54 protein-coding genes and 1 tRNA gene (1 of these 55 running past the window's edge) are annotated in these 56,207 nt (G+C 65.8%); 19 read left to right on the top strand and 36 right to left on the bottom strand.

Features of this window, described 5'->3' with window-relative positions:
- The 3 genes from VGN68_RS18450 to VGN68_RS18440 form a co-directional block, all read right to left on the bottom strand.
- A protein-coding gene (locus tag VGN68_RS18450; protein WP_287406966.1) for a hypothetical protein crosses the window boundary here: on the bottom strand, positions 1–236 show its start. 568 nt of this gene lie to the left of the window's left edge; the window shows 236 of its 804 coding nt (coding positions 1–236); the start codon lies at positions 234–236; its stop codon lies beyond the left edge, outside the window.
- Between the two features lie 132 nt (positions 237–368).
- Entirely contained in the window at positions 369–626 is a 258-nt protein-coding gene (locus VGN68_RS18445; RefSeq protein ID WP_287406967.1) for a DUF5818 domain-containing protein, read from the bottom strand.
- A gap of 107 nt (positions 627–733) precedes the next feature.
- Positions 734–2,305, bottom strand: coding sequence for a sensor histidine kinase (locus VGN68_RS18440; protein ID WP_287406968.1), 1,572 nt, complete (start codon positions 2,303–2,305; stop codon positions 734–736).
- A 169-nt stretch (positions 2,306–2,474) separates the two neighbouring features.
- On the opposite strand from VGN68_RS18440, the gene VGN68_RS18435 reads away from it, so the two are divergent.
- Entirely contained in the window at positions 2,475–2,867 is a 393-nt protein-coding gene (locus tag VGN68_RS18435) for a response regulator (RefSeq protein WP_287406969.1), read from the top strand.
- 65 nt (positions 2,868–2,932) lie between these two features.
- Here VGN68_RS18435 and VGN68_RS18430 read toward each other — a convergent pair whose 3' ends face one another.
- The 5 genes from VGN68_RS18430 to VGN68_RS18410 form a co-directional block, all read right to left on the bottom strand.
- Positions 2,933–3,190 (bottom strand): hypothetical protein, encoded by a 258-nt coding sequence (locus tag VGN68_RS18430; protein WP_287406970.1) that lies wholly within the window; start codon positions 3,188–3,190, stop codon positions 2,933–2,935.
- A 360-nt stretch (positions 3,191–3,550) separates the two neighbouring features.
- On the bottom strand, positions 3,551–4,513 hold the full coding sequence (locus VGN68_RS18425; protein WP_327478814.1) for an NAD(P)/FAD-dependent oxidoreductase: 963 nt from the start codon (positions 4,511–4,513) through the stop codon (positions 3,551–3,553).
- A 26-nt stretch (positions 4,514–4,539) separates the two neighbouring features.
- Complete coding sequence (locus VGN68_RS18420; protein ID WP_287406973.1) at positions 4,540–5,235, bottom strand: MgtC/SapB family protein; 696 nt, start codon at positions 5,233–5,235, stop codon at positions 4,540–4,542.
- Positions 5,228–6,109 carry an NAD(P)H-hydrate dehydratase gene (locus tag VGN68_RS18415; protein ID WP_287406975.1) on the bottom strand — a complete coding sequence of 294 codons (882 nt, stop codon included), beginning with the start codon at positions 6,107–6,109 and terminating at the stop codon, positions 5,228–5,230. The genes VGN68_RS18420 and VGN68_RS18415 overlap by 8 nt, the downstream gene beginning before the upstream one ends.
- Positions 6,102–6,863, bottom strand: a complete 762-nt coding sequence (locus tag VGN68_RS18410; RefSeq protein WP_287406977.1) for a histidine phosphatase family protein — start codon at positions 6,861–6,863, stop codon at positions 6,102–6,104. The genes VGN68_RS18415 and VGN68_RS18410 overlap by 8 nt, the downstream gene beginning before the upstream one ends.
- Before the next feature lie 303 nt (positions 6,864–7,166).
- On the opposite strand from VGN68_RS18410, the gene VGN68_RS18405 reads away from it, so the two are divergent.
- The 4 genes from VGN68_RS18405 to VGN68_RS18390 all read left to right on the top strand — a co-directional run bounded on the left by VGN68_RS18405 (position 7,167) and on the right by VGN68_RS18390 (position 9,696).
- A complete protein-coding gene (locus VGN68_RS18405) occupies positions 7,167–7,913 on the top strand; it encodes an HAD-IIB family hydrolase (RefSeq protein ID WP_287406979.1) in 747 nt (248 codons plus the stop codon).
- Between the two features lie 231 nt (positions 7,914–8,144).
- A complete protein-coding gene (locus VGN68_RS18400) occupies positions 8,145–8,288 on the top strand; it encodes a hypothetical protein (protein ID WP_327478811.1) in 144 nt (47 codons plus the stop codon).
- A 114-nt stretch (positions 8,289–8,402) separates the two neighbouring features.
- Positions 8,403–8,978 carry a DUF4142 domain-containing protein gene (locus VGN68_RS18395; RefSeq protein WP_287406982.1) on the top strand — a complete coding sequence of 192 codons (576 nt, stop codon included), beginning with the start codon at positions 8,403–8,405 and terminating at the stop codon, positions 8,976–8,978.
- A 139-nt stretch (positions 8,979–9,117) separates the two neighbouring features.
- Positions 9,118–9,696 carry an urea carboxylase-associated family protein gene (locus tag VGN68_RS18390; RefSeq protein ID WP_287406984.1) on the top strand — a complete coding sequence of 193 codons (579 nt, stop codon included), beginning with the start codon at positions 9,118–9,120 and terminating at the stop codon, positions 9,694–9,696.
- Positions 9,697–9,756: 60 nt separating this feature from the next.
- Here VGN68_RS18390 and VGN68_RS18385 read toward each other — a convergent pair whose 3' ends face one another.
- The 8 genes from VGN68_RS18385 to VGN68_RS18350 form a co-directional block, all read right to left on the bottom strand.
- Positions 9,757–10,092, bottom strand: coding sequence for a hypothetical protein (locus VGN68_RS18385; RefSeq protein ID WP_287406985.1), 336 nt, complete (start codon positions 10,090–10,092; stop codon positions 9,757–9,759).
- Positions 10,093–10,131: 39 nt separating this feature from the next.
- Entirely contained in the window at positions 10,132–10,914 is a 783-nt protein-coding gene (locus VGN68_RS18380; protein ID WP_287406986.1) for an SDR family NAD(P)-dependent oxidoreductase, read from the bottom strand.
- The gene (locus VGN68_RS18375) at positions 10,907–12,124 is read right to left on the bottom strand and encodes a zinc-dependent alcohol dehydrogenase (protein ID WP_287406987.1); all 1,218 of its coding nucleotides are present in this window, start codon (positions 12,122–12,124) and stop codon (positions 10,907–10,909) included. The genes VGN68_RS18380 and VGN68_RS18375 overlap by 8 nt, the downstream gene beginning before the upstream one ends.
- A gap of 40 nt (positions 12,125–12,164) precedes the next feature.
- On the bottom strand, positions 12,165–12,839 hold the full coding sequence (locus VGN68_RS18370) for an SRPBCC family protein (protein WP_287406988.1): 675 nt from the start codon (positions 12,837–12,839) through the stop codon (positions 12,165–12,167).
- 227 nt (positions 12,840–13,066) lie between these two features.
- Positions 13,067–13,723, bottom strand: a complete 657-nt coding sequence (locus VGN68_RS18365) for a DUF6766 family protein (protein WP_327478805.1) — start codon at positions 13,721–13,723, stop codon at positions 13,067–13,069.
- Positions 13,704–14,381 (bottom strand): PRC-barrel domain-containing protein, encoded by a 678-nt coding sequence (locus tag VGN68_RS18360; RefSeq protein WP_327478803.1) that lies wholly within the window; start codon positions 14,379–14,381, stop codon positions 13,704–13,706. Before VGN68_RS18360 ends, VGN68_RS18365 begins: the two co-directional genes overlap by 20 nt.
- Before the next feature lie 189 nt (positions 14,382–14,570).
- Positions 14,571–14,780, bottom strand: a complete 210-nt coding sequence (locus VGN68_RS18355) for a hypothetical protein (protein ID WP_287406990.1) — start codon at positions 14,778–14,780, stop codon at positions 14,571–14,573.
- Positions 14,777–15,526 carry a Crp/Fnr family transcriptional regulator gene (locus VGN68_RS18350; RefSeq protein ID WP_287406991.1) on the bottom strand — a complete coding sequence of 250 codons (750 nt, stop codon included), beginning with the start codon at positions 15,524–15,526 and terminating at the stop codon, positions 14,777–14,779. The genes VGN68_RS18355 and VGN68_RS18350 overlap by 4 nt, the downstream gene beginning before the upstream one ends.
- A 243-nt stretch (positions 15,527–15,769) precedes the next feature.
- Here VGN68_RS18350 and VGN68_RS18345 point away from each other — a divergent pair, with 243 nt between their 5' ends.
- The 7 genes from VGN68_RS18345 (at position 15,770) to VGN68_RS18315 (ending at position 21,828) form a co-directional block, all read left to right on the top strand.
- Positions 15,770–18,088 (top strand): catalase, encoded by a 2,319-nt coding sequence (locus tag VGN68_RS18345; RefSeq protein WP_414713055.1) that lies wholly within the window; start codon positions 15,770–15,772, stop codon positions 18,086–18,088.
- Positions 18,089–18,114: 26 nt separating this feature from the next.
- Positions 18,115–19,233: a glycosidase gene (locus VGN68_RS18340; RefSeq protein ID WP_287406992.1), complete on the top strand. Its 1,119-nt coding sequence runs from the start codon at positions 18,115–18,117 to the stop codon at positions 19,231–19,233.
- 233 nt (positions 19,234–19,466) lie between these two features.
- A complete protein-coding gene (locus VGN68_RS18335; RefSeq protein ID WP_287406994.1) occupies positions 19,467–19,757 on the top strand; it encodes a hypothetical protein in 291 nt (96 codons plus the stop codon).
- Positions 19,758–19,767: 10 nt separating this feature from the next.
- On the top strand, positions 19,768–20,094 hold the full coding sequence (locus tag VGN68_RS18330; protein ID WP_287406995.1) for a hypothetical protein: 327 nt from the start codon (positions 19,768–19,770) through the stop codon (positions 20,092–20,094).
- The gene (locus VGN68_RS18325; RefSeq protein ID WP_287406996.1) at positions 20,091–20,846 is read left to right on the top strand and encodes an SDR family oxidoreductase; all 756 of its coding nucleotides are present in this window, start codon (positions 20,091–20,093) and stop codon (positions 20,844–20,846) included. Before VGN68_RS18330 ends, VGN68_RS18325 begins: the two co-directional genes overlap by 4 nt.
- A 21-nt stretch (positions 20,847–20,867) precedes the next feature.
- A complete protein-coding gene (locus VGN68_RS18320) occupies positions 20,868–21,446 on the top strand; it encodes a hemerythrin domain-containing protein (RefSeq protein ID WP_287406997.1) in 579 nt (192 codons plus the stop codon).
- A 121-nt stretch (positions 21,447–21,567) separates the two neighbouring features.
- Complete coding sequence (locus VGN68_RS18315) at positions 21,568–21,828, top strand: DUF6894 family protein (RefSeq protein ID WP_287406998.1); 261 nt, start codon at positions 21,568–21,570, stop codon at positions 21,826–21,828.
- A 13-nt stretch (positions 21,829–21,841) separates the two neighbouring features.
- On the opposite strand, the gene VGN68_RS18310 is transcribed toward VGN68_RS18315, so the two are convergent.
- Both VGN68_RS18310 and VGN68_RS18305 read right to left on the bottom strand, forming a co-directional pair.
- Entirely contained in the window at positions 21,842–23,149 is a 1,308-nt protein-coding gene (locus tag VGN68_RS18310; protein WP_287407000.1) for a glycoside hydrolase family 130 protein, read from the bottom strand.
- Positions 23,103–25,451: a glycosyltransferase family 4 protein gene (locus tag VGN68_RS18305; protein WP_327478796.1), complete on the bottom strand. Its 2,349-nt coding sequence runs from the start codon at positions 25,449–25,451 to the stop codon at positions 23,103–23,105. The genes VGN68_RS18310 and VGN68_RS18305 overlap by 47 nt, the downstream gene beginning before the upstream one ends.
- A gap of 400 nt (positions 25,452–25,851) precedes the next feature.
- Between VGN68_RS18305 and cphA the strand changes: the two genes are divergently transcribed.
- From cphA to VGN68_RS18290, 3 genes are read left to right on the top strand one after another with little or no spacing between them, the layout of a single operon-like run.
- Positions 25,852–28,581, top strand: a complete 2,730-nt coding sequence (gene cphA, locus VGN68_RS18300; protein ID WP_327478794.1) for a cyanophycin synthetase — start codon at positions 25,852–25,854, stop codon at positions 28,579–28,581.
- Complete coding sequence (locus VGN68_RS18295) at positions 28,574–29,437, top strand: isoaspartyl peptidase/L-asparaginase family protein (protein ID WP_287407493.1); 864 nt, start codon at positions 28,574–28,576, stop codon at positions 29,435–29,437. The genes cphA and VGN68_RS18295 overlap by 8 nt, the downstream gene beginning before the upstream one ends.
- Entirely contained in the window at positions 29,427–30,257 is an 831-nt protein-coding gene (locus VGN68_RS18290) for a cyanophycinase (protein ID WP_287407494.1), read from the top strand. The genes VGN68_RS18295 and VGN68_RS18290 overlap by 11 nt, the downstream gene beginning before the upstream one ends.
- Here VGN68_RS18290 and gntA read toward each other — a convergent pair.
- Complete coding sequence (gene gntA, locus VGN68_RS18285; protein ID WP_287407495.1) at positions 30,234–30,920, bottom strand: guanitoxin biosynthesis heme-dependent pre-guanitoxin N-hydroxylase GntA; 687 nt, start codon at positions 30,918–30,920, stop codon at positions 30,234–30,236. The genes VGN68_RS18290 and gntA overlap by 24 nt on opposite strands.
- A gap of 369 nt (positions 30,921–31,289) precedes the next feature.
- Here gntA and VGN68_RS18280 point away from each other — a divergent pair, with 369 nt between their 5' ends.
- The 4 genes from VGN68_RS18280 (at position 31,290) to VGN68_RS18265 (ending at position 37,797) form a co-directional block, all read left to right on the top strand.
- Entirely contained in the window at positions 31,290–31,871 is a 582-nt protein-coding gene (locus VGN68_RS18280) for an RNA polymerase sigma factor (protein WP_287407496.1), read from the top strand.
- A complete protein-coding gene (locus VGN68_RS18275) occupies positions 31,868–32,788 on the top strand; it encodes a FecR family protein (protein ID WP_287407497.1) in 921 nt (306 codons plus the stop codon). Before VGN68_RS18280 ends, VGN68_RS18275 begins: the two co-directional genes overlap by 4 nt.
- Before the next feature lie 81 nt (positions 32,789–32,869).
- Positions 32,870–35,812: a TonB-dependent receptor gene (locus VGN68_RS18270; protein WP_287407498.1), complete on the top strand. Its 2,943-nt coding sequence runs from the start codon at positions 32,870–32,872 to the stop codon at positions 35,810–35,812.
- Positions 35,806–37,797: an Atxe2 family lasso peptide isopeptidase gene (locus VGN68_RS18265; RefSeq protein WP_287407499.1), complete on the top strand. Its 1,992-nt coding sequence runs from the start codon at positions 35,806–35,808 to the stop codon at positions 37,795–37,797. The genes VGN68_RS18270 and VGN68_RS18265 overlap by 7 nt, the downstream gene beginning before the upstream one ends.
- Here the strand turns inward: VGN68_RS18265 and VGN68_RS18260 are convergent.
- The 17 genes from VGN68_RS18260 to VGN68_RS18180 form a co-directional block, all read right to left on the bottom strand.
- Positions 37,704–39,401 carry an asparagine synthase C-terminal domain-containing protein gene (locus tag VGN68_RS18260; protein WP_287407500.1) on the bottom strand — a complete coding sequence of 566 codons (1,698 nt, stop codon included), beginning with the start codon at positions 39,399–39,401 and terminating at the stop codon, positions 37,704–37,706. The genes VGN68_RS18265 and VGN68_RS18260 overlap by 94 nt on opposite strands.
- Positions 39,398–40,054, bottom strand: coding sequence for a lasso peptide biosynthesis B2 protein (locus VGN68_RS18255; protein ID WP_287407501.1), 657 nt, complete (start codon positions 40,052–40,054; stop codon positions 39,398–39,400). The genes VGN68_RS18260 and VGN68_RS18255 overlap by 4 nt, the downstream gene beginning before the upstream one ends.
- Positions 40,055–40,104: 50 nt before the next feature.
- The gene (locus VGN68_RS18250; RefSeq protein ID WP_267463756.1) at positions 40,105–40,227 is read right to left on the bottom strand and encodes a hypothetical protein; all 123 of its coding nucleotides are present in this window, start codon (positions 40,225–40,227) and stop codon (positions 40,105–40,107) included.
- A 69-nt stretch (positions 40,228–40,296) separates the two neighbouring features.
- A complete protein-coding gene (locus VGN68_RS18245) occupies positions 40,297–40,419 on the bottom strand; it encodes a hypothetical protein (protein WP_267463757.1) in 123 nt (40 codons plus the stop codon).
- A gap of 97 nt (positions 40,420–40,516) precedes the next feature.
- On the bottom strand, positions 40,517–41,140 hold the full coding sequence (locus VGN68_RS18240) for a GntR family transcriptional regulator (RefSeq protein ID WP_287407502.1): 624 nt from the start codon (positions 41,138–41,140) through the stop codon (positions 40,517–40,519).
- Positions 41,137–42,054: a phytanoyl-CoA dioxygenase family protein gene (locus VGN68_RS18235; protein WP_287407503.1), complete on the bottom strand. Its 918-nt coding sequence runs from the start codon at positions 42,052–42,054 to the stop codon at positions 41,137–41,139. Before VGN68_RS18235 ends, VGN68_RS18240 begins: the two co-directional genes overlap by 4 nt.
- A 10-nt stretch (positions 42,055–42,064) precedes the next feature.
- Complete coding sequence (locus VGN68_RS18230) at positions 42,065–42,739, bottom strand: acyl-homoserine-lactone synthase (protein WP_327478776.1); 675 nt, start codon at positions 42,737–42,739, stop codon at positions 42,065–42,067.
- 30 nt (positions 42,740–42,769) lie between these two features.
- A complete protein-coding gene (locus VGN68_RS18225) occupies positions 42,770–43,504 on the bottom strand; it encodes a helix-turn-helix transcriptional regulator (protein WP_287407504.1) in 735 nt (244 codons plus the stop codon).
- A gap of 234 nt (positions 43,505–43,738) precedes the next feature.
- The gene (locus tag VGN68_RS18220) at positions 43,739–44,671 is read right to left on the bottom strand and encodes a DUF2493 domain-containing protein (protein ID WP_287407505.1); all 933 of its coding nucleotides are present in this window, start codon (positions 44,669–44,671) and stop codon (positions 43,739–43,741) included.
- 305 nt (positions 44,672–44,976) lie between these two features.
- Positions 44,977–46,008, bottom strand: coding sequence for a DUF7146 domain-containing protein (locus VGN68_RS18215; RefSeq protein ID WP_287407506.1), 1,032 nt, complete (start codon positions 46,006–46,008; stop codon positions 44,977–44,979).
- An 11-nt stretch (positions 46,009–46,019) separates the two neighbouring features.
- Positions 46,020–50,372 carry a strawberry notch-like NTP hydrolase domain-containing protein gene (locus VGN68_RS18210; RefSeq protein WP_327478772.1) on the bottom strand — a complete coding sequence of 1,451 codons (4,353 nt, stop codon included), beginning with the start codon at positions 50,370–50,372 and terminating at the stop codon, positions 46,020–46,022.
- Positions 50,373–50,465: 93 nt separating this feature from the next.
- Complete coding sequence (locus VGN68_RS18205; protein ID WP_287407508.1) at positions 50,466–51,110, bottom strand: antitoxin of toxin-antitoxin stability system; 645 nt, start codon at positions 51,108–51,110, stop codon at positions 50,466–50,468.
- Positions 51,111–51,174: 64 nt separating this feature from the next.
- Complete coding sequence (locus tag VGN68_RS18200; protein ID WP_327478769.1) at positions 51,175–51,684, bottom strand: hypothetical protein; 510 nt, start codon at positions 51,682–51,684, stop codon at positions 51,175–51,177.
- Positions 51,677–52,168, bottom strand: a complete 492-nt coding sequence (locus VGN68_RS18195; protein WP_287407510.1) for a hypothetical protein — start codon at positions 52,166–52,168, stop codon at positions 51,677–51,679. Before VGN68_RS18195 ends, VGN68_RS18200 begins: the two co-directional genes overlap by 8 nt.
- A 149-nt stretch (positions 52,169–52,317) precedes the next feature.
- A complete protein-coding gene (locus VGN68_RS18190) occupies positions 52,318–54,444 on the bottom strand; it encodes a ParB/RepB/Spo0J family partition protein (protein WP_327478765.1) in 2,127 nt (708 codons plus the stop codon).
- A gap of 199 nt (positions 54,445–54,643) precedes the next feature.
- Positions 54,644–55,870 (bottom strand): tyrosine-type recombinase/integrase, encoded by a 1,227-nt coding sequence (locus tag VGN68_RS18185; protein WP_327478763.1) that lies wholly within the window; start codon positions 55,868–55,870, stop codon positions 54,644–54,646.
- A 198-nt stretch (positions 55,871–56,068) separates the two neighbouring features.
- Positions 56,069–56,154 (bottom strand) — tRNA-Tyr (locus VGN68_RS18180).
- Positions 56,155–56,207: the final 53 nt, after the last annotated feature.

Below are 56,207 nucleotides of genomic sequence, written 5' to 3'. Positions count from 1 at the left end.
GCGGTGAACTGGAGAAGCGCGAACGCCAGCGATCCCAGATAAAGCGCGCCCCAGATCGAAAAGGCCCAGCCCGCGGGCGTTATCAGCGTCTGCACCGCGTCCGAGCGTTCGCCGACCGGGGAGCCGATCCCCATCGCGGGCAAGAGGGCGGCCCCGATCTGCGCCAGTGCACATAGAAGGACGACGATAGGCGCCGGGTCGGCGGTGGGCGCGCTGGTTGAGATGCTGTGGGTCATGAAGCGTCAACCTGCGCCGCGGCCCTTCGTTCCGCGACTTGAACCCGTCAAAAGTGAGAGGGACCCGAACAGCTCGCGAACGACCGCCTGTGTCGTCCTCGAGCTAGGAGAAGCCGACCCTTGGCGGCGCGACTATGCTTCGATCGGCGAACCGCTGTCCGGAGAGCCACCACCCGGCGCAACGGCAATTTCCGGCGCGACGCCATCGACTTCGACAAGATCGTCGCCAACAAGGATGCCGGTGATGCGAACGCGCTTCTCGACGTGATCGACGGGCGTGCGGCGAAGATCAAGCCGCCAGCGCCCGCCAAGGTCGCGGCGAAGCGCAAAACCGCCTTCCACGCGCAGTAGCGTCCCCGACTCGTCGATGCGTGATCCGATCCCGGCCATTGCCGAGCCTTAGCCTAGCTTTGCGCTGCTCGCCAGCGGCGAGGAGGCCCGGGCCTCGACCTGCGAGGGTCGAGAGACCTGCGCGGTACGCGCGCGCAAAACCCGCTTCAGGCGGGAAGCTCGAGGGTGCAGCAGACGCCCTCGGGCCGGAACTCGATCGCGGCGCTTCCGCCCTGACCGCGAAGCGCCCGTTCGAGCATCCGTGTGCCGAAACCCGTGCGCGCGGGAGGAACAACCGGTGGGCCGCCGAATTCGCTCCATCGCAGGCGGAGCCGATCCCGGCCGCCCTCGTGCACTATGTCCCAGTCGACCGCGACCGTGCCCGTATCGCCCGACAGCGCCCCATATTTGACCGCATTGGTGCCGAGCTCGTGCAGCGCCATCGCCGCAAGCAGCGCGCGTGACGCCGGCACCTCGGCGTGGGGTCCGGCGAGGCTGATGCGCCCCGGCTTCATCTTGTCGAAGGCGTGGAGGGCGCGCTCGATCATTTCGCCGGCCGACACAGTGCCCCAGTGACGCTCGGTCAGGAGGTCGTGCGCGTCGGAGAGTGCGCGAACGCGCGCTTCGAACGACTGGCGCTCGGCGGAAGGCGTCTCGCGGAACGTCTGGGCCGCGATCGCCTGCACCATCGCGAGCGTGTTCTTCACCCGGTGGCGCATTTCGGCGAGGGTGAGCTGCAGTTCCTCTTCGGCCCGCACGCGCGCAGCAATCTCGACGCGCGCTGCCTCGTGGAGATGGGCATTGTCCATCGCGACCGCTGCCTGCGCCGCAACGGCCTCGACAAGCTCCTCGACCTCGGCGTTGAACATGGCGGGCTCGTCATGACCGAAGAAAAGACCCCCGAGCACCGCGCCCGAGCGCGACACGACGGGGACCGCGAGATAGCTCACGACGGGCAGATGCCCCTCAGGCATGCCGTGGTGCGGCTCGCTCAAGCCGTAACGCGGATCCTTGCGGATATCGTCGGACCGGATCGTCCCCGCCCCGCGGAACGTCGGGTCGAAGACGGCGGTGTTGCGCGGCATGCCGAAGCGTTCGAACGCCTCGCGGGGAGCGCCCGAGAGCGAGAACAGCAAATAGCTTTCGCCCTCGTCGCCAAGGACGTTGTAAAAGAAGGCGCCGAAGCGCGCGCCGCTGAGCTCGGTCGCAATATCGGTCACGGCCTGCACAATCCGGTCGAGGTCGAGATCCTGTGAGACGAGGAGGGCGGCGCGATTGAGCTGGGTCAGCCGCTCCGCCTGGCGGGCGAGCTGCGCCTCGACCGCCTTACGTTCGGTGATGTCGCGTGCGATCTTCGAGGCGCCGATGATCGTGCCGTCGGCGCGGCGCACCGGCGAAACGGTGATCGAGAGGTCGACGAGGCTGCCGTCCTTGCGCCGCCTGACCGTCTCGAAAGGCGGAACGCGCTGGCCCGCGCGGATGCGCTCGATGATCGCGGCTTCTTCGCTGTGACGTTCCTCGGGGATGAGGGTGAGGATCGAGCGGCCGACGATCTCGTCGGCATGATAGCCGAACAAGCGCTCGGCAGCGGGATTCCAGCTCGTGATCACGCCATCGAGCGTCTTGCTCACGATCGCATCGTCCGATCCTTCGACGAGCGCGGCGAGGTGGGCAGCGCTTTCGCGAACGGCAAAGCTGCCGTGCGCGGTTTCCTCTCCGATCAGCGTCTCATCCGGCATAGGTTGTGGCCCTCCCCCTCCGACCGTCCCCGGGTTCCCGAACCGGGAAATCGTCATGACAAAGAAACCCTTGAGCAGTTGATGCGTTCCGCCGAAACTGCCATGCGCCCAGCTGTAACGCCGAGCGACCGCTCAACCCGATCTCCGTTACAGGGCGAAAGAATTCAGCTTGCCGAACCCGTCCCCTGCCCCGCCCTGCACCGCGATCGTTGCCGAAGACGAATGGCTCGTCCGCATCGACATCGTCGAGGCCCTCGAAGAAGCCGGGTTTCAGGTCCGCGAGGTTGAAAGCGCAGAGGATGCGCTGCTCCTCATTGGCGAGGAGCGACCGCATATCCTCGTCACCGATATCAGGCTGGCCGGCGCTCTCGACGGATGGAGCCTCGCAGAAGCCTATCGCAGCCTTCATCCTCGCGGCGGCGTCGTCTACGCCTCGGCTAATGTGCCGCTCGCCGATCGCCAGGTCGACGGCAGCTTCTTTTTCTCGAAGCCCGTGCAAATGAGCGCGCTCGTCGATGCCTGCCTAGGTCTCTGCGCCGGCGAGGACAATCGAAAGGATTGACGCGCGCGCAGCGTCGGCCTTCCTTGACACTTCTGCGCGCAACCGCGTGACGGCCGCAGCGCGGGTCAGGCGGCGGCCGACCCCGGCGCAGCCGAGGCCGCAGCGGCGCCTTGCGAAGGCGGGATGCCGTGCAGCTTCCAGAGATTGGCTTCAGTCTTGCTCATGCGGACGACGAGCTCTTCGCCTTCCCATAGTTCGACCTCGGTGCTGCTGCGCTCGTTGAGCGCGAACTGGAAAGCCTGATAAGCGTCGGGGGCGCGAAATTCGACGCGGCGCGGCTCACGCGCACCCTCGTCATGAAAAAGGAGATGAAAAAGGCGCATGACATGCTCCATTCCTGTTCCGGAGCAAGCGCGACCCTGCTCTCAGCACCCATCGATCGGCAGGTCTCATGCAAAGGACGGACTGCAAAATTAGGCAGCAGCAACAGACGCCGACGAGGGTGGGACTCAGCCTGCTCTGCATAGCAAATTTCCGAGTGCCAAGGCGCGAAATCGTGATGATCGAGATCAAGCCTTCATCAGCGGGGCGGTGCCGGCACGGCCGCTCTATCGCGCCGCCAGGTCCAGCGTTCCGGACCCGGCTCGTCGGAGCCCGTAAAGGGGCGAGGACAACAGCAGCATGCGCGGGGTGCCTGGCAGCGTCCGTGCATCTCCCGAAGCGATCGCATGCTCCGGTGCACCTCAGTGCTGATCCGCCATCACATGACCCTCGACACCGCGCAGCCAGTTGTGAAGCCGGGTCGCAGCCGCGGCGCCATGGCCGGTTGCGGTACTAATCTGGTCGAGCCCCGCGAGAACGTCGCCGGCACCATAGACCCCGGGCATCAACGGTTCGGCAAAGGCATCGGCGGGCAGGCAGCGATCGGCGTCGCCCTCGAGACCGAGCCCCGCCAGCAATTCGCTGCGCGGCTGGGACCCGAGTGCCGGATAGAGGGTGTCGAAGCAAAGCGCATTCTCGGCACCGCCAAGCTTCACCTCGATACGGCCGCCCCGGTGCGCGAGGCGCAGCAACTGGCGCTCCTCGATCTTGACGTCGCTGGCCAGGAGTTCGGCACGCTGACCGGACGTGAGTTCGACCTGCCACTTGGGGATAAGGGTGACATCGTCGGTATATTGCCTGAGGAACATCGCTTCGGCAGCGCCATGAAGGTCCGACCCGAGAACGGCGATCTTGCGGCCGCGATGCTCATATCCGTCGCAGATGGGGCAGTAGCGCAGCGCGCCATTTCGCACGGCGGCGTCATGGTTGCCACTATCGAGCACCGCCTTGTTGGTGATGACGCCCGAGGCGAGAACGAGGCCGCGCGCCGACAGGCGGCGGCCGTCGTCCAGATCGGCCGCGAACGATGCGCTCTCGGCGCTAGCGGAAAGGCAGACGACGCGGGCCAGTTCGATTTCGGCGCCGTATCGCCCGGCCTGCTCGGTCAGCCGCGCGACAAGATCGGCCCCCGAAATCCCGTCCGGAAATCCGGGCACGTTCCAGGCCATCGGCGCCCCGAGCGCGCGCGAGCGGCCATCGTGGAGCACGAGCGTGCGGCGGCGATAGCGCGCCAGGTATAGCGCGGCGGTGAGCCCTGCGGGCCCGGCACCGATCACGAGCGCATCATAAAGGGACTCGCCCGAAGCGTTGCGGCGAGCGGGCATGTCCGCTCCCCTGCCGGCCGCCCCCTTCATCCCTGCTGCGGCCTGATGTCGAAGGCGGTGATGCGGTCGTCCTCGGTGAGCGTCGCCGCCAAGGCGTCGGCGCACGCCTCGCCATAGCCTGCGGCGATCGCGGTGAAACCGGGGGCGCCGTCGGCGCGGCGCTGCTCGACGGTGATCGTCTTCAATCCATGCTCGCCAAGCAGACCCACGACCTCGGCCGAGGCAATCTTCGTTCCAGCCCGATAGTCGAGCGTGACATGGGCAATGCGCCGCTGCGGCGCGTGACGCTCGGTCCAGGTGACCGCCGCGAGCACGAGGAAGGTCGCGACGCCGCCGAAGATGGCGAGTTCATAGAAGCCGACCCCGAACAAGATGCCGAGCGTCGCGGTCATCCAGAGCGATGCGGCGGTCGTGAGCCCGCGGACATTCAGCCCCTCGCGAAAGATCACGCCGCCGCACAGGAAACCGATACCGGTCAGCACGCCATGCGCCATGCGGACGGGATCGATGCGCACGACTTCGGTCGGCGTGTCGGTGAGCCATTCCATCTGGTGGACGGCCGACAACATGAGGAGGCAGCAGGACAGTGCGACGAGGATATGGGTGCGCAGGCCGGCCGGGCTCGCACGATATTCGCGCTCGCCGCCGATGATCGCGCCGGCGATTACCGCGCCGGCGATCGGCAACAAGAGGTCGGGGTCGAGAAGATCGAGCTCAGACACCGCGCATCAGCCCCGGTACAAGCGGCAGCAGCTCGCGCGCGAGATAGCCGAGCGGCCCCATGGTTTCGCCGAGCCGCCGCCCCGCCTCGCCGTGCAGCCAGATGCCCCAGGCGGAAGCCTGCAACGGCGAAAGACCCTGCGCGCCAAGCCCGGCGATGAGACCGGCCAGCACGTCGCCCGATCCGCTGACGGCAAGCCCGAGCCCGCCGCCCGCATAGGCCAGGCAGCTTCCTTCGGCGATCAGATGGCTTGTCGCGCCCTTGACCATCACCGCCGCGCCGAACCGGTCGGCCGCCTCGCCGAGCGATGCGAGCGGATCGTCAGCGACCTTTTCCTTGTCGACATCGAGCATTGCGGCGAGTTCGCCTTCGTGCGGGGTCAGGACGGTGTGCGCGGCGCGCGCGCGGATCGCATCGGCATGCGCGGCCGCCGCGCGGAGCGCGAAGGCGTCGAGAAGCAGGAACATGTCCTCGGGCAGCGCCGGCAGCAGAGTCTCGAGCAGCGTCCGGACGATGTCGGCGTCGATCATCGCAGGCCCGAAGACGATGGCGTCGTGCAGCGCCATCTCGGCGAGCAGCAGCTCGGCCGCCTCGGGCGCTATTTCGCCCGCCTCCGTTTCGGGCAGCGCGACGACGGCACAGGCCGGAAAGGCAATGCCGATCGGAATCGCCGCCGAGGCGATCGTCGCGATCGTCACCTTGCCCGCCCCGGCGCGGAACGCCGCCTCGGCAGTGAGCAGCATGCCGCCGGGCACACGGCGACAGCCGCCGATCACGAGCACGCGCCCGCGCCCATTCTTGTCGACATTGTCATGGTGATCGGGAAGTGGGTGCGCCTTGAGCCAGGCGGTGTCGAGCGGGGTCGCTTCAGCCACGCGCCGCCACCATCGCATCGGGTTCGCGGGTGACCGGAACCTCGCCTTCCATCGGGGCGGTGACATTGTAGCGCGACAGGACGAGATTGCCGTCACGCCCCGCGTCGGGGTCGTAGCGATATTCGGTGATCGCACAATTGGCGACGTCGCCCTCCTTGTCGATCGCCAATATCTCGGCCTCCCCCAGATTTTCGATGATCGTCCGCAGGCAAAGGACGACAACCTGATGCGCCACGATCATCACGCGCCGCCCGCCATAATGAAGCGAAACGGTGTCGAGGAGCGAACGGAGGCGCAGGATCACGTCGCACCAGCTCTCGCCGCCGGGCGGGCGGTGATAGAATTTGCCAAGCGCCAGACGGAATTGGGCCTGATCGGGATGGGCCGCCTCGATGCCAAGGCGCGTGAGACCGTCGAGGATGCCGAATTCCTTTTCGCGCAGCCGCTCGTCGATGCAGATTTTCTCGTCGGCCGCGCAGCCTCCGGCGCTCCGGAAGATCTCGGCGGTCTGCACCGCCCGCACATAGGGCGAGGCGAGCATGATCTCGGGACGGCCATTTTCTTCGCCCGCCGCGAACCAGGCGCCCAGCGCATGCGCCTGTTCCTGGCCCAGGGCCGAGAGCGGCACATCGACGTCGCGGTGGTCGAGCGCGATACGCAACTCGCCCGCGGCGTCGGCGGCATCGCGCGCGACATTGCCCGCGCTCTGGCCGTGGCGAACCACCCAGAGCACCGAAGGCCAGCGCGGGGTCATAATATTGTGTTCCTCGTCATCGAGACGCTAACGCCTCCGGCGCCGAACTCGTTGCCTTGAGGTTCGCCGGTCGTCCGGGGAGTTTCCTCCGCCGTCCTCTCCGCCCCGCAAGGCCGACAATATGACCCGCCATATTTGTTCACCGCCATGCCCGCCCCCAGCCAAGCGCACCACCCGCCAGACCCGCCGCGATGGGCCTGCGGGCGAAAGGCGCGACATGGCCGCAGGAACTTCGGCGCGCTTCGGGCGATTGTGAGGCTTTGCCGACAATGCACGCCGGCGACAGCGCCAGAGGAAATCTATATGAAGAAACTCGTCGCCTTCGATCTCGACGGAACCCTGGCGGAGAGCAAGCAGCCGCTTGCGCCCGAGATGGGAGAAGCGATCGCAAAGCTCCTGGCGGTCGCCGAGGTGGCGGTGATTTCGGGCGGTGACTGGCCGCAGTTCGACAAGCAGGTCGCGAGCCGGCTGCCGGATAATGCCGACCGGGGCCGGCTCTGGTTGATGCCGACGACCGGCACGAAGCTTTTCGTCCACCGCGCCGGGCGCTGGACGCCGCTTTATGCCGAACTGTTCGGCGAGGAAGAGAAGGCGCGCATCCTTACGGCCTTCGACGCTGCGCTCGAGGCAACCGGCTTCGTACCCGAGGAGGTCTGGGGTGAGCGCATCGAGGACCGCGGCAGCCAGATCACCTTCTCCGCGCTCGGTCAGCAGGCACCGATCGACGCCAAGGAAATCTGGGATCCCGACTTCGCGAAGCGCCGGATCATCCAGGCGGATCTCCAGACGCGGCTTCCCGGCCTCACGATCAATATGGGCGGCGCAACATCTATCGATATCACCCGCGAGGGCGTCGACAAGGGCTATGGTCTCAAAAAGCTGAGCGCCGAGAGCGGGATCGCGCTTGCCGACATGATCTTCATCGGCGATGCCATCTTCCCCGGCGGCAACGATTATCCGGCGAAGCTGCTGGGGCTCGACACGGTGCGCGTGCGCGACCCGCAGGAAACGATCGCGGTGATCGAAGGCATCGCCGCCTGCCTCGCCTGAGCGCCCCCCGCGGCGTCGGCGACTGTCCGGCCGCCCGCCGAGCTCGCTCCGGCCCGCGACGAGAGCGCCGACCGCGCGCGCCGCGCCGCCTTCAGCGGCGCGCGGACGCCGGGCGAGGCGCACCGCCAAAAGCGTATAACTTCGATCAACCCGCGACTTCCCGGCGCAACAAGCGGGGGAGCACAGGGTTTCCCTGATGGCCCGCATCGGGCCGCATGGAAAGGATGCGTCATGGCACAGAATGACAAGAAAGACGGCAAGCAGCAGGGCGGCTCGTCCGGCAAAGGCAGCCAGCTGCAGCAGGACGGCGGCAAGAGCCAGCCTGGAGCCGGGAAGCAGTCCGGCAGCAAGGATCAAGACAAACAGCGCGGCTGAGCCCTGTCCTGCTTTCCGGATGAAAGACCGGACCGCGCGCGCCGCGGCCCGGTCTTTCATGCGGAGACGCGCCGCCAGCGCGAGGGACGGACGAGCCTATTCAGGAGAGATGAGATGAAGACATGGATTGGAGCCGCGGCGATCGCCGCCATCGTCGCGGGATGCGGCGGGCCCGACACGCGCGACGAGCAGCAACCCGCCGCGTCCGCCGACGCCGTCGTCGCGGCACCGGAGCCCGCTCCGGCCGCCGCAACGCCTGCGGCAGCCGTCAGCACGGCCGAATATGTCGCCAAGGCGGGCGCCGGCGATCTCTGGGAGATTGAATCCTCCAAGGTCCTGCTCGTCAAATCGAAGGATGCGAAGGTCAGGGCCTTTGCCGAGATGATGATCGACCATCATGGCAAATCGACCGCCAAAGTGAAGGCGGCCGCCGCAAGCGCTGGAGTCGAAGCGCCGGCGCCGAAGCTCGCGCCCGACCAGCAGAAAATGTTGGCGGACATCCAGGCCGCCGACACTGCGGGTATCGACAAAATCTACCTCGATCACCAGAAGACCGCGCATGCCGCGGCGCTGGCGCTTCACCAGGGCTATGCGGCCTCGGGCGACGCGGTCGCGCTCAAGCAGGCAGCGGCCGAGATCGTGCCCGTTGTCGAGGCGCACCGCGCCGAACTCGGCAAGCTGGCGCCCTGACACAGGCGGGAGCCAGCGTATCGAGCCGCCGCGCGCACCGCGCCCGGCGGCTTCCGCCCCTTCCCCGCTCCCCGTCCCGGCACCAATGCGCGGCATCCTTGCCGCCTGTTCGCCGTTTCCTTTTTCACATGGAGCTTCAATGACAGACCGGATCGCGCCCCGCAGCGGCGTCGCCTTCACGCTTCCCAAGGACAAGATTCTATGCGTGACCGACCCCGAGGGCGGCCAGGTCAGCGACCTTCTGGCGTTTCGCGCGGCCGATCCCCGCGAAGCGATCTCGAACGGGCGGACCTTCGACTATGAAGAGACGATCCGGCTGACGACGGGCAATCGCCTGTGGTCGAACCGGTCGAACGCATTGCTCGAGATCGTCGAGGATAGCTGCGGCATCCATGATTACCTGCTGACGCCGTGCAGCGAAGCGACCTTTCGCCATTTCTACGCCGACAAGCCCGTCCATCGCGGCTGCTTCGGCAATCTTGCCGAAGCGCTCTTGCCCTATGGCATCGCCGCCGACGCCATTCCCGTCGCATTCAACCTGTTCATGAACGTGCCAGTTGGCAGCGAAGGCAAGATCCGCGTTCTTCCACCGACGACGAAGCCTGGCGACTTCATCCGTCTTCGGGCGCTCGACGACTTGGTCATCGGACTTACCGCCTGCTCGGCCTATGACAGCTGCGGCGGCAGCTTCAAGCCGATCGACTACCGGATCGAATGAACGAAAGGCGGCGGGGTTGTAGAACGCAACCGAGGCGCGGCGCCAGACCGTCGCGATGATCTACCGGCTTCCGCCAACCGGCGCGTCCGCCCCCTTCCCCGGCGGCGGCGTATCGGGCTCGGCGGCACGCCCGCCGCCGCCCTGCGGGTCGCTGTCATAATCCTCTGCATTCCCCTTTCCACCGGCGCCCGCACCGCTTCCGCTGACCGCACCGCTCCCTTTGCTGCGGCGATGGCCGCGATTGTCGGCTCCCGAGACATCGCCTGCCGCACGCTCGCCGGCGGGATAGCGATCGGGCGTCGTCGTCCCGACATTCTCGCGGCGTTCCACGGGCTCCTGCGGCAACGACCCGTCGCCTGCGGTTGCTCCGCCCTTTCCGTCATCGGCATCGGTCATGATCGTCTCCTCTTCAGATACGCTTCCAGATCGGCCAGATCAGTCTTGCTTTCCCGATCCGGGTTCGGCGAGCTTTCGGTGCATTTCGGCGGTGGTCGCTTCGCTGAGGACGCCCGAGGCGAGCACCTGCGCCTTGTTCTTGAGCCCGTGGACGACGGCATGATCTCCTGCGAGCAGCGCGTCCCATCCGGTCTTCGCAACATCGGCGGGGTCGTCTTTCTCCGACTGTCCGACCTTGGTATCGAGCATGCCGGCGCGTTCGAAGAATCGCGTCTCGGTCGCACCGGGTTTGAGGCAGGTGATAGTGACCCCGCTGTCCTTCAATTCGTTGCCGATGGCGGCGGCGAAGCTGTCGACGAAGGCCTTGGTGCCGTTATATACCGCCTGGAAGGAGCCGGCGAGATGACCGGCTATAGAGCCGGTGATGAGCACCTTGCCTTCGCCGCGAGCGACCATCGCCTTCAGCACCGGCTGCAGCAGCAGTAGCGTTCCAGTGACATTGGTGTCGATGACGTGACGCCACTGGTCCACCGGCTGATCGAGAAAACCTCGCCCGAGCCCGTGACCCGCGTTTGCGACGAGAATGTCGATCGGCCTGCCGCCCGCGGCGGCGAGAAGACGCTCGACCCCGGAAGGCGTCGCAAGATCGGCTTCGACCGCTTCCACCTCGACCCCTTTCGCAAGGAGGCCAGCCGCAGCATCGACGAGGGGCTCGTCCGCCGCGACGATCAGGTCGTAGCCGTCCTTCGCGGCGAGCATGGCAATCTCGCGGCCGATGCCGCTCGAGGCGCCGGTGATAACGGCAAGTTTGCGATCAGGCATGTTGCAGCTCCTGCCGCGCCGAGACGGCCCCTTTTTCGAGGCCCGGCTTGAGGACGATCTTGGTGTAGAGATTCTGCTCATCGTGCCAGTGCCGGTACATGTCGGCGGCGTCTTCGAGCGGCGCGTGATGCGAGATGAGCGAGACGGTGTCGAACTTGCCTTCGCGGATCATGTCGAGAAGCTCGCCCGCATAACGCTGGACATGCGTCTGTCCGCTCTTGACGGTAAGGCCCTTCTCCATGAGCTGGCCGAGCGGGAATTTGTCGGCAAAGCCGCCGTAAACCCCGGGGATCGAGAGGCGGCCGCCCTTGCGGCAGGCAAGGATCGCCTGGCGCAGGGCATGAATGCGTTCGGTGGACGAGAGCATCTTGACCTTCACCTGGTCGAGGATGTTGTCGGCCGTGAACCCGTGGCTCTCCATGCCCACGCAGTCGATGCAAGCGTCGGGTCCGATGCCGCCGGTCATCTCGGCAAGGGCCTCGCGGATGTCGACCTGCGTATAGTCGAGGATTTCAGCTCCATGTTTCCGCGCCAGCGCTAACCGCGTCGGAAAATGATCGATCGCGATCACGCGCCCGGCACCCAACAGCAGCGCCGACTGGATCGCGAACAGGCCGACCGGACCGCATCCCCAGACCGCGACGGTGTCGCCGGGCTCGATGTCGGCATTGACGGCCGCCTGCCAGCCGGTGGGCAGAATATCCGATAGAAACAGCACGTCGTCGTCGGCAAGGTCGTCGGGAATGATGACCGGCCCGACGTCCGAGTAAGGAATGCGGACATATTCCGCCTGCCCGCCGGCGTAGCCGCCTGTGAGATGCGCGTAGCCGAACGCCCCGCCCATCGCGTGCCCCATCATCAGCTCGGACGCATTGCGCGTTTCGGACGGGTTACTGTTGTCGCAGGCGCTAAATTGCTGCTTCTCGCAAAAGAAGCATTGGCCGCAACTGATCGTGAAGGGTATGACGACGCGTTGCCCGCGTTTCAGCGTCGAAGAGGCCCCCGTTTCGACCACTTCGCCCATGAATTCGTGCCCGACGATATCGCCCGCGCGCATGCCCGGAATATAGCCGTCGTAGAGATGAAGGTCCGAGCCGCAGATCGCGGTCGAGGTTACGCGTATGATTGCATCGCGCGGATTGACGATTTCGGGGTCCGGTACGGTCTCGACGCTGATCTTGTGGCGTCCCTGCCAGGTAACGGCGCGCATGGCCTTCTCCTCGAGATATAGTGAGCTGAAAGGGGATGTTTCAGATGTGGGGCTTGGCGGGGCTCTCGGAGCTTCGCGCAGAGGGCGACGCATTGCTCGTCACTTCGCCGGTTTCCATGAGCTGCTTGAAGCGGTGCAGGTCGCGGCGCGCCTGCACCTCAGGCTCGCGCGGGAAGAGCTTCGCGGCGATGCGCCCCACCTTCCCGGCGGGCGGATCATAGGCGAGGATCAGGCTCACATAGGTGCCACGGCCGGCAGGCGCGTCGGTGAAGCGAACCTCGCCGCTGTTTGCGATGTCGGAAGCCGGCGTGCTTTGCCAGTAGATCGACTCGTCCTCGATGCGCTCGGTGATGCGGTTGACCAGCGTCACCTCCCGCCCCGCCGGCGCCTTGATCGTCCACTGCGAGACATCGTCGCCAAGATCGTCGACAGAAACGACATTCTCCATGAATTCTGGGAAACGCTCGGGTGTCCAGGCGGCGTAAAGGTCTGCGCGCGGGCGATTGATCAGCACCGACTTGCCGAACAGCGCGCGGGGCGATGCCTTACCGAGTGTCCAATGCGGCGCGTCGGTCGCGATTACCTCATCCTCCTCTCTCCGTCCGCGGCTAGCGCGGCGCTGCCAAAGCGCGGCACCGGTTGCGAGAACGGCGATGCCCGCGCCTGCAGCGGCGAGAAGCAGCGGGTCGGGAAGGTCAGTCTTGTGTCGGGGCATGGATCATCTCCCGCCCGGACAGGGGCCGGGCGTCATGTAGCGAGCGTCGGCGAAGCCGGCGCGGTGAGAGGGAAAGGCCCCGGCGACGGGGCGACGAACCTTTGACGCCCGCCTGGCGCATTTGTTCCGGCGTTCGGGCATTAAGTTGGCGCAGCGAGCGAACTTCAGGCCAGGCGTTCGGGCGACAAGGCACGTGAGCCCTCCTCTCGCCTCCTTGCCATGCGCCGTCACGAGCCCGTCTCCGCGTGCGGCGCCGCGACGGGCTTCGATTCGGGCGACTCTTTCTGGCGAAGGTAGATCGACAACAACACCAGCACGGCGGTGGATAAAAATTCGCTCTGCCAGTTCTGGAAGGATTCGAACCACAGACCGGGGTCGCCGAGATAGGCGAAGGTGGAAAGAGCGGCCTCGCCATGCTCGCGCGCTTCCTCGGCGGCGGCGCGCGCGCTTTGCGTCCAGTGAAGGATGAAGGAGGCAAGAAACAGCATGGCGAGCATTAGTCCGAGCGAGCGGGCATAGAGTGCACGCGCGAGCCGTCCCTTGCGCAAGACCGCCGGCGCGCCGGGCTTGAGCGCCTGTGCTGCCAGATCTGCGTCCCGTGGTGGTGCGTCCGGATCGCGCGATTCAGAGGAGCCGCGCTGAACGAGCATGGCCGTCAGCACAACATAGGCCGACATCTGGAGAAATTCGCTCTCCCAATTTTCGAACACGGAGGAAAGGAATTGCGGGCTGCCGCTATAGGCCCAGATCGACAGGCCCGGCTGGTGATGCCGCGCAGCGTCTTCGAGCGCGACGTGCCACCCGGCCACCCACTGGCCCACGATCGACGCCGCGAACAGCAGGAGCAGAACGATAGTAAGACCGTTATCCCTGAGCCGCGCCATAAGCCGCCTCCGTACCTAGACCCCGTAACCCCTCGACCGTGGCCGACGACGGCTGGCCCGCCGAAGGACCACTGGGTTCCCGTCCGCGCGGCAAACGCGCGGGCCAGGCTGCGCCGTCGAGTGGCTCGCGCTTCTCATATTCCGCCGCGCTCATCAGCAGCACGAGCCCGTCGGCATGACAGTCGAGCATCGTAGCGGGCACCGCGCGCAACGTCTCGTCGATGCCGCCTATTCCCCCGCTCGCGATCACGACATAAGAGAGGCATCCGCTCTCGCACTCGATCATCGCATCGACCGCCTGACCGATTTCTTCCCCGCGAATGTCGCTCACCGGAAGACCGCCGAACGCGCTCGCCGCGAAGAGCGATGGCGACGCGGCGAGCCGGCTGCGCTTCGCTGCACGCCGTGCGCCGTCCTCATATTCGCGCTGGCGGCCGAGCCAACGCCAGATGCCGACGAGGTTGACGAGCGTCAGAAACAGGTTGGTTGCAAGAAGGTTGGTCTGGCCCGATGTAAATCCGACCACCGACCAGGCGAGCGAGCCCAGCGTGAACACGACGAACCCCGTGCCGGTAACACGCGCGCCGAGATTGGCCGCCGTCATCATCGCTGCGATCATCGTCGCGGCAGGCGCGATCAGTCCGGCGGCCTCTTCCACGTTCGACGTCTCCCGGGTCCGCGGCGCCAAGTAGCGCAGCTCCGAGCAGAAACCCGCCACCGTACCGCCGCGTTCCCCGAGACGTCGGCAATGCAACTTCGATCAATGCGTTTGTCCCGAGCGCACAGCGCGCCGGGCCCTGCCGTCCCTGCAATACCCTCGCATCGCCCGCCGCACGCGGCGGGTTGATCAGCCAGTGCCTGAAGGGCGCTTGCCGGCGAGCTGCTCCTCTGCGCGCCGCGCCGCCTCGACGAGACTTTCGCCCGTGCTGCGTGCCGCCGCCGCGGTCATCGTAACCGCGACACCGTCGGGCCCATCGAGCAGGACCACGCCATCCTCGGCCGTGGCGACCCCGGCTTCGGTTTCGGGCGGCGGGGGCGAAGACAGTTCATGGGTCATCGGCGGGGCCTCTGGTCTGGGGGCGTCGGCGATGCGGGATCGTCGATATAGAGATAGGCGGGGTCGAACTGGCCGCGCCGCGCGAGTTTAGCGGCGTCGAGAATCTCGACCTTGCCGTTGCGGAAGATGCAAAGCCCTTCCTCGCGCAGATGGCGCACGACACGGTTTACATGCACGGTCGTCAGGCCGCAGATTTCGGCGACGTCGGCTTGTGTCAGCCCGAGATTGAACCGGCGCCCGTCACTCAGTCCCGCCGACTGAAGGCGCACATTGGTTTCGCAGAAGAAATGCGCGACGCGCCCGATGGCGTCGAGGCGGCCGAGCCGGAACAGCCAGGCGCGGTGGATCGCGGCGTCGAGCAAGGTCGCGAACCAGAGCTTGCGCGTGAGCTCGGGCATTTCTTCGGTGATGGCATCGAGTTCGGCGTGGGGGACGATCGCGATCGTCGCCGGGGTCATCGTACCCACATCATGGTCGAGGCGCTTGAGCGGATAGGCGTGTAGGTCAACGAAGTCGCCCGGAAGATGGATCGCGACGAGCTGGCGAAGACCGTTCCGGTCGTCGAGGTAGCGCGACATGATTCCTTCGACGAGGAGCGTGCTCTGATCGAGCCACTCGCCGGCGCGGGCAATGATTCTACGGGCCTCGACGGTCGATGTGGTGCTGACGGCGGCTTCGAGGCGCGCGCGTTCGCCGGCTTCGAGGCTTACCCCGCGACGGTCTCTCAAGAAGCGATCGGTTAACATTACTGACGTTCCCTGTTTCGTCCGAAATGCGTGAGCGGGCCTGCCCAACTGCGAACATTCCGAAAGCCCGGCAACCACACACAAGGGAAGCGGAATCGTCATGATCGAGGTTAATCGCAAACCCGGTCCAGCAACTTTCAAACCGCGAACTCGTTCCATGACCGGGTCCGGAGGGCGCGCTTGCACGCCTGCCGGCCGCATTCCGCCCTCCCGCCGCGCCCTTTAGAAAAAGCGAGACCCGATATGGCCAAATCCCCCGCCGCCCCCGCTTCCAGACGCCCGGGCGCCGCGAAGCCCAAGCCTGCCCGCGGCCCCAGCGCCGCTGCGATCGCGGGCAACGACCTAGGCGGAGAATCCGCAAGTAAAGCGCCGGTCTTTCCGTCCGATGCTCCGATCGTGCAGAGTTACGGCGAGGATCGGGGCAGCGGCGGCGAGACGCATCAGGCTCGCGGCGGTCACGCACCGCTCACCACCCAACAGGGTGTGCCCGTCGCCGACGACCAGAACAGCCTCAAGCAGGGCGCGCGCGGCCCGACCCTCCTTGAGGATTTTCATTTTCGCGAGAAAATCTTCCACTTCGACCATGAGCGCATCCCCGAGCGCGTCGTTCATGCGCGCGGCTATGGTGCGCACGGCTATTTCGAGCTCACCGACAGCCTCGCCGACGTCAGCCGTGCCGATATCTTCCAGCGCGTCGGCGAGCGCACGCCCGCTTTCGTGCGTTTCTCGACCGTCGCGGGGTCGAAAGGCTCGTTCGATCTCGCGCGCGACGTGCGCGGCTTCGCGGTCAAGCTCTACACCAAAGAGGGCAATTGGGATCTCGTCGGCAACAATATCCCCGTCTTCTTCATCCAGGATGCGATGAAATTCCCCGACCTCGTCCATTCGGTGAAGCCAGAGCCCGACCGCGCCTTCCCGCAGGCGGCGTCGGCGCACGACAATTTCTGGGATTTCGTGAGCCTGATGCCCGAGAGCTTCCACATGATCATGTGGGTGATGTCGGACCGCGCGATCCCGCGCTCGTTCCGCACGATGGAAGGCTTCGGCGTCCACACCTTCCGCCTGATCGACGCCAAGGGCAAGTCGAGCTTCGTCAAATTCCACTGGAAGCCCAAGCAGGGCCTGCAATCGGTGGTGTGGAACGAGGCCGTCAAAATCAACGGTGCCGACCCCGATTTCCATCGCCGCGACCTATGGGATGCCATCAACGCCGGCGATTTTCCCGAATGGGAACTCGGCGTCCAGCTGTTCGACGACGCCTTCGCGGACCGGTTCGAATTCGACATACTCGATGCGACCAAGCTCATTCCCGAAGAGCAGGTCCCGATCCGCCCGATCGGCCGCCTCGTTCTCGACCGCGTCGTCGACAATTTCTTCGCCGAGACCGAGCAGGTCGCCTTCTGCACCCAGAATATCGTACCCGGCATCGATTTCTCGAACGATCCGCTGCTCCAGGGCCGCAACTTCTCCTATCTCGACACGCAGATCAAAAGGCTCGGCGGCCCCAATTTCACCCATATCCCCATCAATGCCCCGAAGTGCCCAATGGCGCATTTCCAGCAGGACGGCCATATGGCGATGCGCAACCCCGTCGGCCGCGCCAATTACGAGCCGAACAGCTGGGGGCCGACCGATGGCGGCCCGCGCGAGGATCCCGCCCGCGGCTTTGCGAGCTTTCCAGAAGAGGCCGAGGGCGCCAAGCGCCGCATCCGGCCTGAGAGCTTCGCCGATCACTATAGCCAGGCGCGGCAATTCTTCGTCAGCCAGACCCCGGTCGAGCAGAAGCATATCGGCGACGCGCTCGTCTTCGAGCTGTCGAAGGTCGAACGCCCCGACATCCGCGCTCGCACCGTGTCGCATCTCCTCCACATCGACCGCGGCCTTGCAGCCACCGTTGCGGATGGCTTGGGGTTACCGCTTCCCGCGCCGGCCAAGGCCGCGAAAAAACCGCTTACCGACCTTCCCCCTTCCCGGCCGCTCAGCATCCTTCTCAACGGCCCGACGAGCTTCGCCGGCCGCAAGCTCGGAATCCTCGCGACAGACGGCGCCGATGCGCGGCTCTTCAAGGCGTTGACCAAGGCGACCGACGCCGCTGGCGCGGTCTGGGACCTCGTCGCGCCGAAGATCGGCGGAATTACGCTTTCGGACGGAACGAGCGTCGCGGGCCGGCACAAGATCGATGGCGGCCCGTCCGTGCTGTTCGACGCGGTCGCGCTGCTCCTCAGCGACGATGGCGCGGCGCTGCTTGCAGGCGATGCGGCGGCGAAGGATTTCGTCAGCGACGCCTTCGCGCATTGCAAATATATCGGGCACAGCGCCGAAGCGGCGCCGCTCTTCGCGGCCGCCGGCCTCGCCGACAAGCTCGACGAAGCCTGCATCGCGCTGGCGAAACCCGGCGATGTCACCGCCTTCCTCGATGCCTGCACGGCGCTTCGGCATTGGCCACGTGAAGCCGGGGTCGACCTCGACGCAAAAGGCCGCACGAAGGACGGCGGCGAGCCATCGGCATCGCCCAAGGCGGCGGCTCGGGCAGCGAAACCGGCTTCGAAGCCGGCACCTTGACCGACCGGCCCCAAGGAGCGGCGCCGATGCACTTCGCGACCGACCGGCTCGTCTTCGGCCCCGACGATGTCGACCTCTCGCGCTCGCCGCTTGCGGGGCAACTCGGCCGCGAAACCTATGTGCTCGGTGCCTTCAATCCGGGCCTGCTGCGCCTGCCCTCGGGCAATCTCCTGATGATGGTGCGCGTCGCCGAGGCGCTCCGTTCCCCCATCGAGGATGGCCATGTCCATTCGATCCGGTGGGAGGCAGGCCGCTACAAGGTCGACCGATGGCCGCTCGAGCTTTGCGACACGTCGGACCCCAGAAAGTTCATGGTGCGCGGCGGGAACTGGCGGGTCATGGCGTTGACGTCGCTCTCCTGGCTGCTCCCTGTCGAGCTCTCGCCCGACGGGCTGGAGATCGTCGCCGTCCACTACGACAAGGCGGTCGATCCGGGCGCCGATTTCCAATGCTATGGCGTCGAGGATGCGCGCATCAGCCGGGTCGGAAGGCGCTGGCTGATGACCACCTGTTCGGTGAGCCCCGAGCGGCACTCGACGACGCTCTACAGTTCGGCGAACGGCCTCGACTGGGTCTTCGAGGGGATCGTTCTCGATCATCAGAACAAGGACATGCTGATCTTCGAAGGCCTGATCGACGGCCGCTATTGGGCGCAGACGCGGCCGCTCGGCGACCTCTACTTCGCCTATCCGCCGGGTTCGGCGTGGCGCGCGGGTCCCTCGATCAATCTCGCGACGTCGCCCGATGCCCTGCACTGGAAGCCTCATGAGGCGCCCGGCATCCGTCCGCATGCCGACACGGTCGCGACCGCACGCATCGGCGGCGGCACACCGCCCATCCGCACCGACGCGGGATGGCTATCGCTCTGGCATGGCGTCGAGCCGAAAGAGATTGTCGGTATCTACCGCACCTACTGGTCGCTCCTCGATCTCGACGATCCCTCGGTGGTCCTCAGCACCGATCACCGCCCGCTCCTCGAGGCGAACCCCGAGCTTACCCGTCCACTCGAAGACAAGCTCTATATACGCGACGTCGTCTTCACGACGGGCATCGCCGATGGCGGCGATCATTATGTCGTCGCGTCGGGCGAAGCCGATCTCGCCTGCCGGATCACCCATGTTCCGAAGGCCTGTTTCGTTCACTGACCTGCGCGGGAAGACACGGCGCGACATGCTGCGGACACGGATCGGCGAGCGGATAATTTTCCTCGTTCCGGCAAACGGCAGCCCCTTACCCAGCTTGGATTGAGGCATCCCCCGCTGCGGCAGGCACTAACAGCGCAACATTTGTTAATCGGCTCGGTCCGGCAGCAACTTTAGAGCCGCCCCCCCGTTGCCCTTTCAGACTTCCTGATTTTCTCGCAAGATGGAGACAGACCATGTCGCATACAATGACGGCGCCCCGGCGCTCTTCGGGTTTCGGTAAACTGCTCGGCATCGGCGTCCTCGGTGCGCTTTTCTGGTTCACGCGCAAGCAGGCGCCGGCCGACACAAAGGACGATGGCCATTCGGCCGCCTTCGCCGATGGCGAGACGCATCCCGAGAATTTCGACCAGACCCGCTCGGCGGGGCCGGAGGGCATGCGCGACGAAGTCCGGCGCGAATGGGATCGCGTCGACCAGGCAGCCGACGAATCCTTTCCGAGCAGTGATCCGCCGGGCCACTATTGAGGCGGGGACAATGAGCGCTCGCCTCCCAGATCAACTATCCGCGATGACGTCGGACGCCAGCCCTGCGCCTCCGGGCAAACCTACGCTCACGCTCCACTATGACGAGGATGATATCGGCCTCGAGAAGCGCTTGCTGTTCGAGGCGGAAAACCCAGCCGGTGCGCTTGAAATCGCCGCGGGCGAAGCAGCGGGGCGCACTGCACGCCTTTTCGTTGACGGCATGCCGCTCTGCAGCCTGCTCAAGGCCGACGAGGACAATCCCTACTGGATCGTCGCCGCGTCGGCGGCGAGAACGAGCGACGATCCCATCTCCAAGTCTACAGAGGAAGTGCCATGATCGACGAAGCCGACGCGCATACCGAGGCTCCCGAGATCAAGGGCCGGCGGGCGATCATCACCGGCGGGACGACCGGGATCGGCCGCGCGATCGCAGTCCTGCTGGCAAGCTATGGGGTGAGAGTATTCATCTGCGGCCGTACCCCCGAGCATCTGGACGATGCACTGCAGCGCATACGCGAAGTGGGCGAAGGCGACGGCATCAATGTCGATCTTTCGGTTGCGGAAGACGTCGACCGGTTTTTCGAGGCGGCGAGAGACTATCTCGGCGAAATCGATATTGCCGTGATCAACGCCGCCGTGCCCGCAGCGGCGCTCGCCGACGCCGGCGAGAGCGAGACGCGCTACCAGCTCGAGACCGATTTCACCGCCTATCTCATCTGCGCCCAGGAAGCGGCGCGCTGCATGTCGGCGGGTAGCGATATCATCGTGATCGGGTCGATGACGGCCGTGTCGCGCGGTCCGGGCAGCTCGATCTACGTCGCGGCGAAGAGCGGCATCCAGGGCTTCGTCCAGTCGTTTCGCAAGGAACTCGCCGAGCAGGATATCAAGGTCGGGCTGATCGAGCCGGGGTTCACCGGCGCCGACTTCCAATATCCCGAATTCCCGCCCGAGAAGCAGAAAGAATTGATCGGCAAGCATCAGATGCTTCGCGCCGAGGACATCGCGGTCGCCGCCCACTTCATGCTCGTCCAGCCGCGGCGCACTGCGGTATCGCTCATCCGCGTCGAAACGCGGCTCGACCATCCCTGACTTTACGAAGGAACCTTCCCCATGTCCCTCAACATTATTACGAGCGCAGGCCGGTCGTCCGGAAACCCGGCCCTCCTCTTTGCTGCGGCCGCGGCGGGATTTGCCGTCGGCCTCGTCGCCAACTTCGGCCGAAAGGCCGCGGTGCAGAGCCTCACGGCACTCAAAGGACAATGGGACGAGGGCCTCAAGGCGGAACACCGGTTGACGATGAACCTCTTCGACGCGCTCGAAGCGACCGACGAGAGCGACGTAAAGAAGCGCAACACGCTCCTTGTCCAGCTCCAGCACGCGCTCGCAAAGCACGCTTTCGAAGAAGAGAATGTCGTCTATCCGGCGATGCGCGATCATGGCCAGATCGAGGATGCCGACAAGCTCGTCCACGATCATGGCTATGTGAAACAATATCTGTTCGACCTTTCCGAAATGGACGCCGCCGATCCCGCCTGGATGGCCAAAGTCCGCGAATTTCGGGCCGAGATCGAAGCGCATGTCGAGGAAGAGGAGCAGCGCCTCTTCCCCCGCCTTAAGGCAGCGCTCGGCGACGCCGGCAACAAACACGTGACTGCGGTGATGAACAAGGCTGGATTTGCCGCTGCCTGAGCGGCATAGGCGGGCGTGAGGCCCGCCCGATCGCCACGTGTCGTGGTGCAGTGACGAAGGGGCGGTGGCCGGATCGAAACCCTCGGCAGACTTGTGAGTTGCCGAAGGTGGGAGAAGTTGGATGCCCCGTTATTATTTTCACAGCAGCAGCGGCAAGCGCGAAGTCGACGATGAAGGCGTCGATCTTCCCGATACGGCAGCGGCCCGGGTCGAAGCGGCCCGCTATGCGGGTCACCTCCTCGGCGACAATCCCGAGCTCATCAACGATGTCGATACGCTCCGGATCGAGGTGACCGACGAGGATGGCTGCCTGTGCTGCGCCGTGTTGATCGCATCGGTCGACGCCAGGCGTAAAATCGAGCGTCCCGCGCCCCCGAAATAACCCGGATGGCCGCCTAGCGCATGCTCGCGAGCAGCCGCTCGATCGGTGTCGTCGCAAAGCCGATCGCACTGTCCGAAATCCCGTAAGGAATGAACAGGTCGCCGCCGACGCGCATCGCGCCGCAGGTGTAGACCACATTCGGCACATAGCCTTCGCGATCGCTCTCGGCGGCCGAGAGGATCGGGCATTCGGTCCGCGCGATGAGCTTCGTCGGATCGTCGCGGTCGAGCAACGCCGCGCCAAGGCTGTACTTGCGCATCGCGCCCACACCGTGGGTGAGGAGGATCCAGCCTTCGTCGCATTCGATCGGGCTGCCGCAATTGCCCATCTGGACCAGCTCCCACGCATAGGCCGGACGCATCAGGATCTGACCCTCATCGTCCCAGTCGGTCAGACTGTCCGACGCGATGATCGTGATGTTCTTCCCGTCCTGCCGCGCGATCATGAGATAGCGGCCGCCGACCTTGCGCGGGAATAGCGCCATACCCTTGTGGCGCGCGGCGCGTCCCGAGAGAGGTTCGAGCGAAAAGCCCGAGAAATCGGTCGTTCGCAAAAGCTCCGAACGGATCGCCTGCCCCGAATAGGCGGTATAAGTACCGATATATTCGGTGCGGCCGTCGTCATGAACGAAAGGCACGAGGCGCAGATCTTCGATGCCGCCGCGCTGCGCCTCGGTCATGGGAAAGAGAACACTGTTCGAGATCGCGCTGTCCGGCTGCCGGTGCACATCCACCCGTCCGTCGTCGCCGAGCCGGTGGCGGTCGTCGGCGACCGCCGCCATCGCGGGGCCAGACTGCGGCCACAGCGTGAAGTCGCCGCCCTCGCCGATGATCCCCTCGCGGAACGCGACCGAGCTGATATGGCCTTCGCCCACCGCGCGCATCGACATGAGAAAGCGCTGCTGGTCGGCACCAAGCCCGCTCTGGTCGGGATGCGGGACCACGCTCGGGTTCATGAGCGCGGCGGCGGCATAGCTATATTCGTGACAGAAATAGGCACCGATCAGGCGCCGCTTGACCGGCGAGACGCCCGCCGGATCGAGCTCCAGGTCTTCGGCCACCTCGGCGTAGCGTTCGTCGAAGATGCGCCCGATCTGCCAGTGGCGCTCGGAAAAATCCTTCCATACGAGGCCGAGCTGCGCCTCGGCCTCCTCCTCGTCCATCGCCAATATGTCGCCGGCGAGCTGCGCCGCCCGCGAGGGTTCCGAGACATTGGACTGCCAGGCGAGGTGGAAGGGCCTGAGCACGACCCGCGAAGGGTCGGCAGCAAGCTTTTCATGAAGAATGTGCAGCGGCGTGTGGTTCGGATTGCAGATCAACATCGCTGGCGCTGGTGTCCTTCGCTATCCCCCGCGTCCAGAATGTATCGGCCATCGCGCGGTGCGCAAGGTGAAAAGCCAGCGCGGACTCGGCCCCGACATTCGAATTGACCCCGTGACGGGTCAGCCCGTCGCAGCAGCGCCCAGTCGCCGACGTCGCGATCACCGCGCCGCGGTCATTCGCGCCGAGGAACCAGCCATAGGCTCGTTCCGCGCGGTCATGCCAGCGCAGCTTGCCCGTCAACCGGTAAGCGGTGGCGGCGGCATCGACCGTCGCCCAGGCTTCGAGCGGCTGCTGGTCGAACGGGAAAAGCTCGCCCTCGGCACCGAAGCCTTCGCAGCCCATCGGGCGGAAATGCCCCTCGCTGCTCGTCTGGATATCGCAGAGCCAGTCGAGCACCCCGATTCCCGCCTCTTCGACAGGCACCGATTCGAGCCGCCTGCCGGCACGCAGGAGCGCCTCGGCCAGCCGCGCATTGTCATAGGCGAGCATAGGTTCGAACCACTCCCAGCCGCTCCGCCGCGCGCTTCGCCAGAGCGCGTGCAGAAAGGCGCCGCCGCGCTCGACGATCGCGGCTGCCTCGCGGTGGTCCGGCCCCCGCGCCAGCAATTCGTCGGCTCCCAGCAGTGCGAAGGCGATCGCGCGAGGACTCTTGAGGTCGGCCGCCAGCGGGGCCGCGCGCCCGAATAGATCGGCGCACCACGCGCGAAGCTCCGGCGTGCGCGCATGCGCCGCGCCATGGCCGAGCGCCCAGAGGGTGCGCCCGTTGCTGTCCTCGGAGCCTTCGTCCTCGAGCCAGCGTCGGTCATAGGCCATGAAGTTGCGAAAACGCCCGCGATCGGGGTTCCAGCCGTGATGAAGGAAGGCGGCGTAGCGCGCGAAAAGGAGGCCATATTCCTCCTCGCCGAGTGACGGGCTCGCATTGACGAGCATCAGCGCGCGCGCATTGTCGTCGATGCAATAGCCGTGGTTCCGGTCGGGGATGAGCCCCGTTCCATGCTGCAATATGCCGACATCGTCCGAGAGCGCGCGGATCGCGGCGAAGGAGGGAAACATCCGCCGCGGCTCGCGCCGCGCCGGCACCGCCGCCACTTCTTCGATCAGCGATGCGAAGCGCGCCGCGATCGCCGGCCAAGCGGTAGACCGGCCGCGCGCATAGGCGCGCTCTTGCAGCGCGCGCCGTTCGCCCGGGTGCGCGAGCAGGAGCAGCACGGCCTCGGCGATCGCAGCGCTGTCGGCGCCGCCCAGGAGGATGCCCACATCATCGGCGAGCAGCTCGCGGGCATGGACGAAGGGCGTCGAGACGACCGCGCGGCCGAGCGCCACGGCATAGGCGAGCGAACCAGAGGTGATCTGCGCGAGATTGGGATAGGGCGCGAGATAGATGTCGCACAGTTCGATCTGCTCGAGAAGTTCGGGCAGGTCGAGGAAGCGGTTTTCCCAAGCGATATTGCCCGTAACGCCAAGCTCTTCGGCGAGATCGGCCAAGCTCTGCCGATAGGCCTCACCCTCGGCCGCGACGAGGTTGGGATGGGTCGCGCCGACGATACGGTAGAGAATGTCGGGATATTGCGCGGCGATGGCGGGCAGCGCGCGAATTGCCGCCTCGAGACCCTTACCCGGCCCGAGGAGGCCGAAGGTCGAAACGACCGGGCGGTCCGCAAGGCCCAGCGCCGCACGAAGCGGCGAGCATTCGGCAAAGGCCCGGTCGGGCGTGCCATGTTCGATCAGCTCGATGCGCTCCGCTTTAGCGCCATAGACGCCGATCAGCGTCTCGCGGCCGAAGTCGCTCATCACGACGAGCTTCGACGCCTTCGCGACGAGATGCTCCATCACGCGCCGCTGGTCGGCGCCGGGCTCGGCGAGGATGGTGTGAAAGGTGACTATCAGCGGCGCCGCCACCCGGTCGACGAGACCGAGCACCATATCGCCCGCCGGTCCGCCGAAGATGCCGAATTCATGCTGGAGCCAGACGGCGTCGGCGCCGCTCGCATTTATCGCCTCGGCGGCGGCGCGATAACTTTCGGCATCGCGCTCCTCGATTGCGCGGGCGGCGGCAGCGTCGCTGGCATCGCCCGCTCGCGCCGCCATGGCATAGACATCGATCGCCATATCGGGGCGCTCGGCCTTAAGATGGTCGTAAATGTCGGCGGTGAAGGTCGCGATCCCGCACTGGCGCGGGCGGAAGCAGCCGATTAGTGCGAGGCGCCTGGCGCGTGCGGCGATCCCCGCGACGGGACCGCTATGGCGGCTTTCTTCATTGTCGAATGCGGTGAGGAAACTGGTCTCGCTGTCGAATTTCATCGTTATGCTTTCTGTCCGGTCCCCCCGAATGAAGAACAGGCGCGCGCATCGACCTTGCCTTTCCTCCCTTCGAGACGGGTCGCTCATGGGGAACGGTCGAGTCCTGAGGACGCGCCCGGTCTGGCAGAAGATGCGTCATCGCCTGCCTACCCAACGCGTCCCCACGGGCGCGGTTGCCGGCCCGCCGGAAACAATCGCCATAATCCAGGTTAACCCGCGCAACCGGGCGCCAGCCGCTGGCGTTGGCAGCAGCAGGATCAGACCCAAGGACAAACATGCCGCCCGCGCTCCCCTTCCCTTCCGGCCTTCCCCATTGCGGCGGCACCGCCTCCCGGTCTGCCGTCCGAACAGCGTTCGAGGTCCGGAGCCTGCGGTCGCTGCGCTGCGCAAGGCCGGCGCGTTGACCTCCGCTTCGCTGCGGGTGCTCGAACGCTCCGTCTATGGCGGCCCCAACCTCTACAGCCGGCGTCCGATGATCCGCATCCGCGTCGACCTCGGGATACTCGACCAATATCCCAGCGATCGTCTTCCCGGACTTGGCGAAGCCTTGCGATCCCTGCTCCCCGGTCTCGCAGACCATGGCTGCAGCTATGGCGAGCCCGGCGGTTTCTTGCGCCGGCTCGCCGAAGGAACCTGGCTCGGACATATCATCGAGCATGTCGCGATCGAACTGCAGACGAAGGCCGGGGCAGCGGTCACCAGGGGCAAGACGCGCAAGGTTCGCGGCAAGCCTGGCCAATATGACATTCTCTATTGTTATGCCGATGCGCCGAGCGGCCTTGCCGCCGGGCGCGCCGCGATCGAACTGGTGGACGCGCTTCTCCCGGCCGCGATGCAGGGCGCGGCAGGACTCGATCGCATCGCACCCGCGCTGGACAGCCCTGTGGTCGATATAGAAGCGAGGGTGAGCGCACTTCGAGCGATCGTGCGCAAGAACGGGCTCGGACCCAGCACCGCAGCGCTCGTCGCCGAAGCGCGGCGTCGGCATATCCCGGTCTTCCGGCTCGACAAGGCCAGCCTCATCCAACTCGGCACCGGCCACCGTCAGCGCCGCATTCGCGCGAGTGTGACCGGCGCCACATCGCTCATCGGCGCCGAACTCGCCGCGAACAAGCAGGCGGCGAAGGAAATGCTAGCGAGTATCGGCATCCCGGTGCCGTACGGCGAACTCGTGCGGACGGCGTCCGAAGCGGAGGGCGCCGCGACAAAACTCGGCTGGCCGGTTGTCGTCAAACCCCTCGACGGCAATCAGGGCCGCGGTGTCACCACTGGTGTCGCCGACGATGGCGCGCTCCGGAATGCCTTCGAACGAGCGCAAGCCAGCGCGTCGCGCGCCATCGTCGAGCGCCAGCTCATCGGCACCGATCACCGCATTCTTGTCGTCGGAAAAGCGGTGGTCGCGGTGGCCGAGCGCGTCGCCGCGCATGTGACCGGCGACGGCAGGAGCAGCATCTCCAAGCTGATCGAGGCGGTAAACGATGATCCGCGCCGCGGCGTCGGTCATGAGGCCGTCCTCACCCGGATCCGCATCGACGCCGCGCTGGAGGCCTTGCTTGCCGAGACGGACCTCACGCTCGCAAGCGTTCCCGAAGCCGGCGAGATCGTCATGCTTCGCGGTGCGGCCAATCTCTCGACCGGCGGCAGCGCGATCGACCGGACCGACGAGATCCACCCCGACAATGCGGCGATGGCGATTGACGCCGCCGCCATACTCGGCCTCGACGTCGCCGGCGTCGACATGATCGTACCCGATATCGCGAAAAGCGCCCGCGAAACGGGTGGAGGCATCGTCGAAGTCAATGCCGCGCCCGGGCTTCGCATGCATCTTGCGCCGTCCGAAGGGACAGCGCGCGACGTCGCGCGGCCGAACATCGCCTCGCTCTTTCCGAAGGGAAGCAAGAGCCGCATCCCCGTCTTCGCGGTCACCGGGACGAACGGCAAGACGACGACCGTGCGCATGCTCGCCCGGATCCTCGAAGAGCATGGCCTCACCACCGGCTTCACCTGCACGTCGGGCGTCTATGTCGGCGAGACCCGCAGCACCGGGGGCGACGCAAGCGGCCCGAAGAGCGCGCGCATGCTCCTGCGCCATCCGCGGGTCGAGGCGGCAGTCCTCGAGACCGCGCGCGGCGGAATGCTGCGCGAGGGCCTCGCCTTCGATGCATGCGATGTAGGCGCGGTCCTGAACGTCACGGCCGACCATCTGGGTCTCAAGGGGATCGAGACGCTCGCCGATCTCGCGCGCGTCAAAGCGATCGTCGCCCGCAACGTCAAGAAGAGCGGCGCCTGCGTCCTCAATGCCGCCGACCCGCTTACGATAGGCATGGCGCGCCGCGTACGCGGCCGAATCGTCTGGTTTACCGGCGGCGCGGCATCGGATGCGCTGACACCGATCGACATGCATCGTAAGAGCGGCGGCTTGGCAGTGAGCTGCGAGTGCGGAACGCTGATGCTGCACCGGGGCGGCGAAACCTTGCCGATCATCCCCATCGCGAATATACCCGCGACGCTGGACGGCGCTGCCCGGTTCAATATCGAGAATGCCGCTGCAGCCGCCGCGATGGCAGCGGCCTATGGAATTGCTCCCGGCACGATCGCCGCCGGCCTTGCATCCTTTCGTCCGAGCTTCGAGGATTCGCCGGGGCGCCTCAGCCTTACCGAGGCGCACGGCGTGCGGATCGTCGTCGATTATGCCCATAATCGCGCCGCGCTCACCGCACTCGGCGACCTGCTCGCCTCGATGCGCGGCGAGAGCAATGCCCGGGTAATCGGAATGATCGGCATCCCGGGCGATCGGCGCGATTGCGATCTCGTCGATATCGGCGCCCTCTCGGGCCGGATGTTCGATGTGCTGATGCTGCGCGAGAATGTCGACCTCAGGGGACGTCCGCCCGGCGAAGCCAATGCCCTGATGCGCGAGGGCGCCCTCGCGGCGGGACTCGATGCGGCGGCGATCGGCCTGCACGACGGCGAGTATGACGCGGCGGCGGCGTGCCTCGCGGCCGCGCGGCCCGGGGACATCGTCGTTCTGACCCCGACCGACGTTGATGGCATATGGAGACTCGTCGAAGCTTGGGCGTCCGACTCCGGCCCCGAGGACGTGCGATTGCTGCAGGCGGCGAATGGCTGACGGCCGCTGGTCAATCGCCGTCCATGGCGGAGCGTGCCGGATCCCTGCCGCGTTGCAGGTGCCGCGCCGCGAGGGATGCGCAGCGGCGCTCGAGGCCGGCAGATCGATATTGGAGCGTGGCGGTGGAGCGCTCGAGGCGGTCAAGACGGCGGTCTGCCTTCTCGAGGACGATCCGCTGTTTAACGCCGGCCGTGGGTCGGTGGCGAATGCCGACGGCGAGGTCGAGATGGACGCGGGCATCATGGATGGCGCAACGCTCGACGTCGGCGCCGTCGCGTGCGTGCGTTTCCTCTACAATCCTGTCGAGGCGGCGCATGCCATGCTTCGCGAGCCCCCAATCCTCCTCGTGGGCGCCGGCGCCGAAGCGTTCGCAAGAGCGCACGGCATCGCGGAATGCAAGGAAGCCATGCGTCCGGCCGCCCCATGCGGAAGCGGCCATGATACGGTTGGCTGCGTAGCGCGCGACCGCGAGGGACATGTTGCCGCGGCCACGTCGACCGGGGGTCTCGCCGGCACGCTCGCTGGCCGCGTCGGCGACGCACCGCTTCCCGGCTGCGGCTTCTACGCCGAGGACGGTATCGGCGCGGTATCGCTGTCGGGCGACGGCGAGGCGATCGCGCGGACGCTGCTTGCGGCGCGCGTGATGCGCGCGCTCGAAACCATGAACGCCAGTGCGGCGGCGGCAGCGATCTTCAAGCCGATGGCGCGCCTCGGAGCCGAGGCGGGCGTCATCCTTCTCGACCGCGACGGCGCGATCGGCATCGCACACAACAGCCCGCATTTTGCCGCCGCCTATGCGCGCGAGGGATTGGCCCCGGTTTCCGCCATCGTTTGGGATAACGAACATGCCAGATAGCCGCGGCCCCCTTTTCGTGATCGGCGGCCATGAAGACAAGGACGGCAGCCGCCAGATCCTCGCCGCAATCGCGGCGGAACTCGGCGAAGGCACGCTCGTCATCGCGACCATCGCCAGTGCGAAGCGCGAGGGATATTTCGAGGCCTATTGCGAAGGCTTTGCCCCACTCGGGATCGGGCGGCTGGTGGAGCTTTACCTCGACGATCGGGAGCAAGCCCGGGATCCGGCGCGCGCGCGTATGATCGACCAGGCCGGCGGTATTTTCTTTACCGGCGGCGACCAGTCACGCCTCATGAAGCTGACCGAAGATACCCCGATCGCGTCCGCCATTCGCGCGCTACACGAACGCGGAGGGCTTATTGCCGGGACATCGGCGGGTGCCTCGGCGCAAGGCGAGACGATGCTCGTCGGCGGAGGCGGCGAAGAAACGCCGCGCGTCGGCGACATCGAGCTGGCGCCGGGACTTGCGCTCATCCCCCAGTGCATCATCGACCAGCATTTTGCAGAGCGCGGGCGCATCGGGCGGCTCATCGGCGCGGTCAGTCGCCGTCCCGATTGCCTCGGAATCGGGATCGACGAGGACACGGCGCTCCGGATCCAGACCGGAACCGCGCGGGTAATCGGAAGCGGCGGCGTCACCATCGTCGACGCCTCGCGGGCAAGCCATGGCAATGCAGAAAGCGCAAGGTCCGGCGATATCGTATCGCTTCACGGCGCGACGCTTCATGCGCTCGGCGACGGGGAGGGTTTCGACCTGGCGGCCCGCCGCCCCGTAAAAGTGACTGGGCAAAGGCGATCAGCTGGCCGCACTACGCCCTGAGAAGGGACAGCGCCAATCGGGTCCGACGGCCCGCCCCGAATATTGCCGCGCCTCGGACACATCGCCATGACGGGCGAGCATGGGATTCGCGCTGCCGGCCAGGGCGATGTCGCGTGCGATGATCTTTCCGCGCATCGTCTCATAGACGTCGGTCTCGCGCAGTTTCTCGAACTGGTCGTGAAGGTTGAACACCAGCGCGGGGCGCTCGAAGCGGCGCGCGGGACGGCTCGCTTGGGGGTGGAGGCCGACAACGAAAAAGGCCTCGCCGCCGAAGCTCAGCGAGAAGTGCGGATCATCGGGGCTGTGACTGACGCGTGGATCTGGCGGCTGCCCTGCCCAGTCGTCCTTCCGGCTGAGCGAGTCGAGCCGATCCCACAGGCATGTTTCAAACCCTTCCTCGTCGAGCCCGCCATCCTCCTCGAAGATCACCACGAGGGAATGGAAGAGGCTCGGCGAGCGCGCATAACTCCAGGCGAGATCGAGGAGATTGGGGTAGATGCGCAAATCGTCCCATGCCGAGCGCATGTCGCGGCCGACGACGAAGCGGATCTGGCTTCGCGCCAGTGCAGACTTCGCTCCCACGCAAGGAAAATCCGTGGCGCGGATGAAGTCCTCGAAGCGTTGAGCCAGAGGATGGGAGCTGTCGTCGGTTGGCGGTAGCATGCTGCTGAAACCGCCCCCTCTCGCCGCGGTTGCAGCGAGTTAACCTGGGTTGCGTCGATTCCGCCGACGCCGCCTCGCCGCCCCGCACGCTGTCGACAAGCGGTCGGCATGGAGATGGATTCAGATTGGACGAAGTTGCGCGACACAGGCTTGCCCTGCCGCTACGGCGAGCTATGCTTGCCCTGCATCGGGCAAGAAGGCGCGCGATGCCGAGTTGTAAGAACCTCGTTCGGGCCTTGTGATTTCCCATCCTTGCCGGGTGGCCGACGCGTATGTCCAGGCCCTCGGGCTAAAGGCGGCGGCACATATTTCCGAATATGTTCTTACCGCCCGGCTAGCCGCCCCTGCCCGACCGGTAGGCGATGGCAAATGGATTTCGAAGACGACCCCTCAAATCGGCGCGCGCTGTCGTCGGGCGATCCGCTGCCGCCGGGCGATTGGGAAGGCGCTGGCACGGCCGGTCGCGCGGAAGCGATCTATGCGGCCGAACGGCCTTATGTGACCGCGATCTTCCGGCGCAGTGTGCCGCCGCAAGAGGTACCCGATCTCGTGCAGGAGACATTCCGCCGCCTTTTCAGCGCAAAGGGAACGGGAACAGGACTCCTCCAGGCCTCGCGGGCCTATGTCGCGACTGCCGCACGGGCGATCCTCAAGAATCGGGCACGTTCCGGGGTTCGTAATGAGGTCCGCGCTCACCATAGTTTCGAGGACCATGACGTCGCGGGGCCCGACCCCCATGCCGCGCTCGAACACCGCGACACGCTGCGCCGCGTCGAGGACGCCATCGCAAAGCTGAATCCAACCACTCGGGATGTATTCCTGATGCAAACTTTCGACGATCTCAGCTATTCCGAGATCGGACGAATCAAAGGCATGAGCGAAAAAGCCGTGGAAAAGCATCTCGTCAAAGCCCGTATGGCCATTCGCAAGGCGCGAGACACGCAATCGTGAGGTCCGTCGAGCGCGAAGCGGCCGAATGGGCCGTGCGGATGCGCGGAACACCGTCCGAGGCCGACCGCGAGGCCTTCGAGCAATGGTATGCGAAGCCCGGCAATGCCGAGGCCTTTGCTATGTCCGAGGATGATGTCGCGGTGGCTCGCACGGCATCGCGCGCCCGTATCGATGCGAAGGCGCGGACCGAACGCAGATCGACCGGCGGTTTCCGCTGGGCCGTCGCGACGATCGCCGCGGTCGGCATCGCCCTCGCCTTCGCCTGGCACATGGCGCGGCAAAGCGACACGCCCCAGCTAGCAGCTGGTCCCATGCTGCCCGGCCAGCTTCGTCTCGCCGATGGCTCCACTGTGACCCTGATGGACGGCGCCTGGGCCGAGCCGCAATTCTCCGAGACCGAGCGCCGGATCCGCTTGCACGGCGGCCGCGCACGCTTCGATGTTGCGCACGACAGCGCCCGCCCCTTCATCGTCGTCGCCGGCATCTCCGAGACGAAAGCCCTCGGCACGGTGTTCGAGGTCGATGCGCGCTCGAACGCCCCCAAGGTCAAACTCGTGCGCGGCTCAGTGGAGGTTCGCCTCGGCGGAACGGCAAAGATTGTCCGCCTCGCCCCCGGCGAGAGTGCCGAAGTCTCGGAAAACGGTCCACGCCTCATCCCGGCGATGAGCAGTCCGGTGCCGACAGCGGAACCGACGACGATGCTTGCCGCCGACGGACTTCCACTCGGGGCGGTGATCGATACCGCGAATAAAGTGAACTCGAGACCCATCCGCCTCGCGGATCCCGCCCTGTCCTCGCTCCCGGTGACAGGCCGTTTTGACGTAACCAACGGCGCAAGCCTTGCCCGCAAGCTCGCCGCGGCATTGGGGCTCCAGGTAACCGACCGACCGGACGCGATCACGCTCAGCGAAAAATAATTCCCATCGGAGAGGGGGGAAATCTCCTTTCCGGTGTTTTGCACCCCCAGACGGTCATCGGTGGCCGCTTGGGGAGGTAGAATGAAGTACAAGTTTCTGGCGGCGATGCTCTCGGTGGGCACCGCGGCAATCGCGATTCAGGTTCCCGCCGCGCAGGCGCAGGCACAGCCCGTTCAGCAGAGCTACAACATTGCCGCGCAAGATCTCGGCTCGGCGCTGCAACGCTATTCACAGATTTCAGGCCGCGAAGTGATTGCTTCGACGAGCCTCGTGGAGGGGAAGCGAAGCGCCCGTGTTCAGGGTCGCCTGAACCCCGATACCGCTCTCTCGCGTCTGCTTGCCGGTACCGGCCTCAATGTCGAACTGGTCGAAGGGGCCTGGGTGTTGCGCTCGGGAAACGCCGATGCCGAGGAAACTGGATCGACTGAATCCGGCGGAGAATCGATTGTCGTTACTGGCTCGCGTATTCGAGGGGCCGGTCCCACCGGGTCGCCGGTCGTGTCCATCGACCGGGAAGCCATCGAGAAGAGCGGCTACAGCACGGTCCAGCAGTTGCTCCAATCGCTCCCACAGGCATTTGGTGGAGGCTCGAACGAGGCGACGACCGGCGCGACGACGCGCAACGGCACCGGCAATGACGCGACGCTCGGATCGAGCATCAACCTCCGCGGACTCGGCACCTCGTCGACGCTGGTCCTGATCGACGGCTCGCGACCCGCCCTCGGCGGCGTCGGCGGCCTGTTCGCCGACATCTCATTGATCCCGATGGGCGCGGTCGAGCGGATCGAGGTGCTGACCGATGGCGCGTCGGCTATCTATGGCGCCGACGCTGTCGCGGGTGTGGTCAACGTTCGCATTCGCAACCGCTTCGAAGGCGCCGAAACGACAATCCGCGCGGGAACTGCCGACGGCGACTTCAGCGAAGTGCAGTTCAGCCAGCTCCTCGGCAAGCGGTGGAGCGGCGGCCATGTCATGCTCGCCTATCAATATTCGAACCGCGGCGCCCTCGCGGGCGCGAAGCGCGATTTTGCGCGCGAGGATCTTCGGCCCTTCGGAGGCCCCGACTTCCGGTCGACGACCGCGGTACCGGGCACGATCCGGGCCGCAAACGGACAGATATTCGGCATACCCACCGGGCAGAACGGAACAGTGCTCACCGCTGCACAGCTCCTTCCCGGCGTCCAGAACCGACGCGATGGCCGCGCCGAGAGCGACATCTTGCCGCGCCAGCGCGTCCACAGCCTCTATGCCGGCGGCGAGGTAGAAATCACCGATGGCTTGACGCTCAAGGTCAACGCGCTCGCCGCCCAGCGTGATTTCCGCCGCATCGCCAAAGGCGACTTCCTCCGCGTATCGCGCGTGCCGGTCACCAATCCCTTCTATGTCGATCCGATCGGCACGAACCAGCCGGTGCAGGTCACCTATAGCTTCGCGAACGATCTCGGCCGCGAGGACCGGTCGGGACGCGTGCGCGCGATCAACCTGTCGGGTGGGCTGGAGCAGCGCCTCGGGCCGTGGAGCATCCAGCTCGGCGGCGCTTATGGCCGACAAAAGGGCAAGTTCGATGCGACCAATCTCGTCAATAATGCCCGTCTGATTGCGGCGCTCGCCGACACCAATCCGACGACCGCGCTCAACGTGTTCGGTGACGGCACCGCGAACAATCCCGCGACGCTCGACCGCATCCGGGGCAGCTATGGGACGATCGACGATTACTCCAACTGGTCGGCGGCGCTTCGCGCCGACGGCCCATTGTTCCGTCTCCCGGCGGGCGATATCCGCCTCGCTGCGGGCGCGGAATATCGGCGCGAGGCCTATGACTATTTCGTCAAGAACGACATCAGCGCCGCGACCCCGAACAATGCGCCCTACCCCGGCCTTCCCGGCCCGCGGCATGTGAAGTCAGTCTACGCGGAACTGCTGGTTCCGATCTTTGGCCCCGACAATGAAGTGCCCGGCTTCCGGCGCCTCGAATTGTCAGCAGCCGGGCGCATCGAGGACTATAACCAGTTCGGTCGCACCGAAAATCCGAAGTTCAGCCTGCGCTGGGAACCCGCGGAAGGCATTGCGCTCCGCGGCTCCTACGGCACCTCGTTCCGCGCCCCGCTGTTCGACGAGCTGATCGGACCCGCGCTCTCGCTCTACTCGGTCGAGAACGTGCCCGACCCCACGTCGCCCACGGGGCAGTCGACCGTTCTCGCGCTGTTCGGCTATGCGCCGAATATCCAGCCCGAGAAGGCTACGACCTGGACCGCGGGCTTCGATATCGCACCGCCCTCGCTGCCGGTTCTCCGGGCATCGCTCACCTATTATGATGTCGATTATCGCGATCGCATCGGGACGGTGACCGAGGATTATCTCCGCTTCCTGTCGAACCGCGACGTCTTCGGCGGGGTGATCATCGACAATCCGCCGCTCGACCTCGTAAATTTCTATTTCAACCAGCCGACCTTCTTCAATCCGTCGGGCTTCGCCCCGACCGATATCGTCGCGATCCTCGACGGGCAGACGCGGAACCTCTCCGCCGAACGCCAGCGTGGTATCGACTTCGACCTGGGCTACGCACCGCAGCTTGCCGGCGGGACGCTCGACCTCGGCATCAGCGGCACGCATATCTTCTCGATCAAGCGGCAGCTCACGCCAGGCGCCCCGAGCACCGATGTCGTCGGCCTCTATGCGAGCCCGGTCAAATGGCGCCTGCGCGGGCGCGCGGGCTGGTCGAAGGGCGGCTTCTCGGCCAATGCCTTCGTCAACTTCACCGACAGCTATATCAACCAGATCGTCGTACCGGCCGAGCCCGTGTCGTCATGGACAACGGTCGATCTCACCATCTCGCAGCGCTTCGGCGGCGATGGCGGGACAAGCGGTCGCGGGCTTCAGCTCGGCCTCTCGGTTCTCAACCTATTCGACAAGGACCCGCCCTATGTCATGAACCGGAGCAGCACGTCGGCCATGGGCTATGATCCCGAGAAGGCGAGCCCGGTCGGACGGATGATCTCGGTCCAGGCAACGATCAAATGGTAGGAAGGCTGACGCTGGTCCTTGCCCTGCTTGCCGCGGCATCGCCCGCGGCCAGTCAGACGACGCCGAGGGAGATCGTCGAGACCGCCGATATTTCGGCGCTCGCGGCGTCTCCCGACGGTCGCTGGATCGCCTACAGGATCGAGAAGCCGTCGACGGCGACCAACCGGATCGACGTCGACTGGTATCTGGTCGCAGCCGACGGTCGATCGCCTCCGCGCTCGCTTGGCCGTCTCGGAACCGCAATGTTGGACGATGCCGGCGTGATCATCGCCGGAGAGGCCAAATGGGGCCCGGACAGCCGTAGCCTCGTCGTCCGCGCGCTGGTCGACGGACGGGTCGGCCTGTGGGCCAGCGCAACCGATGGCTCGGGCTTTCGTCCGATTGCAGGCGGCGACAGCGACATCGAAGCATTCGCGTTTCGAGCCGACGGCGCACTCGTCGCGCGCGAGGGTCCGTCGCGCGCCACCATCGCGCGCGCCGAGGAAGCCGAGCGCGAGACCGGCATCCTCGTCGACAGAGCTACCGACCTTGCCCAGCCGCTCTATCATGGCGCCCTCATCAACGGGCGCCCGGCCACGCAGCGCTTCTCGGGCGACTGGTTCGATCGAGCGCCGCTGCTCGCCGCCGCGCCGCGCCGCGTATTTCTCTACGCTGCCGGAGCCGTCGAACCCGTCGCGGCCGATGCCGCGGATCAGGCGCTGCTCGAACCGCAGCCGCATCCGGCCCTTCTTTCGCCAGACGATTTGCCGGTCGCGCTCCGCACCGCACTTGAAGCCCGCGGCATGTGTGGCGCGAAGAGCCAGTGCGCGCCGGGTGAACAGCGCCTCTCATGGTGGGTCCAAAGGAGCGATGGAAGCGCGGTCGTGGCGCTCCATGATCCGGATTACCGCCAGACCCTGTTCGGCTGGTCGGCACGCGCAGCAAGGCTGACCCGCCTCGCCGCTTCGGACGGGCAACTTTCGGGCAGCCGCACCCATTATCTTCCATGCGCCGTGGCGCAGGCTGCCATTTTCTGCGTCGAAGCCGCACCCGATATCGCGCCGCGCCTCGTCCGTATCGGCGAGGGCGGCAGCAAGACCGTCATCTCCTCCCCCAATCCAGATCCTGACAGCGAAGGGCTCCTTGCCGAAACCATCGCGTGGCAGGTGAGCGGCAGCCGTGCGTCGGGCGTTTTGATCCGCCCGAAGATCCCCGGGCGGCTGCCGCTCTTCGTCACATATTATCGCTGCTCGGGATATCTGCGCGGCGGCGTTGGCGACGAGTGGCCGTTGCGCGCGCTCGCCGCGAACGGAATCGCCGCGCTCTGCATCAATTCGGTGCCGAGCGGCGCGGTCGGAGAAGCGAGATACGAACAGGGCATGGAGGCGGTGCGCGCCGCGATCGAACTGCTGTCGAAGCGCCGAATCGTTGATTCGGCACGGGTCGGTATGGGCGGCCTCAGCTTCGGGAGCGAAGTCACGACCTGGACCCTCCGCCACAGCGACTTGCTCAAGGCCGCCTCGATCGCCTCGGTCCAGCTCGAACCGAGCTATTACTGGTTCAACGCACGGCCCGGGCGCGAGACCTTCATCGAGAATGTGCGCGAGGTCTGGAAGGTCGGATCGCCCGATGAATCGCCGGACGGCTGGAAGCGCCTTTCAGCGGCGCTCGACACAACCAACATTCACGCGCCGCTGCTGATGCAGCTTCCCGAGCATGAAGCGCGGCTCTCGCTCGAACTGTTCAGCAAGCTCGCGACCGCCCGGCTGGCCGAGATGCACATCTTCCCGTTCGCGGCGCACATCAAGGCCGAGCCCCGGCAGAAGCTCGCCGCCTATCAGCGCAACCTCGACTGGTTTCGCTACTGGCTGAAGGACGAGATCGACCCCGATCCTGCCAAAGCCGGGCAATATCAGCGCTGGTCTTTGCTCGGACTGAAGAAGGAAGAAGCTTCGACCGCGCGGACCCAGCGCTCGACATCGGCGATCTCGAGCAATCGGAAATAGTCGAAATTGCCGACGACGTCGGCAGCCTCGATATAGGCAGATATGCTCGCGGCATCGAGCAGCCCGCGCGCGGCGAGACGGCCGTCCAGCAGCAGCTTGCCCAGTTCGTGCCGCTGCCGCAGGAAGGCTGCGGTGCAGAGCGATTCCAGTCGCCCCTTGTCGCGCCGCCACACCACCGATGCCGGCAGACGGTTTGCGAAGGCGGCGCGGGCGACCGCCCGGTCGCGGCCGCCCGTGAACCAGACCCAGCTCGGGATCGACAGGCAGAGTTCGACGACCGGCTGCGACAGCAACGGCAGGCCGACGTCGCGATCATACCAGCGATCGGGGCGGTCGGCGAAATCCAGGATCCGGCGAATGGCCTCGACATGCTTGCGCTTGCCCCGCGAAGCGCCAACTGCGCCGTCGTCCCAGGGATGAGCAAAAGGTTCCGCGGGCAACGCCGCCTGATTGCAGAAGCTTGCCTCGCGTGGCCAGCCGCGGCGCGGCCCGGCGCGGCGAGCACGGACAAGCAGGCGGACCGCCTCCCAGATGGTCGCCCCGCCGGCTCGCGCGACGTCGCGAAGCACGGCAAAGGTCCGCCGCGAGAAGCCGAACTGCTCGAACGCATCGACCGCAGGGCCGATCGAGCTGTCGAAGGCGAAGACATTGTCGCCGCCGATTCCGCCGATCACGGCTTTTGCCTTTCCCCCGCCCGCCTCCTCGAAGGCGTGGTCGAGCCCAGCTAGAACGCCATAGGCTCCCGGACGTGGGTGCAGATTGGCCGGAGGCGAGAGAAGGTCGATACCCGTGTCGTCGTTCCGGGCTTCGATCATCGCCGCGCCAACGCGCTCGGCGACGGCGCGCGCGAAATGGCGTTCGTCGCCGTCTGCGCCCGGCGTCGCGAAGTTAATCGCCGAAAAGTCCGCGCCCGCCGCAGACAGCGAGGCGGCGATGATCGAACTGTCGAGCCCGCCCGACAGTTCGAGAAGAATATCGCTGCGGCCCGAACTCCAGGCCTTCACACTATTGTCTACGCGCAGTTCGAGTGCCAAAGCGAGTTCGGCAGCGCCGCTCGCCGCCGGCTTCGCCACATGCTCCCACGGCAACCAGATTGCCCGGACCGCTGCTCCATGCCCATCGAATGCGAGGCTGCAGCCGGGCAGTAGTTCGAGCAGACCCACGATGCCCGTCCGCTCGGTCCTGAGATTACTGTAAACAAGCGCCTGGCCGACGAACTCCCAGTCGATCGAGACGTCCGACAACAGGTCGCGGACGAGTTCGAGATGCGAGAAGCAGAGGATTCCGTTCGGGTGGCGGCACCAGTATAAAGGCATCCCGGTCAGCGCCGCGCGTTCCACTGTCAGCGTATCACCCTGCCGCGCTACCGCGATGAAATTACCCCAGCCATCCGCGGGAGCTTGAACACTCACACCGGTTCGCGTGAAGATATCCCCGAGGATGACCGAGCCGTCCGCGAGGCGCCGCGAAGGCAGGTCCGAGCCTGCGAACAGGATATGGTCATGCTCGATCGCGACCGCGCCAAGGCCGTGCCGCTCTGCGGCGGCAGCGACGTCCGCTGCGCGGTCGGGCGCTCCCAGAAAGGCGAGCAGTCCCTGCTTCACCGGACGGCCAGGATCGGCGTGAAGTTACGCGCCTCGGCGGCCGAGCCGGTCAGGATGGTCTCGGGGGTCTGGAGCCAGCAATGCGCGTTGAAGGGCGACATTCGCACGCCGAAAACAAGGCTCGCGACGATACCGCGGGCAAGAAGAATATGATCGAGCGCAAGCGCATCGATCAGACAGCGCGGCGGAATGGGATTGAGCCAGCGGCTCGCGGCATAAGCAGCGGCAACAGAAGCGGCTGCATCCTCTGCTCCCGGGACGCCGATGGCGCGCTTTCGCTCGGCAAGACGGGCGACGGTCGCGGAAATATTCTCGGGCCTCATTGCCCGCCGCGCCCAGCGAAGCGCGAACGCCGCCGTGGCAATCATCCGCAGGCCCGTTCGTCCCTCCGTCGCCATGAGATCATCCTCAGGCACATCGATCTCGGTCGGTCCGATGCTGGTCGATGTCCGCGACTGCATGATGAGACCCGTTCGCTCGAGCCGCATCATGGCTTCACTATCGTTGGGTTCTCCAGCCCGGAGGCGATCGAACGCCGCGCGGTCTGCCCCGCGCAGCGAGAAATATTTGTCGCGGGCGAGATCGAGGAAGACAAGCTCGCCGCCCACCTCGCAAAATCCCGTCCCGGTCGCCAGTTGCCAACCCGTTGCCATGATAGCTGGGGCTTCCGGAGACCCGGCACGGCCGGGCCCCCGGGGTGCCATCAGTCCTGGACGAGACCGGGGCGCAGCATGCGGCCGCCGGATTCGATCGGCAGGCCTTCGTCGCCGGCGGTATCGGTCGTGACAGTGCCGAGCTCGACGAGCTCTTGGGGTTCGCGTTCCATGGTCATTTCCTTTCCTCGATCATCGAAGGGCGATGCCGGGAGCCAGCTGCCCGGCCCCCGGCGCCGTGGTCAGTCCTGGGTGAGCCCGGTGACCTTGAACTTGCCGGCACCTTCGATGCCCAGCGGATCGTCGCCGGCGGTGTCCGTCGTAACGGTGCCGAGTTCGATCAGTTCATTGGTTTCGCGATCCATGATCGTTTCCTTCCAACATGCCGCGGAATTGCGGCTCGATCGAAGCTAGGCCGGCCGCGCCGTATAGGAATTTTATACGACTCATATCTTCCGAATATTATCGCAGCGGCTCCGAGCGCTTGCGGATCTCGGCAGCAACGCGCCCCGCGAACGCTGCCCGTCGGCGATGGAAGCGCGTGATTTTGCTGCGCAATGCGCTCCAGCGCCCGAAGCGATAATCCTCCGCCATCGCCTTCAACGCATCCCCGGCATCGGCATCTACGCGGGCCTCCAACGCGCGAATTGTCATGCTCCGCTCGACAATATTGATGATTGCCGCGCGAAGTTCGCCGTTGGAGCTACCGATCGCGATGGTCCTGAAGAGACTTTCGATCGCCTCCGGATATGAGTCGTGCGTCGCAAGGTCAATGAGACCACCGGGCAAGTCAGGCCGCGGGGACCGCCCCTTGAGCGCCATCGACAAAAGCGCGCCAGCCCAGCCGTAAAGGTCGACCAGGTCGGCCTCGCTGAGGAGGGGTTGGCGGAAGCCCTCCTGATGCCAGCTCTCGATGATCCGCTCGCCCGAGAGACGATAGAGGGCGTCGCGGACCGGGGTGGCGCTCGAGGCGAGCGTTCTCGAAAGCTGCGCGGCCTCGAGGCGGGTGCCTGGCGGATAGGCGCCCGACAATATGCGGGCCTTCAGATCCAGATAGACCCGCTCCATCGTGGCGCCCGGGCTCATGCCGCCAGCGCCCCGCGCCCGCCTTCTCCTTCCGGCCGCTGCGCGGCGACATAGTCGGCGAGGAGTGCCTGCTGATCGGGCCGCAGCGCATCGATCGCGGCTATCGGGTCCTCGGGATAGCCACCGAACAGGACCGATGGGCACTGTCCCTCGAAGTTGCCGAGATTGGGCCGGTGCTGCGCGTAGCCAGCAAGCGCCGCCACGTCGGGCGAGAAGGTCCGCGCAATCTCCGGCGGATAGGCGAGCCATTGATTCTCATAGGGTTTCAGCCAACCGAGGCAGTAGCTGACGATAATCCCGCGGCGGACGTCGCGGCTCCGGTTTCCGCCGGCGCCGTGCAGCGTCGAGCCGAGGAAGACGATCGCGTCGCCGGGCTCGGCCTCCGCAATAATCGGCGCCTCTTTGGGCTCCTCGACCAAGGCCTCGACGCCATGGCTGCCGGGCCAGATGATCGTCGCGCCATTCTCCTCGGTGAAGGGTGTCAGCGGCCACATGACATTGACCAGATATTCGACCTCGCCCAGCGCACCTTGCCACATATCCTGGTCTCGGTGCGGGAATTGCGCGAGCGCGCCGGGACGCAGCTCGATCGCCTGGGCGAGATTGAGCTGGATCCGCTCGCACCAGTTTCCGAGCGCAGTCTCAGCCAATTCGAGGATCGCCGGGTTCATCACGAGATCGGCCATATGCGGCGAGCGGATCAGGAGGCGGCCGAACCGCTTGGTCCGCTCGCCATAGAAACCGCCCTCGCAGAAGGGCGTCGCCTCGTAGCGTGGTCCGAGATCCGCCGCGATCGCTTCGATAAGCGATGTCGGAGCGGCGCCCTGCAGAACCGCATAGCCGCGGTCCATGAGGGCATTTGCGGCAGGGGATCGATGAGATCGCTCGTCGAGGGCGCCGTGGTTGATCAGCATCTTACCCTCCTTAGGCTGCGCAGGCGGCCGAGGCCGCGACTGCATTGCTGACGATGCCTGCGGCCGCGAGTTTTGCGACGGTGGAGGCATCGATATCGATACGGAGGCCAACGAGCGCCTGCCCACGGTGGAGGAGCGGCTCGCCGAGTGAGTGACAGTCCCAGCCGAAGGTCTGGATCTGACGGAACCAGGGCAGCTCGGCAACGCCGGTATAGGTGCAGATCTCGTTGGCGAGCGCGAACTCTGCAAGCCCGACCAGCAGCGCGTCGCGCGCGATCCGCCGCTGCCGCGCGCCGATGCCCGGCGACAGGCAGAAGCGGGTGATTTCGAGGACGTTGCGGCCCTGCGGCACGTCCCCTGCGACCAGCCCCGGGAAGAGGCTGTCGAGGAGGGCAGGCCGGGTGGTGAGTAACAACCGCGCCGAGGCGAGATGCTCGCCGTCCGGATCGGTCACGATCAGATAGGTGGCATCGACGTTATCGAACTGGTCCAGCTCGAAGCGATCGGCCAGCGCAGGAATATCCCAATTCAGAAGATCGATGAAGACGCGCTTGCGCGCCTCGAACATCGTGCGCATCGCCTTATGCTCGAGCGCCCGGTTGGTGGAATCGACAATAAGCAGCATGGATTTGCCTCCGTTTGAAAAGAGGCGTTCCAATTGAAGGGCTTTTCGCCGCTGCACCATAGCATGATCGGGGGGTGTCCCCGATTTTTCTCAGCGCTTGGCGATGTCCTCGAAACTTATGTCGCCGTCGTACAACGCGCGCACGGTGAGCGTGATGCCGCCGTTGGCCTCGTAGCGCTGGCGGGCATTGCGCAGATGTTCACGTACCGTATCCGGGCTGAGACCAAGTCTTAGCCCTATTCTGGGCACGGACTCGCCCTTGGCTGCCCATATCAGCACCTCGCGCTGCCGACGGGTAAGGCGTGGCCCGATGTGCGCGAGATCCGGATAGGCGATCAGGCGCGCCGCATCGAAAGCGGGACCGCCAATCATCCGCGCAAATTGCAGCGCGTCGGCACTCGCAGAGCTACCCGGCTTCCACGCAAACGAAACGGAGCCATGCGCATGGCCGGGAAGATGCGCCGGCACGGTGAGACCGTCACCGATGCCGTGCCGCCGCGCCTCGGCAAGAATGACTTCGTCTTCAGGCCGCTCGGTCTTCATATCGTGCCAGAGGAAACCCGACATGTTGCGCTGGCTCTCGCGGTGGACGGGGTCGGTGACCCCGAGCCGCCGCTCGTCGAACCACAGCGCCCACTCTTCCGGGTAATTGTGGACGCGAACGCCTCGGTCCGGATCGGCCATGAAGTCGATGTGGTGACTGAGTGCAAACCAGGAGCACCCCATTCGCGAGCAGGCTTCCTGCAGCAGGTCGGCAAGACCTGCCTTGTCCTTCACACGGCTGACGTCGAGCGCGAATGCATGCGCGGCGTCCATCGTCGGCATTATGACCCTTGGCGCGCCGACCGGCGTTTCCGACCTGCCGGGTCCGCGAGCCCCTCGTCAGTGCGTGCGGCGTTGCCCTCTTACAAGGCTGGCCGGCCCGCGACGGCCGATCACCGCTGGTCCAGGCGATCTTGGGAGAATCTGAAAGTGCGGGCTAACCCCATATTATTCAAATATATTCCAGAGATAGAACCAGATTGAGGCAATTTCTGCATAGCCGCGGAATTCCGCGGCTCAGCCGGAGCCCCTGCGGAAATCCCACAGCGGAATGCCTATTTTCATCGCCTTGTCTGCAAGATTGTCCTGAATCCCCGTTCCCGGAAAGACGATGAGACCAACGGGCAGCGCTTCGAGCAACCGGTCGTTGCGCTTGAACGGTGCCGCTTTCCCGTGCCGGTTCCAGTCGGGACGGAAGGCGACTTGTGCGACACCGCGGCTGTCGGCCCAGCAGGCTGCCACTCGCTCGGCGCCGGTGGGCGTTGCTCCGTGGAGGAGGATCATATCGGCATGACGGGTCCTGACCTTATCGAGCGCGCTCCAGATGGCGTTGTGGTCGTCGCAGTCGCTCCCGCCGGTAAAGGCGATGCGAGTTCCTTCGGGCAGCAAGGCCGCGGCCTTCTCGCGAAGCCGCGCGTCGAGAAAGTCGCGGCTGTCGATCATCGATGCCGTCAGGCTGCGATGGTGCGCGCGCGACCCGGTGCGCGGCGCCCAGGCCTTGCGGACGAGCAGCCGGAATTGCTCCGCGGCGGCCTCGCGGAAGAACTCCATCGCGTCGCGGCGTTCAATCAGCGAAATGCCTTCGCGTGTCGCCCGCTCGAGCTCGACCGAGCGGATCTCGCTGCCATCCTGTTCGCGCTGAAGCCGTCGCTGCGTCTGCTCATTGTCATCGAGCTGCCGCTCGATCCGCTCGCCGGAGCGGTGGAAGATGTTGACAAGGTTCCAGAGCAGGTCGTCGAGATCGGGTTCGATCCGGGTATCCGCAAGGCATCCTGCCAGCGCATCGAACATATCGGCGATCGCGCCGCCGGCGAGATGCGCGTCGGGGAGCGGTCTCGGGTCGGGCTCATCCTCGAAGGGCCGGTGACCGAAGAGCTGCATCTCCTGCAGCAGATAGGCGGTCGTGCCGGGTTCAGCCGGGTAGTCATTGGGGGTGGTGTCGCCGTGCATCGTGGATCTCCGTCTGTCCGGGCCGCACCTCGTGCGGCCTTCGTGGCGACGGAATGCGGTATGCGGGGCGGGACTGCATCGCGGTGTACCGCGACCGGAGCGCAGCGGAGGATGGCGGGCGTGCGGCTATTTTGTTTCGCGATGCAAAGGGGCCGCAAGGCCCCGGCGGAAAATAGTCGCGCGCCCGCCATTGCGGCCCCGGCCCGCCTGCCGCAGTCGCCCTCTCGCGAAGGCCGGGCGCGTGCCCGCAGCGGAAATCGCGCGGCCCCGCCTCCCCCCTGTCCCTTCCGGCCGATCCGAAGAGATCAAAGAAACGTCAGGCGATCAGGATGAACGAGCTGACTGCGAAGCGAGGCGGCCATCGCGGCTCGGCCAACGGCCCTGAGATCGCCGTTGAAGTCGCCATGCCGGGGTTCGAGCGGGTGGACTTCGATGCCGCTTTGCGACGCACGCTCGCTGAGCGTGGCGAGCGCAGCGTCGCCGGCGGGATCATCGTCGCGCGCGATGTAGAGCCGCTTCAGCTTCTCGGGAAAGGCGATGGCGGCAAGATGCGCTCCCGAGAGGCCCGAGATCATCGGCAGGTTCGGTATGACCTGGCGCAAGGACAGGATGGTCTCGATCCCTTCGCCGGCCGCCATGACCCGTCCTGATGCTCCGAAGCGGACGCCATTGCCGAGAAGATGTCCCATGGCGCGGCGCGGACAGGCGATGGGCGCCTTATCGCTCGTTTCGGGATCGAGCCAGGTCCGATGCACGCCCGTGACGGTCCCGGCGAGGTCAGTCACCGCCGCGATCATCGCCGGCCACGCCGGTCGTCCCCCGGGTGCATCGTCGCTGGAGGCCCGGTAGAAACAGTGCGGGTGAAAGTGCAGCGGATAGTCCGGAAGAAGGTCGGTGATCGATCGTCCGACCAGATAGGCCTCGCCGAGACTAGCCTTCAATGGCTTGGTCGCCGCGAGCAGCCGCCGCGCCGACTCCGGGGACCCAGAAGGAGCTTTTGCGGGTGTCGGGTTTCGCGGTCCCTCGGGCGGCAGTGGCAGACTCAGAAATCGCCGCGCTTCCTCCAAGGTTTCGCGAAAGCCTGGATGGCCGCAGCTCGCGGCGATGATGTCGAGGAGATCTCCATGATCGCCGCTCGCAGCATCGGTCCATTTCCCCGGCGCGCCACCATCGGCACTGGCGGCTAACCGCACATAGAGGCTTCGCCCCGGAGAATTGCGGACGTCGCCGACCATCCAATAGTGGCCTTCACGGCGCCCGTTCGAGAGATAACGGCGACACACCGCCTCGGCATTCTCCCCGAGACGGCGCGCAACTTCGGATGCTGGACTCGACATGCGGGGCTCCTTCAGGCGGCCTTGCGATCGCTGACCCGCGCAATCGGAAACCGATCGACGAGCGCAGCGAACACGTCGGCGCCAGCAGCCCCTGCCGGCACGTAGAGCCGCAGTTTCCACGAGACGATCTCGGAGATCAAGCCCATTGCCTTCAAGCGCTCGACGCCGAGGTCGTTGAAGCCCGTAAGCTCTACGCGCCAATCGTTCATCGCGCGCACCCGCCGCAATATTTGGCCCTCGGAGAGCGAGAGCACGACCTCGCCCGCCTGCAGCATGCGCCAGGCGTCGGCAATCGGCAGCTTCGTCGGCGCCTCGCCCGTCACCGCCGCCGCCCATGCAGGCGAGACCTTGCGCCCGATCAGCCGTTCGCCGGCATCGGTCTGGAGCCGATAGACGCGCGCCGATTCCTTCGGCAGCCGCTTCCAGATCGGCAGCAAGAGGCCCGCGACCATGTGCAACGTCGAATGTTCGAACTCGGGAAGCTCGCCGAGCTCCTTGGTCCAGGCGGCGGCGAAGCTGTCCTCGGAACACTTCTCCCAGTTCGTGCCCTCATAGTCGTTGGCGAGCATATGAAGCCTCTCGAGTGGCCGCTGCAGCCGGATGCGCCGGTGCACCGCGCCATCGTCATCGATGATGCTGCGCGCACGCGACTTGATCGCTGCGCGGCAAGACCGGCTGTTCATGACGAGAACGCCCATCCCCGAGGCCGCGACCTCGAGCGCATCGGCAAGGCTGATCGGCGACACCCGGTCCTTGCGCTCGATCGTGAGGAGCTGCGTCACCGCGCGGGTCCCGGGATGCGTGTAGATCGTCTCGCGCGCGGCGACCGTGAAACTTTCCGCACGCAGCGTTTCGAGACCCATCTCATAAGTCCCAGACGCGATCGCACCCTCGATCCGCTGCGACAACAGGCCCTCGAACACCTCGAACAATATATTCTGGAGATCGATCGTGAGCGCGAGCATGCGGTTGAGGAAGGTGGTGATCGGTGGAAGCTCGTCCTTGAGACCGCCATCGTCGAGCAGCGACAGGCCGGTTGCCGCCTCGAAGGCAAGCAGCGAGCAGCCATCGACCTTCCCGTCCGCAAGCAGCCCGTAGAGCTGGCGAAGCGCATCGCGGGCATAGGGCGATTCCAGATTGTCGAGCGGACGGAACATATTCTGGCCGCCGGTCTGGCGCTGGCCGCGCGTGATCGCCCCAAGCGTGTCGAGCCGCCGCGCGATCGTCGAGATGAACCGCTTCTGCGCCTTCACGTCGGTCGAGACGGGACGGAAGAGCGGCGGCTGCTTCTGGTTGGTGCGATTGGTTCGCCCGAACCCTTGGATCGCGGCGTCGGCCTTCCAGCCCGCCTCGAGCAGATAGTGGATCCGCCGCCGCTGGTTCTGGACCCCGAGATCGGCATGATAGGATCGCCCCGTCCCGCCGGCTTCCGAGAAGATGAGGATGCGCTTCTCGTCGCCCATGAAGGCGCGGGTCTCGCCGAGGTTCGCGCTGCCCGGACGGTTCTGCACCGCGAAGCGCACCGGTTCGCCCTCGCCGCCGACCGGCACGATCCGCCGCGACCGCCCGGTCACCTCTGCGACCTGGTCGGTCCCGAAATGCTGCACGATCTGGTCGAGCGCGCCGGGGACCGGCGGCAGCGAGGCGAGCTTCTCGATCATCGCGTCGCGGTGGCGGGCGGCTTCGCGGTTGACGACCGGATTGCCCTCACCGTCGAATACTGGCCGCGACGAGAGATTGCCTTCGCTGTCCTCGCACGGCTCAAAAAGCTGCACGGGAAAGCTGTGCGCCAGATAGTCGAGGACATATTCGCGCGGCGTGATGTCGACCGACACATCGCCCCACTCCTCGGTCGGGATCTCCGCGAGCCGCCGCTCCTGAAGCGCCTCGCCGGTCGAAACGATCTGCACCACCGCCGCATGGCCCGCGTCGAGGTCAGCGGTGATGCTCGCGATCGTCGCCGGCGTCTGCATCGCGGTGATGAGGTGATTGAAGAAGCGCTGCTTGGTGCTCTCGAAAGCCGAGCGCGCCGCCGATTTCGCCTGCGCGTTGAGCGTGCCGTGGAGGCTGCTCGTGACCCCGGCCGCTTCCATCGCGGCGTCGAGATTGTTGTGGATGACCTGGAAGGCGGCGGCATAGCTGTCGTAGATGCGGCGCTGCTCGTCGGTCAGCGCATGTTCGAGCAGCTCATATTCGACGCCATCGAACGAGAGCGACCGGGCCGCGTAAAGGCCGAGCGCTTTCAGGTCGCGCGCGAGCACTTCCATCGCCGCGACGCCGCCATCCTCGATCGCCGCGACAAACTCGCTCCGCGTCGCGAACGGGAAATCGCTTCCGCCCCAGAGGCCGAGCCGCTGTGCATAGGCGAGGTTCTGCACCGTCGTCGCGCCGGTCGCCGAGACATAGACGATGCGCGCATCGGGCAGCGCGTGCTGCAGCCGCAATCCCGCCCGTCCCTGCTGCGAGGGCTTCTGGTCGCCGCGGTCGCCCTTCCCGCCGGCGGCATTCGCCATCGCATGGGCCTCGTCGAAGATGATCACCCCGTCGAAGTCAGCGCCCAGCCATTCGACGATCTGGTCGACGCGGCTCGCCTTGCCTTCGCGCCCCTGGCTTCGCAGCGTCGCATAGGTGGTGAAGAGGATGCCCTCGGGAAGCTTGATCGGATTTCCCTGCCGGTAGCGCGACAACGGCGTCACGAGGAGCCGCTCTTGACCGAGCGCCGACCAGTCGCGCTGCGCGTCTTCGAGCAACCGGTCGGAGATCGATATCCACACGGCGCGCTTCCGACCCTTGAGCATATTGTCGAGGACGATCCCCGCGACCTGCCGCCCCTTCCCCGCGCCGGTGCCGTCGCCGAGGAACCAGCCGCGGCGGAAGCGGACGGCGGCTTCATTATCCTCGCTCGCAGCAGTGACCATGTCCCAGGTCTCGTCGACCGTCCACGTGCCCGAAAGGTGGCCGGCATGCGCTTCGCCCGCATAGATGATCGACTCCAGCTGAGCATCGGACAGCGCTCCGTCGGCGATCAGATTTTCGGGAAGGTGCGGCCGATAGGAGGGCTTGGGCGGCGCCACCGACGCCATTGCTGCCGACTGGACGAGCGCGGTCGGATGCGGTTTCGAAGACGGGATCGCAAGCGACTGAAGCGCGTAGGGCTCATAGATCGCCTCGGCGAGCTGACCCTCCGGCGCTTGCCAGTCGCGAGGCTCATAGGCGAGTTCGGGTGCCGCGACCGGAGCCGCGGAGGACGACGTCGGTCGGACCGCACCATTCCCGGCCTTAACCCGAGGGCCGACGACGGCCGCAACTTCATCACGGGCCGGCGCTTCCGGAGGTGTCGGGGGCGAGCGCGACGGCACGTCCGCACGTACCCATTGAAGCAAGATACCGAGGTCATCCGCCTCGCCGCGCGAGGGCGCGATCACCGCAGCATCGGCGGCAGGCATCTTGTCGATCACGAGAAGGCGCGTGCTGGTCGTGGTTCCGTGCTTTGCATAGACTTTGCCGGCGATCCCCGCCGAGAAAAGGATCGTGCCCTGTGCCTGCAGCCGCACGAACGCGTCGCGCCAGGCAGGCGCATCGGGCGAGCAGTTCGCGCCGACGATCGCGATCAGGCGGCCGCCGTCCTGCAGTCGCGCAAGCGCCGAGGCGATATGCCGGAGGGCCGCATCGCGCATCGTGCGTTCGACCTTCGCGACCGCCGAAAAGGGCGGGTTCATGAGGATGACGCTCGGACGAACGTCGGAACCCAGCCTGTCGTCGATCGACGCGGCGTCGTGACGCGTCACCGTGGAGGGCGCGAACAGCAAATCGAGAAGGTCGGCGCGGCTCTCGCCCAGCTCGTTGAGCGCGAAACGGGCGCCGGCGAGTTCGGCGTGAATGGCGAGCATGCCGGTTCCGGCCGATGGCTCCAGCACGACGTCAGCCCGCTGGATCGAGGCGGCTTGGGCGGCAACGAACGCCAAGGGCAGCGGGGTCGAAAATTGCTGCATCGCCTGGCTTTCGGACGAGCGGCGCGTATGCGTCGGAATGCGGCCCGCGAGCCGCTGCCACATCGCGAGCTGCGCAATCGCGGTGAGTTTGCGAACCGCGGGCGTGGCGCCGTAGCGCCGGAGCAGGAGGATCTGCGCGACCTCGCACGCGTCATAGGCAGATTTCCAATCCCAAGCGCCCTCCGCGTCGCTCGCGCCAAAAGCCCCGATCATCGCCGCGCGCAGCGCGACCGTGTCGAAGGGATGGCCCGCTTCGAGCAGCGGAACGATGGCCTCGCCCGCCGCAAGTAGTTGCGCGGCGATGGGGCTGGCTGGAACGGGCGCAGAATGGAGCGCCGCGGCGGACGCCGCGCGCGAAGGCAGGCTTTGCATTTCGGAAATTCCTCGGGGAGAGCGGGCAGGAACAAGCCGCCGGCCGCTCTCTCTCGGACCCGGTGGCTCATCCCTTCCCGGCCCGCCTCTCCTCTATCCGAACCGCTCACCCTGTTCGGTGAAGCTGTAGCCATTGGCGACAATCGCCTCGTCGACCACCGCCTCGGAGGTCAGATAGTCGCTCTCGTCCTCGAGTTTTCCATAGAGCCAGCGGGCGAGGTCGCGCAGCGCTTCGCTGAGATCGTCCTCGGCGGTCACGGTCATATCCTGATACGCAGGGCTGTCCCGCTGTACGCCGATCTCCATGCTATACTCATGATAATAGCGCCCGCGGTGGCTGATGCGCGCGCTGAGCTGGAAGAAGTTACGCCACTGGATCGCGGCCAATGCGTCGGCGATCCGGTGCAGTTCTTCGTCCTTCGGCGCATGGTCGCGGATGGCCGAGGCGCACCGCCGCGCGTAGCGATAGTCGCCCTCGAAGCAAGCGCCGTCACCCTGGCTTGCGAAGCCCGAGAACCAGATGCAGGGCTTCCGTCGAGACCCGCCGCCGTGCAGGCGCACAGGCAAGGTCGCGAGGTTCACCCCGAGGATCTCGCAAATCCGCTCGAAATCCTCATAGACGGCCCAATACCAGTCGTGATCGAAGGCGCCCTGGCGATACCAGTCCCGCGCCTTCTCCTTCGCGTCGTCCGACAGTTCCTCGAGCCCAAAGACCGTCGTCTCGATAATCTCGGCCATGACAATCTCCTGAAATGAAAAAGGCCCGGGGCTGAGGCCGGGCCAGAGTGGAATGTTCGATTGATTAGGCTCCGGCCTGCGTTCCCGATCGCAGCCGGTGCCGTGCCTCGTCGAGGAAGGAGGCCGTCGACATCGTTTCGATCGCGTCGGCGGTGATCAGCGTCGCCATCCCGCCAAAGCCGTCGGGCCGCATCTTGGTGCAGGTCCAGGCAGCGACGACCTCTACATCATCGAGCGCATCGCAGCGTTTGACGATGTCCTGGAAGATGCCCTCATAGCCGATCACCGACATGTCGAGGGCCAGCTCGCCCTCTGCCGGATCGAGCTTGCGCAGGTGATCCCGGATCACCGTGACGGCGTAGCTGTCCGGAAAGGGATCGACCTCGAGCAGCTGATGCACCTCGGCAAGGTCGAGATGCAGCAGGTCGTTCACATATTCCTCCGCGAAGAAATAGACCTCGTCCTCGCCTCCCTCGTGGCTGAACATCCCGATCAGAAGCCGATGCTCGAGCAAGGTCATCGCGGCGCGCGGAATGTCCGGGCGTACGATCGTCGGCGAATGATAATCAGCCATGGGCCGTCTCCTGCCCGTCCGCCTCGGCGGGAATATCGGGATCGCCTTCGACGACGAGAGGCGGCACGGTGAAGTCGGCCTCGTCGAAATAGCGGAGAATGCCCTCGATACTGCCGCGGCGCACGACTTCATGCCTGTCGATCAGAACGCGATCGGATTCGTCGACGATGAAGCTGTCAGGCGTGCCTTCTCCGCGGAAGACGATCCGCTCGGCGCTCCATTCGGCGAAAAAGCCGCCCGCCCAGAACCGGTAAGGCAGGCCATGATCCTGGCAGAAGGTTTCGAGCGGCTCCACCTTCCCCCAGGCGACTTCGTTCGCGAACAATTCGAGCGGTTCGCCGACCGTGCGATGAGCAGGCTCAAAGGCAGGGCCGTCCCATTCGATGGAAAGGCTCTCGCCCGCGATGACCGCCGCGAGTGCGAGCCAGGTCTCGGGCGTGAGATGGCCGCCGAGCTTGAACGATATAGAGACGCGGTCAGCCATGATGACCTCCCGCGACGAGGACCGGCATCGCCGGCGCGTTTGCTTGAATTTCATTTCGCATTTTCATTCTCCGTGAAAAAGCGAAAGCCCGGCGCGATGGCCGGGCTTTCGAGGTGGGACTTCAGGGTGCCGCTATGCGCGGCGGAGATTCATTCGGCGCCGATCGCTTCGGGATCGCCTGCATCCTCACCTCCCTCATCCGCGAGAAAGGCGGGAAGCTCGCCATCCGCCTCGTCGTTGGCCGGCGCCGTTGCCTCCGGCGCCGGGATGGCAGCGCTCTCGAGTTCGGGCGTCCGCATCGGCTCGGGGAGCCAGCCAGCGTCTTCGAGCAGGCGCTCGGCCTCGCGTGCCATGTCGCCCTTCTTCAAGTGGTCGATCATTCCAGCAAAATTCTCGCCGCGTGCCTCGGCAACGTCGGCAAGAATCCGCGGCTTCGGAACGCTGCTCAGATAGCCGTCGGCGGTCGGGCGCCAGCCGGCCTCCACGACATCCAGCCCCACGGCCCGCGCGAGCACATGGCTGTGCGCCAGCCGCCGGGCGATCCCGTGCGCCGAGACGCGGCCGTCATAGCCCCGGACGATCTCCGCCTGTGCATTGACGCCGAGCGAGGCGCAATGCGCAAGAAGGCTCGCGCGGTCCTCGTCGCCGAGTTCAAGCAGCCAGTCCCAGACCTCCTTGTCGCTTTTCGGCAGGCGACCACGCCATTCGTCGATGCGTTCCGCGATCGCCTGCCCCGGGGCGCAGTGACGCAGACCTGCCGGAGCGTTGGAAAAATGGACCGAGTTGATCGACGTCTGCAGACAGCTTTCGCGGCTGTAACCGTAAAAGCAGGACAGGACGAACGCATGGAGCACGGCGATATAGGCCGTCTCCGGGCACTTCGCGAAGGCGTCCTGTAGCGCGAGCGTTCTCCACGCCGTGAGGTCGGACACGAGGCGCTCTGACATCGGCTTCAAGGCTCCTTCATCGTCCTCGGGCACGGCCGCAGATTGGCCGGGAGCCGAAGACACGGACTTGGAACTGCCGTCGCCGGCGCCTGCGTCGTTCGCGCCCTCGTCCGTGCCCTGATCGCCCTCCTCCGGCTCGGCTTCGGGTTCATCCTCCGGCTTCACATAGCCGCGCTCGACGCTCAGCCTCCCGTCGATATCGATCGAGACGAACGCGCCGGCAATGGCGATCTCGGCGGCATCGAAGACGATCGGGCGGTCGTTGATGCGGCTGATCTCGGCGTCGATCTCCTCGAGCCGGGTGTGGACCTCGTCGGGAACCTCGTCCGCATCGCTCCATTCGTTGCTCAGCGCTTCGCCCTCCGCTTCGAGGTCCGCGCCGAGCTTCTCCTCCTCCGCGCTCAGTGGGACTTCGTCGCCGGCAAGGACGCGCATGCCGCGCCCCGGATTGAAGACATGCTCGATCGCGGCGTCGATCCATTTCCAGCCTTCCTCGCCGATCCGCGCCGCTTCGGCTTCGAACTTCTCGGCGACGAGCCGGTCGAGCAGGCCGACGTCGGTGAGCCAGCCGCCGTGATCGACTTCGAACAGGTCGCGAACGACACTGCCACCCGCCTCGACATAGGCGTCGAGCCCGACGAAGCGGACACGCTTGTCGGATACGCGGACGCTGTTCTCGGTCAGCCTCTGGCGGATGAACGAAGCGGACGGCTGGAAGTCGTGCTCGACCATCTCCCAGACCTGAATCTGGCGCTCTTCATCGTCCGTCAACGTGAAGGCCATCAGGGTCTCGAGCGACATGCCGTCGTCACCATAGATGTCGAGCAGCTTTGGCGAGACGCTCGCCAGCTTGAGGCGCTGCCTGACCACCGCCGGCGTCACGAAAAAATGTGCGGCAATGTCCTCGACGGCATTCCCCTTGGCGGCGAGCGCCTGCATGCCGCGAAACTGGTCGAGCGGGTGCAGATTTACGCGCTCTGAATTCTCGGCGAGACTGTCCTCCTCGGCCAGGATATCGTCGTTCGCAACCCGTACCCTGCACGGGATCGGCGCATTGTTGGCGAGCCGCTTCTGCTTCACCAGCAGTTGGAGCGCGCGGTAGCGTCGCCCGCCTGCCGGCACCTCAAAGTCACCGGTAGGGTTGCCTTCGCTATCGAGGATCGGGCGGACATTCAGGTTATGCAGCAACCCGCGCCGTGCGATGCTGTCGGCCAGTTCGGCAACTGACTGGCCGGGCTTGATCCGCCGAACATTTGCGTCCGAAAGCCGCAACCGGTCGAGCGGGATGGCCTGCGGTTGATCGAGCGTGATTTTTTGCTTGGAAGCCATGACTTATCTCCGCGACGGCCGACCAAGAGACTCTCTCTCGGCCTTCGAACCGTCGCGAAGCGCCCCCTTCCCTCTTGCTCTCCCCCGCGCGGTTGGGGGGAGGCAGGGAAGTGAGCTACCGTTCACAACAAGGATGCGAACTGCTTTTTGGCCCGCGATGATAATCACGTTTCGTCGCTTGATAGGGAAAACGGCTCGTCTACTCCGCGTCTCCGCCTCCTGTCTGTTCCCCGTCGTCCGCAACAACTTTGCGGCCGAGGCAATAACTGCCCCACGCACCCATGAGCCTGACACGCTCGCCAGGCTTTTCCGCAGTCCCGAGGTAGGTCGTCCGACGGTAAGCGGCCTGCACTGCATCCGGCGTCTTGTGCGCAAGCGCCGCTTCCACAACGGCATCGGGGAAACCCTCGTTCGCCGCCCAATCGGTGAATGTCGACCGGAAGCCGTGGACATGAAAAGGCTCAGCCATGTCACGAAGGACTTTGAGCAGCGTCATATCGGACATATTCTTCCCACTCGCACCGGGGAAAATCACGTCTGTGTCCGGGAGCCTGAAAGCATGCGCTTTTGCAATCACTTTCAGCGCGGCATCAGACAGCGGCACGATATGCGACTTGCCACGCTTCATATGATCGGCGGGCACAGTCCATAGCCGCGCTTCGATGTCGAGTTCGTCCCAGGTCGCCAGACGCACCTCCTGGCTGCGCGCACCGGTCAGGATGAGTAGTTCCAGGGCAAGCCTGCTGTAGGATGGCTTTCGCTGCAATGCAGTGATGAAACCGGGCAAAGCCGCATATGGCATAGCTTTGCGATTCTCGGTCTTCTTGAGTTGCCGCGGCAAGCCACGCCCCGCTTTCAGGCTGCTATTACCTGAGGGAGCCTCTCGTGAACGCCAACCCTTTGCATGCGCATAATCCAGCACGGTGCAGATCCGGTTGCGCACCTGACGAGCGGTCTCGGGTATCTCCTGCCAGATCGGCGTGAGCACGTTTATGATGTCAGCCGCGACAATCGCACCGGTCTGCTCGTCGCCCAGTTTAGGGAAGGCATAATTCTCAAGGCTGGAAAGCCACTGACGAGCGTAGATCTCACTCTTCCATCCCGCCTCGTTCTCGGCGTGATATTGCCGCGCCGCCTCGCGAAACGTCACCTTGGCAGACGCCTCGTCCTTCCGCTCAGCCAATATGTCGCGCCGGTCGACCTTGACCGCCTTGCGAAGCTCGCCGGCCTTCTCGCGGACCTGCGCCAAAGTGAACAACTTCGCACTGCCCAGCCCGATGTCCTGACGCTTGCCGTCGCGTTGCAGGCGGAGGGTCCACGACGCCCCGCCCCGCTTGTCGACCTTCAAAAACAAGCCGTCACCATCCTGGTACGTGCCCGGATTCGCGAGAGCGGCTTTGACTGCAACCGCCGTGAGTTTGCCCATGGGAATCTTCCCCCACACTTTCTCCCCTCATTCTGGGGAACACGATTGTGGGGGAAAGACAATCTTCCCCCACACTTCCCCCACACTACGCTCCGGCTGCAGGCAAATTGCACCGGACGCATGCGGACGATGCGTCGATGATACGCTAGGTTTTCCGGGATTTCTAGGGGGTTCGGCGGACACCCTCGGATGGGAGGGTGGTGGACAGGGCTGGATTCGAACCAGCGTACGGAAACCCGGGCAGATTTACAGTCTGCTGCCTTTAACCACTCGGCCACCTGTCCATGGGGTCCGCTTTGGGAAGCGGTCCAATGGCGAAACGAGGCTTGCCTGTCAA

The sequence above is a fragment of the Sphingopyxis sp. genome (genome assembly GCF_035998965.1).
Taxonomy (GTDB): Bacteria; Pseudomonadota; Alphaproteobacteria; order Sphingomonadales; family Sphingomonadaceae; genus Sphingopyxis.
This window is presented reverse-complemented; position numbering and strand designations above follow the sequence as displayed.

Bases quoted from the DNA above. Each gene is read 5' to 3' on its own strand.
- VGN68_RS18325 (WP_287406996.1), top strand. From the start codon at position 20,091: ATGATCGACGAAGCCGACGCGCATACCGAGGCTCCCGAGATCAAGGGC.
- VGN68_RS18200 (WP_327478769.1), bottom strand. From the start codon at position 51,684: ATGGCTGATTATCATTCGCCGACGATCGTACGCCCGGACATTCCGCGC.
- VGN68_RS18280 (WP_287407496.1), top strand. From the start codon at position 31,290: ATGGATTTCGAAGACGACCCCTCAAATCGGCGCGCGCTGTCGTCGGGC.
- VGN68_RS18345 (WP_414713055.1), top strand. From the start codon at position 15,770: ATGGCCAAATCCCCCGCCGCCCCCGCTTCCAGACGCCCGGGCGCCGCG.
- VGN68_RS18305 (WP_327478796.1), bottom strand. From the start codon at position 25,451: ATGAAATTCGACAGCGAGACCAGTTTCCTCACCGCATTCGACAATGAA.
- VGN68_RS18215 (WP_287407506.1), bottom strand. From the start codon at position 46,008: ATGTCGAGTCCAGCATCCGAAGTTGCGCGCCGTCTCGGGGAGAATGCC.
- VGN68_RS18240 (WP_287407502.1), bottom strand. From the start codon at position 41,140: ATGAGCCCGGGCGCCACGATGGAGCGGGTCTATCTGGATCTGAAGGCC.
- VGN68_RS18410 (WP_287406977.1), bottom strand. From the start codon at position 6,863: ATGACCCCGCGCTGGCCTTCGGTGCTCTGGGTGGTTCGCCACGGCCAG.
- gntA (WP_287407495.1), bottom strand. From the start codon at position 30,920: ATGCTACCGCCAACCGACGACAGCTCCCATCCTCTGGCTCAACGCTTC.
- VGN68_RS18425 (WP_327478814.1), bottom strand. From the start codon at position 4,513: ATGCCCGCTCGCCGCAACGCTTCGGGCGAGTCCCTTTATGATGCGCTC.
- VGN68_RS18390 (WP_287406984.1), top strand. From the start codon at position 9,118: ATGACAGACCGGATCGCGCCCCGCAGCGGCGTCGCCTTCACGCTTCCC.
- VGN68_RS18255 (WP_287407501.1), bottom strand. From the start codon at position 40,054: ATGGCAACGGGTTGGCAACTGGCGACCGGGACGGGATTTTGCGAGGTG.
- VGN68_RS18335 (WP_287406994.1), top strand. From the start codon at position 19,467: ATGTCGCATACAATGACGGCGCCCCGGCGCTCTTCGGGTTTCGGTAAA.
- VGN68_RS18405 (WP_287406979.1), top strand. From the start codon at position 7,167: ATGAAGAAACTCGTCGCCTTCGATCTCGACGGAACCCTGGCGGAGAGC.
- VGN68_RS18295 (WP_287407493.1), top strand. From the start codon at position 28,574: ATGGCTGACGGCCGCTGGTCAATCGCCGTCCATGGCGGAGCGTGCCGG.
- VGN68_RS18290 (WP_287407494.1), top strand. From the start codon at position 29,427: ATGCCAGATAGCCGCGGCCCCCTTTTCGTGATCGGCGGCCATGAAGAC.
- VGN68_RS18430 (WP_287406970.1), bottom strand. From the start codon at position 3,190: ATGCGCCTTTTTCATCTCCTTTTTCATGACGAGGGTGCGCGTGAGCCG.
- VGN68_RS18370 (WP_287406988.1), bottom strand. From the start codon at position 12,839: ATGCCCCGACACAAGACTGACCTTCCCGACCCGCTGCTTCTCGCCGCT.
- VGN68_RS18195 (WP_287407510.1), bottom strand. From the start codon at position 52,168: ATGGCTGACCGCGTCTCTATATCGTTCAAGCTCGGCGGCCATCTCACG.
- VGN68_RS18385 (WP_287406985.1), bottom strand. From the start codon at position 10,092: ATGACCGATGCCGATGACGGAAAGGGCGGAGCAACCGCAGGCGACGGG.
- VGN68_RS18395 (WP_287406982.1), top strand. From the start codon at position 8,403: ATGAAGACATGGATTGGAGCCGCGGCGATCGCCGCCATCGTCGCGGGA.
- VGN68_RS18250 (WP_267463756.1), bottom strand. From the start codon at position 40,227: ATGGAACGCGAACCCCAAGAGCTCGTCGAGCTCGGCACTGTCACGACC.
- VGN68_RS18225 (WP_287407504.1), bottom strand. From the start codon at position 43,504: ATGCCGACGATGGACGCCGCGCATGCATTCGCGCTCGACGTCAGCCGT.
- VGN68_RS18400 (WP_327478811.1), top strand. From the start codon at position 8,145: ATGGCACAGAATGACAAGAAAGACGGCAAGCAGCAGGGCGGCTCGTCC.
- VGN68_RS18245 (WP_267463757.1), bottom strand. From the start codon at position 40,419: ATGGATCGCGAAACCAATGAACTGATCGAACTCGGCACCGTTACGACG.
- VGN68_RS18270 (WP_287407498.1), top strand. From the start codon at position 32,870: ATGAAGTACAAGTTTCTGGCGGCGATGCTCTCGGTGGGCACCGCGGCA.
- VGN68_RS18330 (WP_287406995.1), top strand. From the start codon at position 19,768: ATGAGCGCTCGCCTCCCAGATCAACTATCCGCGATGACGTCGGACGCC.
- VGN68_RS18315 (WP_287406998.1), top strand. From the start codon at position 21,568: ATGCCCCGTTATTATTTTCACAGCAGCAGCGGCAAGCGCGAAGTCGAC.
- VGN68_RS18365 (WP_327478805.1), bottom strand. From the start codon at position 13,723: ATGGCGCGGCTCAGGGATAACGGTCTTACTATCGTTCTGCTCCTGCTG.
- VGN68_RS18210 (WP_327478772.1), bottom strand. From the start codon at position 50,372: ATGCAAAGCCTGCCTTCGCGCGCGGCGTCCGCCGCGGCGCTCCATTCT.
- VGN68_RS18355 (WP_287406990.1), bottom strand. From the start codon at position 14,780: ATGACCCATGAACTGTCTTCGCCCCCGCCGCCCGAAACCGAAGCCGGG.
- VGN68_RS18185 (WP_327478763.1), bottom strand. From the start codon at position 55,870: ATGGGCAAACTCACGGCGGTTGCAGTCAAAGCCGCTCTCGCGAATCCG.
- VGN68_RS18380 (WP_287406986.1), bottom strand. From the start codon at position 10,914: ATGCCTGATCGCAAACTTGCCGTTATCACCGGCGCCTCGAGCGGCATC.
- VGN68_RS18230 (WP_327478776.1), bottom strand. From the start codon at position 42,739: ATGGTGCAGCGGCGAAAAGCCCTTCAATTGGAACGCCTCTTTTCAAAC.
- VGN68_RS18310 (WP_287407000.1), bottom strand. From the start codon at position 23,149: ATGTTGATCTGCAATCCGAACCACACGCCGCTGCACATTCTTCATGAA.
- VGN68_RS18320 (WP_287406997.1), top strand. From the start codon at position 20,868: ATGTCCCTCAACATTATTACGAGCGCAGGCCGGTCGTCCGGAAACCCG.
- VGN68_RS18205 (WP_287407508.1), bottom strand. From the start codon at position 51,110: ATGGCCGAGATTATCGAGACGACGGTCTTTGGGCTCGAGGAACTGTCG.
- VGN68_RS18375 (WP_287406987.1), bottom strand. From the start codon at position 12,124: ATGCGCGCCGTTACCTGGCAGGGACGCCACAAGATCAGCGTCGAGACC.
- VGN68_RS18350 (WP_287406991.1), bottom strand. From the start codon at position 15,526: ATGTTAACCGATCGCTTCTTGAGAGACCGTCGCGGGGTAAGCCTCGAA.
- VGN68_RS18340 (WP_287406992.1), top strand. From the start codon at position 18,115: ATGCACTTCGCGACCGACCGGCTCGTCTTCGGCCCCGACGATGTCGAC.
- VGN68_RS18440 (WP_287406968.1), bottom strand. From the start codon at position 2,305: ATGCCGGATGAGACGCTGATCGGAGAGGAAACCGCGCACGGCAGCTTT.
- VGN68_RS18220 (WP_287407505.1), bottom strand. From the start codon at position 44,671: ATGCACGGCGACACCACCCCCAATGACTACCCGGCTGAACCCGGCACG.
- VGN68_RS18445 (WP_287406967.1), bottom strand. From the start codon at position 626: ATGGCCGGGATCGGATCACGCATCGACGAGTCGGGGACGCTACTGCGC.
- VGN68_RS18235 (WP_287407503.1), bottom strand. From the start codon at position 42,054: ATGCTGATCAACCACGGCGCCCTCGACGAGCGATCTCATCGATCCCCT.
- VGN68_RS18265 (WP_287407499.1), top strand. From the start codon at position 35,806: ATGGTAGGAAGGCTGACGCTGGTCCTTGCCCTGCTTGCCGCGGCATCG.
- VGN68_RS18190 (WP_327478765.1), bottom strand. From the start codon at position 54,444: ATGGCTTCCAAGCAAAAAATCACGCTCGATCAACCGCAGGCCATCCCG.